The sequence below is a fragment of the Methylicorpusculum sp. genome (genome assembly GCF_030651835.1).
Classification (GTDB): Bacteria; Pseudomonadota; Gammaproteobacteria; order Methylococcales; family Methylomonadaceae; genus Methylicorpusculum.
The window spans coordinates 1-55,684 of record NZ_JAUSBX010000047.1; the positions used below are offsets into that span (position 1 = coordinate 1).

A 55,684-nucleotide genomic window follows, 5' to 3' on the forward strand; every position below is an offset into this window, starting at 1 on the left:
AATTCTCGGCAAAATCGCCAGTGCTCGGCGCGGCCTAACGGGACCCAGGGAGGGGCGCCTTGAGTTGAGCCAAATTGACGATGCGTTCTAAGCAACCAGATAACATATTGATATATTAATTATTTTAATGCGTTTACCCTGGTCCACGGCCAATTCACCACCTAGCCAAATATACAATTAAAGTATAATTTGCATTTCCGTGGCTCCTGAAACCGGTTGTTGCCGTAAACTTATTGTTGAGCGATACATTTCAAATACCGATCTCTATGTGAGCCTCCGAACAGACTAAAGGCGCTATCGGGTGCATTATGAAAATCTTATACTTAGTGATATACGTATCAACTGGCGAATCGCTATACACTGCGCTACGACATCAGCAAAATGTATCTTATTGAATTTAAATTTATAACACTATATTTCTGATAAAAACTGGAGAATGGGGATGTCTGAACTAAAAACCTATGCTGTTTGGGACGCCGGTACCCGATGGTTTCATTGGATCAATGTGCTCTGTGTCTCGGCCTTGGCAATTATCGGACTTCTAATTCTAAATGCAGATGCGCTGGACTTGCCTACCTCAGGTAAATTGACGCTTAAAACCGTCCACGTATTTGTCGGTTACGTCTTTGCATTGAATCTCCTCTGGCGAATCATTTGGGCTTTTTTTGGCAACCGTCATGCCCGATGGAGCGCTATCCTTCCTGGAGGCAAGGGCTATTGTCAATCGGTACGCAGTTATATTACCGCCTTCAAGTCGGGGCATCCTGAACACTACCTGGGCCACAATCCGTTAGGGCGATTAGGCGTAAGCCTATTGTTTCTTCTTATGACGATACAAGCGATGACCGGTCTCCTTCTTGCGGGTACGGACTTGTTCTATCCACCTCTCGGCCATTGGATCGCTCAATGGGTTGCCGCCTCCGGGGTTGCTCCCGATTCGCTGAAACCCTATTCACCAGAAATGTATGACTCGGCAGCCTATGAAAGCATGCGCGCTTTCAGAAAACCCTTTGTCACAATCCATCAGTACAACTTTTACGCGCTGATTTCGGTTGTGGTACTGCACATTGCATCGGTAATCATTACAGAGCTGAAAGAAGGCGGCAGTATTATTTCCGCAATGTTCACCGGACAAAAAATTATTAACGGTCGCGCAGTGGATGGAGAACGCGACTCTCATAATTGAGACCTCCCGACATTCCACTAAAGGATGGGAGATGAAAAGTAGTTTGGTTTGGTTAATGCCATTTAATAATCAGATAAGATTAAATCGCATAATTTACTGTTTCCACTAGTGAGGAGAAGGACCGTGTCAAAAAATTACAACCGCATGTCACTGTTGATTTATCCGATTTTCGCATTGATCACTTGTATTACCCTACCGAATTCAGCATCCGCAAATACCCGGCCTTGGTCTGATACTTTGGATTTGATTGAGTCTGCCTGTCCATCCGGGTCAGAGCAAAATCAGGAACTCACCCATCTGAAAAATTCTATTGCCTCGGCCAAAAGCGTTACTCAGGCCCGAAAAATAGCGCTCGCACCTACCGATGAAGCCATTGATGCACTAAAAAATGCCCGCCTCATTATGCCGTTCAGCGATGATCTTCTTGTCGCCGAAACCCGGCTAAGCGAGGCCCGCTCACGTATTTTAGTAGCCTCTTCCCAGGAACAAGTCGCGGATGAATTTTCCGGAATGATGCTCGCAGGACTGGATGATGACAGTGCAGTTCGCGCCAGCGCCGGCAGTACGTCTTGTAATTATTCATCAGGCGAGGTCATCGCCATCGTGGTCGGCTTGATTTTGGGTATTATTCCAGGACTGATTTTACTTTTCGTGCTTTGTTAAGCGTAAATCTGCCCGGGACTCTATGAATATAGAATGGAGAGCAATCCGCTAGATCCTATTGAGCATTTTACAAAGTGATAAAAACAAGCCGGCTTTTATTGCTGTTAATCATGATCAGCCTGTTTACCGGCTGCAGCCGTTTGCTCTTCTACCCTTATAAAACCCATGTAAGAACGCCTAAGCAGCTGGGCTTGACCTATACAGACATCAGCGTCATAACCCGTGACGGCATCAAGATTCACGGCTGGCTCCTGCCCGCACAAGGCACGTTGAAAGGCAGCATTTATTTTCTGCACGGCAATGCCGAGAACGTCAGCACCCATATCATGAGCGTTGAGTGGCTTCCCGAACAAGGCTATCAGGTATTCATGATTGATTACCGGGGCTTCGGCTTATCGGAGGGCGAGCCTGCTTTACCCGACGTTTTTATGGATATTGAGGCGGGGTTTGACTGGCTTTTTGCCCATTCAGATAACAAACCTTTATTTTTATTGGGTCAAAGTTTAGGCGCGAGTCTGGGTTTATTTTTTGCGGGCACTCAGCCCACCGTCAAAAACCAGTTGGCGGGAGTCATCAGTGATTCATCGTTTACCCGCTACAACGATATTGTCCGACATGCCGCATCAACAACCTGGCTAACCTGGCCTTTACAATATCCAGCTAGCTGGCTGATGGCTTATCCTTATGATCCCATTGATGTCATTGACCGGATTGCGCCTACGCCATTATTAATCGTGCACGGTACTGCCGATACCATTATTCCGTTTGAGCACGGTCAACGACTCTATGAAAAAGCAGGCGAACCTAAACAGTTTCTGAAAACTGACGGAGGGCATATTCAAACATTTATGCGGCCGGAACACCGGCTCAACGTTTTAGCATTTTTAAACCGTATCACCACCAAACACGATTGATGAAGAACCGGGCTTCCATACGGCATACTTTTTCATGACGGCATCAAACAGAGGCCCTGTTAAAAATGCCGCTAACCAGCGTTTTAATGCCGAATAGGGCGACGCCTGAAACCAGGTTTCATCAACTGCGGCAAATTGCCTGATAAACGGGGCAATGGCGGCATCGGCAATGGAAAAACAGTCGCCGCATAAATACTGCGTCAGGATCAAACGACTTTCCAGCTCGGTCAAAAACAATTCGCCTTGTTGGCGATAAAATTCGGCCGGATGCTCAGGGTATCTATCCGCATATTTGTAGCGGTCCAGATTATCTTTAAAGCGGCTATCGTTCCATTGAATCAAGACTTCAAAATCATTAACCTGCAACCATTTCCCCGGATCATTTTGCTGTAGCGCCCACCGCATGATATCCAGACTTTCATCAATGACCGAACCATCCCCCAAAACCAAAACCGGAACGGTTCCTTTTGGCGAGGCTTCCAGCATCTGTGCCGGCTTACTGCGTAATTCGATCTCCCGTAATACAACCTGGATCCCGGCATGGACAATAGCCATCCGTGCACGCATGGCATAAGGGCAACGGCGAAAACTATATAAAACAGGTAAGTCATGATTCATAATACAGGCTATTATTTTGTACTTGTTCAAGTTCACAAAGTTTACTGCCGGCTCAGTAAATTGAATAAATTAAATTTATTCCAACCCTTATCAGAAAATCTGGTCGTGTGCCTTTGTCTGTTACAGACAGCAACACTGAAAAAAGGGATAATATCCTTTCTTCTTTGAAGGCAAAACCATTTGTCCGGATAATCTGCCTTCCATTAAAAATCAGCCAGTTGCTGAACTTTTTAACTCTTAGTTTTTTTATACCGCATTTATGAGATTTATAGTCATCGCCGTCTTAGTTATTCTGTCCAACATTAGCATCAGCTGGCTGTTCAATCAGCCTCAGGACGTTGGCGAAGACGTACCCGAAGGTAAATTGAACAGCTTATCGTTTGCTCCATTCCGGGAAGGCCAAAGTCCTCTTGAAGAAAAATTTGCTACCGAAGCGCAAATCGATGAAGACTTACGCTTACTGGCTGATAAAACCCATACGATCAGAACTTATTCCAGTGCGGAAAATATGTTTGTCACACCCAAGCTTGCCGGGAAATACGGCCTCAACATGATCCAGGGGGCTTGGTTGGGATACGGCAAAAAAGACAACAACGAAGAAATTGAGGCGCTAATCGACGCAGCAAACACCTATCCCGATGTCATTAAACGCGTCATTGTCGGTAACGAAGTGTTATTGCGAGGCGATTTAAAGCCGGAACAAGTGCTGGAATATATTCGCCGCGTCAAACAAGCGGTCAAGCAACCCGTCTCATATGCCGATGTTTGGTCCATGTATCTGAAACATCCGGAACTGATCAAAGAAGTCGACTTTATTACCATTCATATTCTGCCTTATTGGGAAGATGAGCCTATTCCTGTTGAAGAGGCACCCGGACATATTGACCGGATTTACAAGCAGGTTCGCGCCGAGGCCGATGAAATCGCCCCCGGAAAACCCATTCTTATTGGCGAATCCGGCTGGCCGGGTAAAGGGCGTCAACGCGGGTCTGCAGTGCCCAGCATTGTCAATGAGGCCATGTTTATCAGAGGACTGATTAAAGTCGCAACGGAAAACGGTTTTGACTACAACATAGTGGAGGCTTTCAATCAGCCCTGGAAGAGCAATCTGGAAGGCGTGGTTGGAGCCAATTGGGGCTTGTATTCATCAGAACGCAAAGAAGTATTCCCGCTTACCGGACCCGTCTATGAAAATGATGACTGGTATGAGCGCTGTATTTTTTCATCCCTATTTTTACTGATGGCCGCGTTTGCCTTTCGTAAACAATTACTTACATTAGATTGGCAAATCGTTTTGGGTTATTTGGTTTTCGCCCAGATTCTTGGTGTATTGCTGATCGTCCAGATCGACGAGTTGTTTTACACCAGCTATAGCCATTGGCAGCGTTTTATTACCTTAGCGGGTGCGTTATTCAATGCGGCGCTCAGCGGTTTGATATTATTCAAGCTGATTAATCAGTTAACACAAAACGTCATTCATCCTAAATTAGGCAATTGGCTGTACCGGATCTTCTTTGTTTTTGGCGCGTTTGCTTTATACAAAACCATGGGGCTAGCCATTAATGGACGCTACATCAGCTTTCCGGTCGAATTGGCCGCAATACCTGTTATCAGTTTAATAGCTCTGATTTTTGCCCATTTTTGGGCATCAAAACAGCTTTCCATTAAATCGCTGTCTATCGAAAATCTGATCGGCACGGATATTAATCGAATAAATAATGACACCTGGCTCGGCTATGCCTTGCTTGTCATGGCCCCTATTTTGGTCTTTGGCGAATCCTATGCGTTTTTCGTCGCACGAGACTTAATCCAAGCTTATCCGGGCACTGCCGAACGAATCAGGGTTGCCCTGTCTTTCGCCCTGGGCAATCAACAGCTGGTAATGTGGTTAGTCTGTCTTTTGATTATAGCGCTTCCATTTTTATACCCGCTTAACAGCACAAAAGAAGAGATTGATCAACCATAATGCCAAGCCTACGGATGATTTTAAACAGTTTTTGACAGGCAGATGCATTAGGCGTTTTTCGATCAGATCAGGGGCAATACTGAAATCCACATGACTCCTGATCTGATTTTAGGCAAATGAGGATAAGGCAAGAGTATAATCGCCTTCAAGGCAGACAACCTAAAGGTTGATTCAGGTTAATTCTTCCAACCACTCATGTCAGGAGAGGTTACCGATGAACATTTACCCCCCGCACATAGAGATCATTGATAAAGCTCCTTCAGGCATTCCAACCTTAAATCAAGTGCCTTGGTACCGCTCGCCCAGGTTGATTATTTTTTTGATGGTCTTTATTAGCTCGACCTCAATCAGCCTGATTTACAGTTACAACCGTCCTGCTGTTTTTCAGAGTACAGCGACCTTGCTCACCTCGGCATTGGCTGAAGTCGATCAAGCCAGCAAAGCGCCTGACGCAGAACATGTCGCCATTCAACGCCAAATATTGTTAAGCCAGGAATTACTGACTGAAAGCATCAGGCGGCTAAAAATATCACACCCCGAAATTCAGATGGACATAACCCAGGTTCATCAAATCTTGCAGGTTCAGCCCATTCCGGAAACCAATCTGGTCCAGATGCGCGCCGAAGGCACTGAACCCGAACTCCTGCCTTTACTAATTAATACCTGGATTGATGTTTATAGAGAAGCGCGCGCGGCGGAGATTGAAAAGAACAAAAGCGGCACCACGCAAAAGCTTCAGGAAGAGTTACTTGCTCTAGAACAAAAAATCGAAGCAACCCGAGCGGAATTAACTCAATTCAGTAATCAACATGACATCATCTCAACCGGGCGCGATGAAAATGATGTATTGGCTCGCTTGAAAGGCTTAACAACATCGCTCAATAACGCGAGCGAAGACGAAGTTAAAGCCAAAGCCAAACTTGAAGCCATTAACAAAGCAATTGACGAAGGCAAGGTAGTTGTACCCAAACAAGACCAAGCCAATTTGGCAGCTCTTGAACTTCGTCTGCAGCAACTTAAAGAAAAACTTGCCGAATTCCAAAAGCGCTATACCCCAGGATTTATGGCGTTACAGCCGGCCATTAAACTGATCCCCGAAGAAATCAAAAAGCTTGAAAATGAAATTGAAAGCAAAAGTCATTTTGGCAAACAAATAGTCCATTCAGACGCTGAACAAGAATATGCCGCCGCCCGCCAAACTGTGAATGTCATTAAGGAGCAACTCAATACTCATAAAAAGTTAGCTGCCGATTTCAGCGCGCGCTTCACTGAACACGAAAGGCTTAAAACCGATCTGGAGGGTTTGGAAAAAATTTATCGGGAAACTCAGGAACGGTATGTACAAATAGAGACGCAGCAGTATGAAAAATACCCGCAAGTTGAAATCGTCGAACGGGCACGGTTACCGCTTCAACCCATCAAACCCGATTATGATCGCGATGCACTGATAGCGGTTTCAGGCTCGCTGTTATTAAGCCTGGCCAGTGTCTGGCTTTTTGACTATTTAACCCGGACGCAACAGCATCAACCCAGCGTCATGATATCCGGCTTCGGTATTTATCAAGATGGCCGATTGAATCATCTGGACTACCAACAAACACCGCTACCCTCGCTGCAACAAAATCAAAATCTGTCACTGACCATGACGCACCCTCGAGAACTTAACGATAGTGATTTAAAGGTTTTATTCGCCAACGCCAATAGCGTAACCCAAATGTTCATCGGTCTATTACTTTGCGGACTTTCGCTTGATGAGACGGCTAAGCTAAAACAAGATGATATCGACTACAGCCAAAACACGTTGACACTGCGAGGCTCCATTCCCAGAACTATTTCACTCAGTTCTGTCACGAAAGACCTGGTGGAAAAACTCGATGCGTTCCCCATGATTAATGAAGAACCCTCTTTATCCAAGGAGGAATTGTCCGCATTAATATCACTGGCAGCCATTGATGCGGGCCTGTCCCATCCTGAGGAAATCACCGCAGAATCAATAAGACATACTTATATTGTCTACCTGGTCAAACAAGGGTTGAGGCTGGGTGAGTTAGTTAACCTGGTAGGTTATCTTCCTACATCCGATTTACTGAATTACGCAGGTTATTCTCCGCCTCGTCCTGGGTGCGGTATTGACGAAATCGAAACAATTCACCCTGTCCTGGCAGAATTTATTAACCACCGCAAAATGCAGTCTTTTTAGAATTACAAGCGTGGGAAGAAAAATGCGTTGATTAAATTGCAATCGCCCCGGTGTCTTTTAACGGATGTTCCTTGGATGCTTCGGTCTGGATCACCGATATATTCATCCGGTTAAGCTGGACGGCACCGAAAAAAGTGACAAAGGAAACATCGGCAGCATCTCGCCCTGTACTGATTCTGATAATACCATCGAGTGGCGCTCGTCTTGTGGGATCGAATAAATACCAGCGATTGCCGAGATACGCTTCAAAACAAGCGTGAAAATCGGGCGGATCCAACTGATAGGCATAAGCAGAAACAAAACGGGCAGGAATATTTAAAGCTCGGCAAAAAGCAATCGCCAAATGAGCGAAATCACGGCAAACGCCAGCCCTCTGGGTAGCGGTATCATAGGCTGAAGTTTGGGAGTCACTGCTGCCGGATATGTACCTGACTTTGTCATAGATCCAATTGCAAATGGCTGTAACCCGCGAATAGTCCCATGCTAAATTGCCAAACTCGGACATTGCCAATCCAAACAGCAAATCCGACTGGCAATAACGGCTTGGATATAGATATCGCAGCGTTTCTACAGGGAGTTTTGTGGTGGGTGTTTCGTGAATCTCGAACGGATCAAACCAATCAGGGGAAACTTCCACTGTGGCACTGTATTGAAATTGCATTTCACCTTCAGAAGGATTGACTCTAAAGCAGCGATTGCCTTCTAGCGGATCTATGAATTTTTCGGGTCGAATATAGGGGTCAATCTGAAGGTTTTCATTCATCACCCTCTGAACTTTATTATCAAGTGGCTGAATATTAAACACCAAAGCAGCGGGCTCTAGCAGGTTGCAGCTGAGTTGACACAGCAAATCAAACTTTTTCATAGTTATTCCTAGGGGGCTTGTCCGAGAATACAAAATCCGAAAAATCAACGCTTATGTCAAGTGTGTTAATAAATTTTATATCTCCATAGAAGGTAACTTAAGTGCGGAGTATGCATACTGCTTAACGAGTGATTGGATGTTAACGGCAAACGGGGTTTACCGTTAACTCAACAAATCAGAGACTTGATCGTTATCACTATTTGTTTATATCCATGCAATCAGAAAATGTCCTATAAAACAGCTATCCCTTGGACTTGCCAATAATTAAAACCCGGCTTTGATTTCTTCGTAACCTTTGATTGCGTCAACTAAAGCAGCTTCAGCTGCTGCATTGTCGCCTTTATTAACCGCTATACGCGCATTTTTCAATTTTGCAGATGCTTTATTACGTTGAACATCAAGTCTGCCGACTTCAATTCTTTTTGAGTCCTGACGTGCAGCACCAATCAAATCCATAACAGTTTCTTTGCTTTCGCCATTCTTTATAGCGGCTAATGCATCTTCAGAATTTTTTAATGCGCTAGCAATTGATTCTTTTACTTGGGCGGGTGTGGCGTTCTCAATTTTTCCTGCTGCAAATGCAGTGGATAAAGTCCCCATAGAGAACATAACGATCACAGAAATAATTAATTTTTTTAAATTCATTGCTTTAGATACCTTGTCTTTGAAAATTTGAATGTGAAATCCTTTATCAATAATATATTGTTTGGGACTTTACGAAATCCATACTACCACAGTCAGTATTTATTGGCTGAATTTTCCATTAGAAAGAGCCTCTGATGATAAAATATCTGCAATTTTAAAAACCGGTTCAAAATATGCTTGAATTTTATCTGGATACCGCGGATGTGGATGCGGTTACCCGCTTCCACAATTGCCTGCCTGTAAGAGGCGTAACCACTAATCCTTCAATCCTCGCTAAAGCCGGTTTAGGCATCAACCGGATTTTGCCCGAACTCGCTTCAATTTTAGGGGGTGATTCCCGTTTTTTTGTTCAGGTAGTCAGTCAAACGGCTGACGGAATGGTCGATGAAGCCAGAAAAATAAACGCCTTGCCTTATGATCTGGTGGTTAAGGTGCCCGCTACAGAAACAGGACTTGCCGCGATCAAACAACTTAAATCTGAAAACATTCAGATCCTGGCGACCGCGATCTACTCCACCCATCAGGGCTTTTTAGCCGCTTTATCCGGAGCTGATTATTTGGCTCCTTATGTCAACCGCATCGACGCGATGGGTGCTGACGGCATCAAAGTGGTAGCTGATCTGCAATTACTGATTAATCAATATGGACTAGCAACCAAACTGCTACCGGCCAGTTTTAAAAACTCAGGTCAAGTGGTTGAGGTTTTGAAATTAGGCGTAGCGGCAATCACCCTGCCTGTCGATGTGGCGGCGCAATTACTTGCTCATCCTGCTGTTCAACCCGCAGTCGACCAATTTACCGTTGATTGGCATTACGCGTTTGACAATCAGTTATCTTTCGAAAGTTAATACTTTTTGACGTGACCGGATTTTTTATTTTGAAGAGAAAAACATGCTGAATTACCCTGCTATAGACCCTGTCGCTATCAGCCTAGGACCTGTCAATATCCACTGGTACGGTTTGATGTACCTGATTGGTTTTGCCGGCGTCTGGATTTTGGGCAAAAAAAGGGCCGAAAAGCCCGGCTCGCCGGTAACGCCTGAAGCCATAGAGGATTTGGTTACTTATGGCGCCCTAGGAGTCATTTTGGGTGGTCGTTTGGGTTATATCCTGTTTTATAATTTCAACGAATTCCTTAATGATCCTTCCATCATTTATAAAATCTGGCAAGGCGGCATGTCATTCCATGGCGGCATGTTAGGCGTTTTTATTGCCATGTGGTTATTTGCTCGCAAACAGCAATGCACCATGCTGCAACTAACCGATATTATTGCGCCATTAGCGCCCATTGGCTTGGGTGCCGGCCGCCTCGGTAATTTTATCAACGGCGAATTATGGGGCCGCACCACTGACGTGCCCTGGGCCATGATATTTCCGGGAGGAGGTCCTTTACCGCGTCATCCTTCGCAGTTGTATGAAGCGTTTTTGGAAGGCATTGTGCTGTTTATCTTGCTATGGTGGTTTACTCAAAAACCGAGGCCGGTCATGGCTCCAACTGGCCTAGCGGTCATGCTGTACGGATGCTTCCGGTTTTTTGTCGAATTTTTCCGCATGCCCGACGCTCACCTGGGCTATCTGGCTCTGGATTGGGTGACAATGGGGCAAATTTTGTCCACTCCCATGATATTGATTGGCGGCTTGATGGTTTACTTTGCCTATAAACGAAACGCATGAAACAGTATTTGGCATTATTAGAGACGATTCTTAACGAAGGCACTCTAAAAGGCGATAGAACCGGCAGCGGAACGCGTTCGATCTTTGGCCATCAGTTAAGGTTTGATTTAGCCGCCGGATTTCCGCTGGTAACGACTAAAAAAGTGCACTTCAAGTCGATTGTTCATGAGTTGTTATGGTTTCTTAACGGCGATACACAACTGGATTACCTGCATCAGCATCAAGTCACTATCTGGAATGAATGGGCTGATGCATCAGGCGATTTAGGGCCGATCTACGGCTATCAATGGCGCTCATGGCCCGCTAAGGACGGTCGGCAAATCGATCAGATTCAAACCGTAATTGAGCAATTACGAGCCCTGCCGAACAGCCGCCGCATTATTGTTTCCGCATGGAACGTGGCGGACTTGCCTGATGAATCAATGAGCCCTCAGCAAAACGTCGCGAACGGCAAAATGGCGTTAGCCCCCTGCCATGCCCTTTTCCAATTTTATGTTGCTGACGGCAAGCTTTCTTGCCAGCTTTATCAGCGCAGTTGCGATACCTTTCTGGGCTTGCCTTTCAACATTGCCAGCTATGCCTTATTGACTCATATGGTTGCACAGCAATGCGATCTGAAAGTGGGCGATTTCATCTGGACCGGCGGAGACGTGCATCTTTATCTTAATCATACCGAACAGGCAAAACTGCAATTATCGCGAACACCGGGGCCGCTTCCGGCTTTGAAAATCAATCGCCGGCCCGAATCCATCTTTAACTACCGGTTTGAAGACTTTGAACTAATAGGCTACACGCCGCAAGACCCCATAAAAGCCCCGATAGCCATTTAAAAAATTGCTTTAAGAAGAGTTTCGCGATCTGCGAATAAGAAGATAAAAGGGGAAAAACGGACGAAAAAAAACGCCCAAGGTTTAAGTCCTTGGACGTTTCTTAAGAGATGGCTTCAATCAGCCTGTGAGTTGACGGTGCTATTTGCATGACAGGTGACCGGCATTACCCCGTTTACGGTTTAGGTTAACGTTGCTGGTAATAGCCGCCGTTGCAAACAGGGTCGATGAAATAATAAACTCGCCTGAAATAAAGCCGATCAGACCTGTTACAAACACCGCGCCAGTTAAAACATCTTTATAAAAGTCGTTCATGGGTAAATCCTCTGAGTTATTTGAAAAAATTTAAAACCTTTTTAGGTTGACGTTCAGTTTTTGTGAAATAGAAACCTGATCCTTTCAAAAGCACTCGACCTTTTAAAGCAAAGCATCTCTAAAACACGACTCAACTATATATGAGGCATATATCATTGACAATGACACCATATATAGATTTATTGTTTCCAAATAATGCACATATAATTCATAATCGATTCATATATCCGCAGTAAAACAGTAAAGATTAAACGCTTCAGATAAAATTCAGGTTTGCTGAACTAGACTTTAGCCTCCAATTACAACTCCTCAAGGAGACGCCCATGCAAATCAAAGCAATAATGATCACTTCACTTTTGTTAGCTTCAAGCTCTGCAATGGCGGGTTTGTTTGATAATGCGGCAAAACAACTGGCCACCGATGCCGCAAAATCTGCTGCACCGGAAGCCGTCAACAAGACAAGCCAAGCCACTGAGGCACTTGATAAAGCCAAAACACTGCAAGACAGTATTGGCAGTACACCCGAAGCTCTTAAAGAGCAGGCTGCTGAACAAACCAAAGACGCTGCCCAACAAAAAGTTGAGCAATTGACGCCTGCAGAAGCAAAAGAAGGCCTAAAAACGCTGGAAAGCGGCGCAGGTCAGGCTGAAGAATTAAAAAGCCAAGTTGAAAGTCTGCCTAAATCAACCGATGCGGCAACAGAGGCCGTAAAAGAAAAATCCAAGACAAAAGCATTAGAAAAAACATTTGATTTGATCCGCTAATTTTTTGCAACTACCCCGCAAAAACACAAAAGGCCGGTTTAACCGGTCTTTTTTATTAAAGCTCAAAGGTATTCAAACGCCCTGTTAAACCTAATCAGTGTTCTGGTTTCGGACAAAAGAACCGTTCTCCCAAAAACTCAGTTGCTGAAACGCATGGACCGGCATAAATGGCTCACGTAGGGCTTTGGCTAACCATTCAGCTGGAATCGCATAAAAATGAAATTGTTTGCCATCCCTGCCCATAAAAGTCGTTAGGCCGACGAGCTCGCCTTTTCCATTGAAAATTCCGCCGCCGCTGGCACCCTGCATAAATCCGGCATCTATTTCAATAACGGGGTCTTCTCCGTGTCGGTGAAGAGCAACCACAGAACCCGGCATGGATCGCATCCCCAATGCATAAGGGAACCCGTACAGGTAGATCTCACTGCCAATACGAAGAGAATCCCTGTCAGCCAACGACGCATTCGGCAAAGGGAGTTCGGCTGACTCCAGAATACAGACATCAAACTCGGGCAATGCCGCCTGCTTGATCACTTGATAACTCTCTCCGGATTTAGTGACGGAAATTCGTGAAGCCTCACGGGTAACATGACAGTTCGTCGCGATTTTGTTAGGCGCAATGATTACGCCCGAACCCATGTGATTTTTTCCGGCCGGCGTGCTGGCTATGACTTTAACGACAGAAAGAGATAAATGAACATCAGGTTGTATAGCCAGTGCCTGGTCGGCATAAATGCCGCACAATGCTTGCAGATAGCAAAATACCTGATATGAGCTTTTCATAATCACCTCCCGTAATATAAATCTTGGTGAAAACCATCAGTGGCAATGTCGCCTTTGTTGCAGTTGATAGTTCCCACACAACAAAATTGCCGATCAAAGAATGATTCATTGAACCATTATTTCAGTCTACCCAGGCATCACGGAATCGCAAGTGTTTGCAGGTAAAAGCTGTTTTATTCGGCGGTCGCGGCTGAAGGGCTTGTCAGTCTGCGCAAAAATTAAGCGTCATTGGACTTTTTGGGGCCTTTTTGCGTCCGGTTTCGGACAACGCCTCGGATGGTTAATAGAATTAAAAGAATGGAAGCATAGAAAAGAGGGTTAGTGATATCCGCTTTTTCAGACAGGGCAAAATGAAGAATGCTCAACATGCCGATCACATAAACAGAAATATGCATTTTTTTCCAGGCTTTACCCAGCTTGCGCATCATCTCGTTGGTTGACGTCAACGCCAATGGAATCAGCAGAATATAAGCGATCAAACCCACATCGACTATAGGACTGGTCAGGATATCTTCCAGGATAAATCGGACGCTGAAGCCGTGCTCAAATGCTAAAAAAATCAGCAAGTGGAGCGTGGCGTAAAAGAAAGTGAACAGCCCCAGCATCCTGCGGTATTTGATGACTCCTGACTTGGGATAGAGCATTTTTATCGGGGTCAGGGTCAGTGTTATCAGCAAAAAACGCAGCGCCCATAAGCCGGTAAAATGCGTCATAGCTTCGACAGGATTAGGCCCTAACGAGTTGTTAACAGCATTCCACAGCATCACCATGAATGGCGACACACACACCACAAAAACCATGCACTTGACTGTCAAAGTTGAAACTTTCATCGTCTTTTTCACGCTTTCAATGGATTGACAAAACAGCCGTTAAGCCTGCTGCCACCAAGACTCATTATTCAATAGTGTGCTGATTATCGCCCCTTGTTAAGGCAGATAACTGTCTATTCCTGATAACAACAGGTCATATTGCAACTCAATCCCTTCTTTTGCCACATAGGCAGGAAGGCCGCTGATGATGGTTGATTTTCGTGCAACCCAGCCGACCGCATCGCCGGGTCCTAAACTCAACAAATAGCCGATATCCCGATGCATGTAAGGCAAGCAGAACCGGATAAGTCCGGCATGCAATAATAGATTTTTAGCAACAGACCGGCCTTTTCTGAGCGCGGATTGCGAGGTCATCCCGTTAGAACCCATCTCATCAAAATGAGAACAATCGCCTGCAGTAAAAATGCGCGTCAACACCGTTTTGTTTAATACCACTTGCCCAGAGCTATTGGCATGCAACATCACGTCCGGCGCTTTGCCTAAAAATAAAAAAGTCAGCCCTTTTGGTAATTCAGTCTGTTGATCGCTTTCACGGTCTTTCAATATTACCGCGCCGTCCTGCATGCCTGAATAAAACGTATTGCTATACAATTTGATATTTTTTTCAACCAGCCGTTTTTGCACATAGTCGCCGACCGCACGAGGAAAAGCCTTTAATAAGCGGGCATGACCATCAATGATATTCAGCTGATGATCGGCATGAACCTGTTTTAATACATGATCGATTTCAAATACGAACTGAATACCCGTGGGACCTGCGCCCACAATGTTGATAACCGGTTTTTCAACAGACGGTTCGGCAATAAACTGTTCCAGCCGCTGTGCGGCAGACTGCCGAGTCAGCTTGTTCAAATCAAAAACAGCCGGATCATCATTCTCTGCGCCGGAGTTTGCCGCACCAACCGCAACGATCAAATAGTCAAAAGACAGCTCACCCGCCTCGAGCTTAATCACCCGCTCATTCTGCCAATGCTGGAGCAGACTTTCGCTGATACTCAGTGATTGCTGCACATGCTCAAAATTAAAGCGTTTTGCCAATTCGGCATAAGCAATGCGAATGCTGTCCAGCGGACTATGAACTGTTTCGTGTAAACGCGTGATAATCAAATGATGAGGGCGAGGGTCAATCAGCGTGATAACGGTATCCGGCGACTGCTTGCGCAACGTGATCAATGCCGATAAGCCCGCATAACCGCCGCCCAGAATCACAATTTTAAGCGGCTGAACACTGTGTTCCGTATTTTTTGTCATAGCAATCAGTCCGTATCCATAATCTTCAAGGAGTATATCCGATTATTCTGAGCCATTCGATAAAGGCTGTAAACTTCAGCAGCAATTACCAGTTTGATGATTCAAAAAAACCGTCTGGCTTCAATAAACTGCGGAGCGCTTGACAACAGCATTCATGACCTCAAGCGCACTCACTTTATACTTTTTGTTACAGGAAAGGTCTCTGAACCTCAATAAGATTGTATCCAGGCGACCTCAAGATGAAAAAAACCCTGTTTTTTATCAGCCAGCAAAAAACCCAGCTGTCTGATTTGCGCCGGATCCAAAACCGGAGCGCTCGGCAGAATACGGCCCCTGAAGCTGGCTCGAAACAGCGAGAAGGGTTGAGTCAGGGTTATCCATTGATTCGCATAGGTTGAAAACACCGAACGATAGGCGATACCGTCGTACTGATCATCCGTTCTCACGCGTAATTGATAATCCCGGCCGTCGCCTTTGACTCGCAGCATAAGACCGTTGTAACCAGCCAACGCAGCATGAGTCAACTGTCTTCGCACCGAAACAAAACCGCCATTATGATCCAGAGACAGATAACCTCTGAATAAAAGCATCTGACTTTGCAAAAGCTCTATGCGCCCTTTTGACACGCCGCCCATGACATTGTCATTGACCGTCAGCCAAAAGTATTTTTCATCAGCCTCATTAAAATTCAATAACATCCTATTTTTCCTGTTAGCGCGCTGGAGAAGAAAGAGAAATAGATTGTCATCGTTTTAACCTTTATTTTTTAGCCCGCCGCAACACAGCTCACTTGACGGCGTTCATTTCGGCTGTAAGTTCTTATGATCTTTAACAGCGCATAAACTGAGCCTTCTCAACTTTATTCTTTTCGATTATGACAAAATCCCGCTACCGCCATTCGCTTTTTATATTCCGCCGCGATTTAAGACTGGCTGACAATACCGCTCTTAACGCTGCGCTGCAACAGTCGGAGTGTGTGTTGCCCTGTTTTATCTTCGATCCTGCGCAAATTGAGCCTCACCCTTACCAAAGCAGGCCTGCTCTGCAATTTATGCTGCAAAGCCTTAAAGACTTGCAAGCACAATTCAGTGAAAAAGGTGACGAATTATCGATTTTTTATGGCCCACCACAGAGCATCGTTGAAAAACTAATCCAGACAGAATCTATCGATGCCGTATTTGTAAACCGTGATTATTCTCCTTTCAGCCGTCAACGGGATGATCGGCTCTACACCACTTGTCAAAACAAAGGCATTGATCTTCATATCCTGGCCGATGCCTTGCTGACAGAACCCGAAGCCGCCGTTAAAAAGAACGGGGAAGCGTATAAGGTATTCACACCTTTTTACAATAACGTCCGGCGATTCCCTGTGCCCTCCCCTAAGGCTTTAACTCAGGGCTGTTTTTCAAAATCCATTAAAAATCCGCCGCACTATTCATTCGAGTCATTGTTGAATACTGCGTCTAGCCCGGCTCAAGCAGGCGGCAGGAAAGAGGCCATGCTAATCCTGGAGCACTTGGCATCTCAAAGAAACTATCAGGAAACCCGCGATTATCCAGGGTTAAAGAGCACCAGCCTGCTTTCAGCGCATTTAAAATTCGGCACCTGTTCGGTCAGGGAAGTGCATCAGGCAATCAGCAGCGAATTAGGAGAAGAGCATCCGCTGATAAGGCAGTTATATTGGCGTGATTTTTTTACCCATATCGGCTATCACTACCCGAACGTATTCGGCCATGCGTTTGTATCAAAATATGACCACATACCCTGGCAAAACAATCTTGATCAGTTCAAAGCGTGGGCGGAAGGCAGGACCGGCTTTCCGATTGTCGATGCCGGCATGCGGGAACTCAACAAAACCGGCTTTATGCACAACCGTGTCAGGATGATTACAGCGTCTTTTCTTGTCAAAGACTTGCGTATCAGTTGGCGTTGGGGTGAACGCTATTTCGCTCAGCATCTGGTTGATTATGACCCGTGCGTCAATAACGGCAATTGGCAGTGGGCCGCCTCCACCGGCTGTGACGCCCAGCCTTATTTCAGAATTTTCAATCCCTGGCTGCAACAACAAAAATTCGATCCGGATTGCCGCTATATCTACCGATGGATTCCTGAACTGAATGCCGTACCCGCCAAAATCATCCATGCCTGGGATAAAAAATTCCTGTCAGGCACTTATCCCAAGCCCATGATTGATCACGCTTATGAAACAACAATCACCAAACAGCTTTTCAAAAACTGTCCTGATTATAAAGATGCTTAAGCTCTAACACTTTTCCCCTAGCCGACCCCGTCATTTCGGCAGAGCCTGCCCCGGCCAGGGAATGCCGGGGGATTGCCGAAATCCAGACTACATGGATAGCTCGAAGCTTACCATCCATGGCGCTGGATCCCCGTTTCCCGACGGGCATGACGGACGCTTTTGTATTTAGCTGAAACATCTTGCTAATCAGGAAAACTGTAGTGAAACAAACAGGGACTAACGCGGTGCCTCCTGACTTTGTGCGGTGCTCTGCCAAAGCTTTCTGAGCGCCTTAAGCACCGGCTTGGGCTGACCGGCTTCAGTATAAAAGCCCCAATACCCCTCTTCAGGGTGTGCGCCTTTAAAGTCGACCTTGGCGTTTTCCTCTTTCCAGGCATGATCAAAGCCTTCGAAATACGCCAGATTCAAACCAGGCGTATGGGGCATTTTTTGATAGAGTTCCACCCAAAAATCGGCTTGTTGCTCAGGACTGAAGCGGCTGCCTTTAGGGCCGCTGGGCAAACCGCTTTCCTTAATCAAAATAAGCTTATCGGATTTTTTGATCAGCAAATTCATAACCTCGACGACAAAATTCACCCAGGATGTTGTATTGCCTTGTTCAAACCAAGGCTGAAAAAGCGGGTGAATGCTGGGCAAAAGAAAGTCCTGCTCGGCAATAAAATCAGCCGGTTCATCATTCAAGTAATAATAGAACGGCTCCGAAGTCGCAACCGGCGTACCGGGCAACTCGCTGCGTAATTTGCGCATGGCCTGTTTCAATTGATCCCAGTCATAACGTTTGGCCAGCAAGTTTTCATTGCCTACCGAGATACCGACAATCAGATCAGGAAATTCATTGACCAGTTTTTTGGCATTCGTTAGCTCCTCCTCGGACATCGGATCCCAAATGCCCAGGATAATCGCGGTATAACCCAGAGATTTCGCAATAGCCGGCAAGTGCTCCAAACCATCCGCGCAGGAATAGGTAATCAAGCCCTGAAAATCATTACGCAAAACGGTTAAATCACGGGTTATCTGATCTTTGGAGGCCGGCTTGACCTGGCCATAAATAATTTTCAGATCCGTAGGTGTATAGGCAACAAATCGAGTGGAGGCAAGAGCAGCGCGCAAAGGCTCACTATCGGTTTTCGCACAACCTGAAGACAAAAGCAGTGCTAAAAAGACAACGCTGATACTATTCCGATTCAGGATACGATAAGAAAAATGAGTTGGAAAAAGGCTTTTAAACGGCTGAATCATGGCTATTTGCTGTTTATTAAAAATAATAAGCCATTTGTAACACATTCATCATACCGACCCAAATCTTCCGGACGTTGAAAACAGCTCTGCGCTAAAAAAACTATTTAAGCCCACTTTTACAGAATAAAGCCCCACTTTCCTGGGTGAGAAACCGAAGCGGCTCCTAACGAAATATTTATTAAGATATTATTTTTAGTAGGCCTATTCCATTCTAAACTGCCAAATTCCTTCCTGATTATAAAGGTCAATCAGCTCAGTCAAAAACCGTCATCTCGGCACGGATTGCCGAGATCCAGACGCCATGGATGGCGAGCGCCGAACACATCCTTGTGACCTGGATTCCAGCAATCCCCCGGCATTCCCTGACCGGGGCAGGCTCTGTCGGAAAGACGTTGTTGCTAAAGCATCTTTATAATCAGGAGTTTCTTTATCGAAGCGGCTTCTATCTTAAGGCGGAACTGCTGCTGGCTGGGGAATTGGCTAATAAGTCGTGACGTTAAGTTTGTTTTATCAATGCTCGTTTCGGCCACGAGCCGACGATCGCTCAACTCAAAAGCTGACCATCAGAACGGTTAGAGCAGACCCTCGAAAATCTCTGCGTTCTGCACAATCACAACAGGCAATAGAATTCTTAAGCTACAGTTGAAATGGTAAATTGAAACGATAGCGGTCGTTCAGAGATGGTAAGTATCAAAAAAATTGAAAGTGATAATGACTCAGAGCGGTCAGTCGCTGGCGTAAAATATCAATCGCCAGTTGCTTCAGATGAGTTAGATAAATGATCCACATAAGAATAACGAACGTATCTCTTTAGTTCGAGAAGATTAACACCAGCCATAGTCTTTGCGGAAATAGCCTGCTTGATAATGCGAACATGGTAACGATTGGCTAATTCTGCTCGAATCAGTTTTTTATCTTTGTCATCCGGATCACTTACTTTTTTTTCAAAAAGATGCTGGACTAATTCATTTTTAAGTGATTCTGGGTCGGAATCTTCATACGTTACCAACATTATTTCTAGCAAATAAGGTGGAGGCATATCTCCAAGACGCCCCAACCACTCATCATCAGAATCTTGATCAACAACTAAATAAATCCCATATAGCTGGTCATGATGCTTAGCGAGTTTTTCTTTGAAAATATCCTCAATTTTTGATTTTTTTAGAGCCAAGTTAAAATCGTCAGGAAGAGCTATTCTTGTATAACTCCTAGCCATCCAGCCAACAAAATTGTCAAACCAAGTTTTCTTTGGCCAATTTGCATCATTGTTAGGCTCAGTGTCGCGAATATGAAATTTTGGGGCTGATAATTTAGCTAATAGGTTACGAGGTAGCCATTTGCGCTTCTGTATTTCGATTTGCAGGGCTTTTATTTCACTATCCGCTTGTACCTCAAGATGAAGAAGGCGCGGATCATCACCTTTAACCATACGGGCGAGACATTCTGTAATCTCGCAAGCAGCCACAACCTCAAAAACGGGCACTTTGTGAAAATCAGGATTATAAATATTGCATGGCTGAGTGGCGATCACCCACCAATCCACGCCTTTGTCATCTTCTAACCAATTTGACAGATCAGTCGTGGGAATCAAAGATCCTTGCCACCATTCACGTTTTTTAATTTCATCCAGTAGCGCAGTATCCAAAGATTCAACTGTAATCAGTTCGTCTTTCAAATTCTGCAAGCTGCACTTCTCCAAATTGAGAGCTTGTTTTTCGCATCTGGCTAGTCGTCGCAACCATTCTGGTAGATAATTCATTCAATTTCTCTAAAAGCGCTTTTTGAAGAGTGCCTGCATTCAGATTGTCATCACCAAGCAACGCGCGGAATGATGTTCCGGAAACAGGGACATTCCACACCGCCTTTAATCTTGCTAAATCAACTTCCGGTGATGTCCCATTCAGCGCCTCTATCAGTATCTCCATACGGTTTATTGTATTACGACGTGGTTCTGTCCCATCATACCAGTCATAAACTGTCTTACGAGTAACACCAAATAATTCAGCCAATTGTGTAATTGATAACTCAAGGCGATCCTTAATCAAATCTAAACGTTCAGGCACAGCAAGAGACGGAAAATTAGAAGTTTTTTGCGATATTTCAGTAAGCTGATCTTTGCAGAGTTCGACTTGAACTCGTTGTCCGTCCACCAATAAATCATAACCACGATTTGTTTTCGAAAGCTCAGTTGTATGAGCAATATTGAGCGAAGATAAAATTGATTTTCCCCAGCCAGCTAGTGCTTCGAAGCTAGACTCAGAAACAACCACTATCTGCTGAGCGTGAACATCGGTAGCAGCCATATCAAATATCACCTTTCCAAGTTTTGAAAGCATAGTCAGTACAAACATCGCTATGCCGGAAAAAATCATTGGCGGTTTGATGTAAATTTCTCAGCTGACTCAAAACCGTTTCTTTATCCATTCTCGTCGGCGTAAGATAAACTTTGTAAGCATCTATATCTAATAGAATTCCGTTTTTCAGTATGTCCAATCTTAGAGCACCACCAGGATCAGCGCTCATGGTCAATAGACTAATCATATCTTCTGGCACTGCTAACGCATCAGGCTGGCTGGAACAACGCACCCGCAAGTCAAATTCACCGGACTTGTATGAGCCAATATATATGCAACCCACTTCAGAAATTCCAGAGAAGTTGGCAGTTAACAGATGCTCAGAAATATAATCTTTACGATCTTCAGCTTCTTTTAATTTGATATGATCTATATATCGAACACCTGTATTTGTCACATCCATAAAACGCATATGTTTTAAGAGAACGCCCAAACATTTTTCCAATATAGTTTCAAATTCGGTGTAGCGGGTATATTTACTTGAAAAAACAAGTAATTGATCTGAAGACAAATGTATGCCTAATTTGCGATCACTCGATAAAAGCATCCATAACTTTGATACGTTTTCACCTTGTGATGCAGAACTTACGCTTTGAATCTGTATAGTCTGAATCAAAGGATTAGTCTCTCTTAGTTCATCATGTATTTCATCTATTTTTTTAGCCAAAAGCGGCCATGGGGCAAAGCGGATTGATGCAATTGCGTAAATAAGTGGAGAATTTGGCAGGATACCTGTTCGATCAGTCATTGCGTTACCGCTCATCAGAATAGTTAAGTTTTTATAACTAATGTTGTATAAGTATACGCATAACTAAACAAAAAGTAATTAACATTACATAATTCATTATTGATGAATTTTTTGGAACTTCCTTGGTCTGCGGGTGATCTTTTTTTGTTTCGAAGGAAGCAATCCCTGTCTTCGATTTACACGACTGTCCGTCCTTTTTGGTTGGAAGTTGCTATTTCAACTTACATACTTTTCATGATTCTGAATGTCTCCAATAACACCAGGACAGGCCATCGCAAGTCTCAGCCCATTAGCATCAACGTTAATTCTTTTGCCAGTAGGCAGCATTTTTTAACAGTCGGCTTTCTGGAAAATTAAGTTATCACCATAACGGTCGGGTTTGGGTCGATACCAGATATTGACTAATCATTGGTTGAAATAACCTGCGAAATCCATCGATTGATGTGGTATCCCGATAATGTCGATTCCAAAGGGATTGATCATATAAAAAATCAAATGAGAACCTTGAGGAAAACAGTAATAGCCTTCGGCAATATCCGGCCGATGTTTACCTAGATGTGGTTGCTTGACTAACCAATTAAACCGTTTATCAAGGTCTGTTAAATAGCGGTTCCGTTGTGGCTTACCCCATTTTTCCATCGTGTAGCAGCCAATGTTCTTCAAATCACTAAGTGCCTTGGGGGTAATCCTATAAATTGCCGTCATCCCTCGTTATCCAACTCCTGAATAACGGCGGCAACAGTATAATTTTGTACAAATTCGCCTCTACTGGCTTGCGCAGCGCCCTCCTCAAGATGCACCCGTAACGCTGCTAGTTTATGCCTGCGTTCCTCAAGTTCCCGCAAAGCATCCCGCACAACTTCACTTGCCGAGCTGTAGCGGCCACTGGCAATTTCATTCCTAATAAAAACTTCCCAATGTTCTCCAAGACTCAAGCTGGTGGTAGCCATAGTAAAAACTCCGATTTTTCATATCTAACAAAACTGAACATACCACGCCCCACTGCCCGTTTCAATGAACAGATCTTTCCAGAAAACAATGTCATCATGCTACTGTCAGCAATATATTCGGTTACGGTCATTGCTATAACGTCCAAGATTGTCGCCTCAGGGTCGCTTGTTGCCTGAAATCTTCTCGAAAAATTGTCGGTTCGATGTCAGGTATACAGTATTTCAACATTCGATAAGGCCCAGATTAAAGTTGGCTTTTCATTGATTTCAACAAGGGATGGATTTTTTCATTCTGTCAAACTTTAACTTTTCAACATCCAATTCCGAATACCCAAATAAAATAAGCAGCCCTGCCTTGGCTTCTTAGAACAGGGAAAATCGCTGAACTGGTTATCAATTGTTCAAACGTTGAAACACTGCCCCAGAAAGGCAGGCGCCAGATCCTGGAAAAAAGCGGTCGCTAGATCCCTGGTCTGACGCCTTATCCTGAATTAATCGTAACTGTAATGCTTGCGCAATGGTTTAACCACTTCCCAATGGCTGTTCAGGCCTTCAGGAAAAACAACCAAATCACCCGGCAAAATACGAACCGGCTCACCGCCTTCGGGAGTCACTAGAATTTCGCCTTCAAGAATATAAGCAGTTTCTGTTTCGTCGAAATCGATCGTAAATGTAGACACTTCTTTTTCCCAAATGGCCCAACCGGCAACGCCTAATTCTTCCAAGCGTTCTTCACTGGGTTTATGTTCAATCGTAATTTGCGGCATATGATTCCTAAAACTTAAAATGATTCGAAGTGAAATTCTATCATTTTTTCGACCGCCCCCGGCTAGTGCTTAACACCAGCAATTCCCAATTTGATGATAAAAAAAGGGGGGCGTAAGCTTTGCGAGGATGTCGGCAGCAGGGATGCTGCCGTCAAGCCCCCATGGATGGGTCTACGGCGTTCCTCGCAAGGCTTACGACAACCCTCAATGCCAGATAAAAGTTCAAAAGGGGGAAAATGCAGGCTTAAAACAGTCTTTTCAGGACACAGCAGCAATGCAGTGTTTATCGTCATGAACCGGATTATTGACCCAATCAGTGACAGTGGTAACCGCCATCTTCTGATAAGCATCGTGTGCCAATAAAGCCTGAAGCCGGTCCGGCGGTTGCAGCTTGTCCAGCCAGTCATCATAGTGCTGCCGGCCAATAATGACGGGCATACGCTCGTGAATGGGTTGAATCAACGCATTGGCTGCTGTCGTGATAATGGTACAGGAATAGAGGGTTTCCGCACCCTTTTCCCAATGCTCCCAAAGACCTGCAAACGCGAATAAGCCGTCATCAATCCGATGAATATGATGAGCCTGTTTGCCCTGATCCGTTTTGGCCCATTCATAAAATCCGTTAGCAGGAATCAGGCAGCGTTTGCGTTGAAAAGCCGTTCTGAATGACGGTTTTTCAGCCACCGTTTCCGCTCTTGCATTAATCAGCCGATGGCTGATGGCAGGGTCTTTCGCCCAGGGAGGAATAAGCCCCCAAAAAAGATTGACCGCTTTATGGCGGCCATCATCCAGCCGGACAACCGCCAGTATTTTCTGACCAGGCGGTATGTTGTAACTGGTTTCGTAATTAGGCAAACGTTCCAGTTGAAACGCTTCAGTGATTTGTTCCGGCGTTGCCGTCAATGAAAATCTTCCGCACATAAGATTCCCTGTGTTATTTGCGTAACAAGCTTACTTCCTGGAGCGCATGATAGACAAGAATTCTTTACTTGGGTTTAACTTGTGGCACCTCTCCCTGGGTCCCGTTAGGCCGCGCCGAGCACTAGCGATTTTGCCGAGAATAGCCCGCTAGGGGAGCGGCAGGGAAGCCGCTCGTTTTCGGAGGGCAAGGGATAGCCCTTCCGAAAACCCTCGGCAAAATCGTCAGCGCGCAGGATGCAGCTGCCTCCGGGTGTCCTTTCTTTTGGATACTTTTCTTTGGACAAGCAAAGAAAAGTATCGCGGTTGTCGGTCCGCGAACTGACTCCACATAAGCGTCGCGATAGCGACACAAAGCCATTTTAGGTTTCAAATAAACCAAATCTTACAGTTAATCCAGAAAGAAGAATATTTTAACCATCTGATTTTCTATGCTGTTTTAACGCATTTACCCTGACTCCCTAGCAGTAAAACTAACAAAATCCAGGTAAAAACGGTTAAAATACCCTGCTAACAATCCGCCCCAATTCAATAGATCGATATTTGACCATGCATATTAAAAATAACACCGATGACTTGAGAATCAGTGAAATAAAAGAAGTCATCGCGCCTGTTACGGTTCATGATGAATACCCCATTACCGAGTTTGCAGCAGAAACCGTTGTAAAAACCCGGGCGGAGATTCACGATATTTTAACCGGGGATGATGATCGGCTCATGGTTGTGATCGGACCCTGCTCAATTCACGACCCTAAAGCCGCGATTGAATATGGAAATCGCCTGAAAGCAGTTAAGGACGATCTGAGCAAGGATTTGTTGATTATCATGCGGGTATATTTTGAAAAACCCAGAACGACCGTGGGCTGGAAAGGCTTGATCAACGATCCGGATCTGGATTCCAGTTTTGATATCAACAAGGGTTTACGCATCGCCCGAAGTTTGTTGTTGGACTTGAATAATCTGGGCATGCCGGCAGCTACTGAATACCTTGATTTGATTACGCCTCAATATGTATCCGATTTGATTTCATGGGGCGCAATCGGCGCGCGCACGACAGAAAGCCAGGTTCACCGTGAACTGTCATCCGGCTTGTCGTGTGCAGTCGGCTTTAAAAATGCAACCGATGGGTCCATTAAAATTGCCATTGATGCCATCGGCGCAGCGATGAGTCCTCACCATTTTCTGTCGTTAACCAAAGAAGGCCGTTCGGCTATTTTTTCGACGCGCGGCAATGAGGATGCACACATCATCTTGCGCGGCGGCAATGGCGGCACGAATTATGATGCCTTTAATGTTGCCAAAGTTGCCGAAGGTCTTGAGAATGCAAAGTTAAGACCCAATATCATGATTGATTTCAGCCATGCCAACAGCCTGAAGCAATACCAACGGCAGATGGTGGTCGGCGAGGATGTTGCCGAACAGATTAGCGGGGGCGACAAGCGCATTATCGGCGTGATGATAGAAAGCCACCTTAAACCGGGCAGCCAGAATGTCGTACCGGGCAAACCGTTGAACTATGGACAAAGTATTACCGATGCCTGTCTGGGATGGAACGACTCTGTACAGCTATTAAATAATTTGGCCAAAGCCGTTCAGCAACGCAGAATGATCGAAAACTGAGGAGAAAGAGTGTGAATGTATTTGTAAATGGCGAAACCCTGACATACCCTGATGGAACGACGGTTTATCAGGTCGTTGCGGCCATGGGCTTAACCGGAAAACGCATTGCTGTTGAATTTAACAAAGAAATTCTGCCGTTTGACAGTTACGCCAAGCAACATCTAAAAGAAGGCGATCGTCTGGAGATAGTTCATGCCATTGGGGGCGGACAGGACGATTCATTTACCGTCGCAGGCCGTATCTATCGCTCCCGCTTGCTGGTGGGCACCGGAAAATATAAAGACATGGAAGAAACCCGCCTAGCTATTGAAGCCAGCGGCGCCGAGATCGTAACGGTTGCGATACGCAGAACCAATATCGGCCAAAACCCTGGCGAACCCAATCTGCTGGATATCATTTCGCCCGATAAATATACGATTTTACCTAACACCGCCGGTTGCTATACCGCGGATGACGCCGTGCGCACCTGCCGTTTGGGCCGGGAATTGCTGGGCGGACATAATCTGGTCAAACTGGAAGTGCTGGCGGACCAAAAAACCCTGTTTCCCGATGTCGCTGAAACCTATAAAGCAGCTGAATTACTGGTTAAAGATGGCTTTGACGTCATGGTGTACACCAATGACGATCCAATCGCCGCAAAACGCCTTGAAGAAATCGGCTGCGTCGCGGTCATGCCGCTGGCAGCACCCATAGGTTCTGGCCTTGGCATTCGAAACCCGTATAACATATTGACTATCGTCGAAAACGCCTCAGTGCCGATTCTGGTGGATGCCGGGGTCGGTACTGCATCTGACGCAGCCATTGCAATGGAGCTAGGTTGTGCCGGCGTGCTGATGAACACCGCAATTGCAGCCGCGCAAAATCCTGTATTAATGGCCGAAGCGATGAAAAAAGGCATTGAAGCAGGCAGGCTTGCCTTTTTGGCCGGCAGAATGCCCAGAAAGCGATTTGCGTCAGCATCATCGCCCATAGACGGTTTGTTTTTGTAGACTACTAGATGTTTCCTGATTATAAAGATGCTTCAGCAACAACGTCTTTCCGGCAGAGCCTGCCCCGGTCAGGGAATGCCGGGGGATTGCCGGAATCTAGAGCACAAGGATGTGTTCGGCGCTCGCCATCCATGGCACCTGGATCTCGGCAATCCCTGCCGAGATGACGACTTTTGACTGAGCTGATTGATCTTTATAATCAGGAGATGTTTTGCCGGGCTAAGCGTTCGCTAGCCCGGCAGTCTCAACTCCAATCAACGCCGTGCCAACACCTGATCACTTTGCTTTATTCCCTGGCATGACGATCCCCTTTAGCATTAACCTATTTTAACTTTTCAAGCATCATGTTATCTGAGCAAACGGCCCCCCGAAGAATTCGCAGCTTTATTCGCAGACAAGGGCGTATCACACCCGGACAGGAGCTGGCTTTGGCAAACCATTGGGATACTTTTTGCCTAGATCCTGAAGCAGAATGTTGTTTTGCTGAAGTGTTCGGACGAGACGCGCCGACCGTTCTTGAAATAGGCTTCGGTAACGGCGAAAGTCTGGCGCAAATGGCGGCTGATTCACAGGGCACCAATTTTGTGGGCATCGAAGTGCATAAACCCGGCGTTGGGCATTTATTGATGCTCATCGAGCAACTCGGCTTAACCAACCTCAGAATTTATTGCCATGATGCGGTTGAGATACTGGAACGCCGAATCAAAGACCACAGCTTGGAAGGAATCCATCTGTTTTTTGCAGATCCCTGGCCAAAGAAAAAACACCACAAAAGAAGAATCGTCAGACCCGAATTTATCCACACGGTGGTCAAAAAATTGAAACCCGGAGGCTATTTTCATGCGGCAACCGATTGGGAAAATTATGCCCAGCATATGCTGCAGGTATTAAACGCGGAACCTGAGCTCTGCAACAGCAGTTTGACCGGTGATTACTGCGAACGCCCCGGATATCGACCGGTGACCAAGTTTGAAAACCGAGGACTGCGTTTAGGCCATGGCGTATGGGATTTGATTTTTATCCGTAAGTAGAGAATTGCCGTAAGAACAGACTCTCCAACGGTTTGACTTAGATCACTCACCGCTTCTCGTCCACAACAAAAACCTGCCGCACTTCCATTTAAGTTTCAACTTTAAAGTGCGGCCAATGCCTGACTCAATTACGTTGACTTGAAAAACAAGGTTTGCCAATGTAGAAAGCAACGATCAGTGCCAACCAGAAGTGGCTAAACTTTGCAGTACAGAACCTATCCTAAGGGTTAAATCCAGCCATTCCTCGTTTAAAAGTTTTCCTGAGTATAAAGATGCTTCAGCAACAACGTCTTTCCGGCAGGGATTGCCGGAATCCAGAGCACAAGGATGTGTTCGGCGCTCGCCATCCATGGCATCTGGTTCTCGGCAATCCCTGCCGAGATGACGATTTTTACTCAGCTGATTGATCTTTATGATCAGTAATTTTTTACCCCCGATTTAAAAAATCAACCTGATTAGCAAGAGGTTTTGCCAAATCGATAAGCCCGACATGCCCGTCCGGAAACGGGCATGTCGGCCATGGAGGTTAAGCTTCGTGCTATCCATGACTTCTGGATTTCGGTAATCCCTGCCGAAATGACACGGTCGGCTCAGCAATTCTCAATTTGAAGGGAAAAAAGGGCTGGGGGAAGCTTTTTGAGGATGTCGGCAGCAGGGATGCTGCTGTCAAGCCCCCATGGAAGGGTTTACGGCGTTCCTCAAAAGGCTTTTCCCAGTCCAAAATGATACCGAAAAGATCAAACTGAGAATTGCTGCGGTCGGCCAGTAAAAAAGAGTTAGAACTTAAACATCCTTTATAATCAAGAAAATTCAAGCTGGGAATTGCCTGCAAAGAATCACTGTTTAACACTATCCACTGGTTAACCGCACGCTATGAAATTTAAAGATTACTATCAAATTATGGGTGTTCCCCGCTCAGCGTCTCAGGAAGAGATCAAGCGGGCTTATCGCAAATTGGCGCGAAAATATCATCCGGATGTCAGCAAGGAAAAAAATGCCGAGGCTAAATTTAAAGAGTTAGGTGAAGCCTATGAGGTATTAAAAGACCCGGAAAAAAGAGCGGCCTACGATAAATTGGGCGCTAACTGGAAAGCCGGACAGGATTTCAATCCACCACCTGATTGGGAACAAGCGTTTGAATTTAAAGGCGGCGGATTCACCAGCGACGAAGCCGGTATCTACAGTGATTTCTTTGAGCAATTGTTCGGCCATACCGGTTTCAGAAACACCGGTCGCGAGCATTTCAACGCTCATGCCCGGGGCCAGGATACACATGCCAAAATCACTATTGATCTGGAAGAGAGCATTACAGGCGCCACAAAGACCATTATTTTCAACATCCCCGAGACCGATGCAAAAGGCTATTTGCAACTAAAACAAAGATCTCTGAATATCAAAATACCCAAAGGCATCAAGCCGGGCCAGCATATCAGGCTTTCAGGCCAGGGTAGCCCTGGAATGGGCAGTGCACAAGCCGGCGATTTATTACTCGAGGTCGCATTTAATCCGCATCGGCTTTATCGCGTCATTGATACCGATATTTACCTGGATTTACCGGTGACACCCTGGGAGGCGGCATTGGGCGCCAAAATCAAGGTACCCACGCCGGAAGGACCTGTCGACCTTAGCATCCCGGCCAATTCCAGACAAGGCAGCAAACTGCGAATAAAAGGCCGGGGCTTACCCTCCAAAAAACCGGGCGATTTTTATGTTGTCCTGCAAATTACGCTGCCGCCGGCCGATTCTGAAGCGGCTCGCTCGGTTTATCGGCAAATGCAGGCACAACTGGATTTTAATCCGCGTCTTTCGCTAGGACTCAGCTTATGAAATCATCTGATTTATTATTAGTGTATACCGGCACCGTCATTGAAGAAGACAGCCTGACCTTGGGCCAACTCTGCAAAGCCTGCGGCACCAACGCGGATATGATCATCAGTCTCGTCGAAGAGAGTATCATTGAACCCAGCGGCGAAAACATTCATGAATGGCAATTTTCAGGTGCCAATCTGGTGCGCGCGCGTTTTGCGCTCAGACTGCAACGGGATTTGGGCATCAATCTGGCCGGAATCGCCCTGGTACTGGATTTAATTGAAGAACGGGAAATGCTGCGCGCGCAAATTGCCGCGTCAGAACACCGCCATGTCCTTGGTTAGGGAAAAAAGGACTGGGGAAGTTTTTCAAGGATGTCGGCAACCGGGATGCTGCCGACGAGGTTTTCGGCGTTCCTCGAAAGGCTTTTCCCAGCCCAAAATGACGCTGAAAATAGCATACTGGGAATTGCTGTATGCCTATAGCCGATTGCACTTTTTGTTTTATTCAACCCGAGAAGCACCATGCCAACTAGTTTATTCACGCCGGTTATTGCCGGAAGTCTCTCATTAAAAAACCGAATCGTCATGGCGCCTTTGACCCGCAGCAGATCAAAGCAGCCCGGCGATATTCCCTGGGAAATGAATGCCACGTATTACCGCCAGCGCGCTACCGCCGGATTAATCATTGCCGAAGCCACTCAAATCTCCCCGCAAGGTAAAGGCTATGCCTATACGCCGGGCATTTACAGCGATGAACAGATCGAGGGCTGGCGGAAAGTAACCTCCGCCGTTCATGAAGAAGGCGGCCTGATTGTTTTGCAGCTTTGGCATGTAGGCCGCGTTTCTCATAGAGACTTACAACCCGATCATCAACTGCCGGTTGCGCCATCGGCCATTAAAATTGACGGCAACGCCTTTACCGAAGATGGGTTTAAGCCCTTTGAGACGCCGAGAGCGCTGGAGCTATCCGAAATACCCGTCATTATTGACCACTATCGAACGGCAGCCATCAATGCGTTAAAAGCAGGCTTTGACGGTATTGAAATCCATGCCGCCAATGGTTATTTACTGGATCAGTTCCTGCGCGATGGCTCCAATCACAGAACCGATGTCTATGGCGGATCTATCGAAAATCGCGCGCGCTTATTGCTTGAGGTTTTAACGGCAGTATCTGACGCGATAGGACCGGATAAAGTAGGTCTACGATTATCTCCGACCAATCCTTTTAACGACATGACGGACAGTGATCCTCAAACCCATTTTGCCTATTTCGTTGAACAGTTAAACCCATTCAATTTGGCTTATCTTCACATCGTCGAACGCATGATTCCGGTTGAAGAGGATCATTCCACCTTTGATTTTGATGCATTAAGACACCGTTTCAAAGGCGTGTATATTGCCAACGGCGGCTACACTTTGGCCAGCGCAACTGACAGCATTGCAAAAAACCGCTGCGATCTGGTTGCGTTCGGCAAGCCCTTTATTGCCAATCCTGATTTGGTGGAGCGATTCAAAATCAACGCACCGTTGAATGAGCCGGACTTTGACACCTTCTATGGCGGCGGGGAAAATGGTTACACCGATTATCCCGCACTTAAATAATGGCCTTATCGCCCTAAAGCGACTTCATGTTCGTCAAGACCAAAGAATCGGGATGGCTCTGTAAATGAACCCGCCGATAGGGTCATTCTTCTGTTGTCGACCAGCAAATGCAATAAAGACTGGTCGACAGCAGGAAAGAAGCTGACACAGACTTCGTCCATATCTAACGGAAAAGCATATTGAGCCATTAATGCGTTGATTCCATCATTCATAAATAATTCCAGAAAAATAAAGCTGAATTATCACCGTTTGATATGACAGATTCGTGACAGCTTAAAATGAGATCCCCCCTTTCAGTAAGGTGTTTTTTGAATGCATCCGAACAAAGGATACTAACTTGCGATCAACCATCCGGAACAGAAACGACCTGGGCAAAGCCTCCACCCGGCGTTCTAAAATTAGTTGTTTGACCTTGATATAAACGGGCACAGACCCATTGCACCTGACGCTGATAAACATAATTACGCAGGTCAACTTTAAAATCCAGCTTTTCGTTGCCTATTTCAAGTTGCCGCTCGCTTGGCTGGACCAGCTTTTGAGCGACATAATCGTGCTGCAGAATTTCATCGAAGACGCGATGAGTCAGTTTATCGCCGCGGTAAGCGGCTTTGCTACCGTAGCCTCTGGCCGGTTTAAAGAACAGTTGTTTACGGTTTTTCCAGAGCCAGTCGGCATCATCGGCCTTAACCTGACGCGTTTGTGCGATGCCTTGCAGCAACAGGGCACGAGTTGGCTCATCAATGCCTAATTCCAGCAGTGTTGTTTCATCCGTCAGCAGCGCCAGATTTCTTTTATCGGCATAAAGCGCATGATTTCGGGGATGGGGCGTCAAAACAACGGTTGAATTTAAATAAGCGTCTCTAAGCTGATGATGCTCGGGCTGCGTCAAGCCAAAGTCAGTAAGCCGGTTGTAAACAAGGTCGATCTGCAAAAGGCCATACCAGACACGGCCCTCCCTATAGTCAAGTTCTGACGGATCGGCAATAACGGCAGTGATACCGTTTCGCTCAAATAACTTTTGAAAAAGAATGAATTCGGGCAGCATGAATTGTGTTTGCGGCTGTGTATCAACAATCGCGATGGATTTTAATGATCTTTGTGTATTTTCTGCCCGCCATTCCTGCAGAAACATGTTCACAAATGCCTGCTCGGCCTTGCATGAAGAAGTGATGCCGGGCTGCTTGCCCGCGGCGAGTTCGCAACATGAAAATTGGGCTTTTGCCAGCATGACATTGAGCATTGCGCCACCGGCGTTGCTGTTGATTTCAATCAGCTTGGGTCCTTCCGGACTTAGATGAAAATCAAAACCCAGAAAAACTCCGCTGGCTTTAGGGATAAAATGCGCAGCCGATGGCGCAAAACGAAGCGCGCGTTCCTGGAATGCAGGTAAGGCAATCACATCTTCAATCGCGGTAATGATTTGATGCTGCTTGTAAAGGCAGGATTCGGTGACAAAAACGGCCGATTCGGCAAAAAGGTGCGGCCTTTCCTCGGTAATCATTTTATAAAGATCCAGTTCCCTGGCTTGTTCTGATAATTCAGCGCGCATAGCTGACCTATCAAGCGATACACAATAACATTCCTTGTTAAGTCGCTCCGGCTTGCCGGCGTCTTGTTGATCGTGCAAGTCTTCCATCGATTTTGATTGCATTCAGCTAATAACGGGTGAACCCTGGAAATAACAAAGACGTTCACTAAGCTGTTTTAATGAACAATGAATTGGGAGAGCATTTTACAAGGTCCGTCTCGGTCTGACACGACGATTTTTATTTGCATCGCTTTAAGCGTGTCGATTGATCATAAATAGACGGGTCAGCCATTAAAAATTTGCGATCAATACCGTTTCCCGATTATTCTCAACCACATTCCGCAATCACTTTAATGAGAGTAAGTCTTATGAAACCATTTTTTTTGACCCGCTTTATTTGTTCAGGGCTGTGCCTGTTTTTCGTCAATGAAGGAGGATGGGCGGCGGACTTGACCCGATCAGAAATTGAAGGGCTTTTAGCGTCGGCGACTCAGTCCAAACCGGCTGATCTGCGAAGAAAGGATTTGCGCGGACTCGATTTGTCCCGGCTGGATTTTCGCCACGCGGATTTATGGGGCGCCGATCTTAGGCAAGCCGATCTCAGTCATGCCAATTTATCTGGACTGGTTCTGGATTTAACCGTGATGACCGGTATAAAGCTGACCCATGCCGATTTATCCAATGTGAGCATTTTCGGAGTGAGCCTGGTTAAAGCCGACATGAGTAAAGCCAATCTGAGCGGCAGCCGTGTCATTGCCATCATGGATGGCGCCAACCTCAGTTACGCGGACATTTCCAACGCCAATTGGGGCGCGGATATGAAAAATCAGCCGATGGGTTTAATGCGTGCCAGTTTGAAAGGCGCCAATTTAACCGGTGCCAATTTGTCAGGCGGTAATTTCGATAGAGCCATGTTGCGATTGGCAAATCTGACTAAAGCCAATCTGAGCAAAGCCACATTTTTTGCAGCCGATATGGCAGGAGCCAATCTAAGCAACACGGACTTGTCGAATGCTAACTTGTCCAGCGCTAAACTGTTGGATGCCAATTTCACGGGTTCGTTAATTTCCGGAGCTCAGTTTAAAGGGGTAAAAGAGGACGCGGTTTTACTAAGGCTAGAAAAAGTCAAAGGCCGGGATACCGCTATTTTCGATTAAATGATTTCATTAATCCGGACTTTCATAAAATGAAATTTCGTGTAAAATGCGCGTCTTCAAAACGAGTGGGTGCTTAGCTCAGCTGGGAGAGCATCGCCCTTACAAGGCGAGGGTCGGGGGTTCGAACCCCTCAGCACCCACCAATTGAATATTCAGTTTTAAATTTTGATCTACCAGCCCTGTCAGGCAAACTCTTATTCCGGGTAATTAGTATTAAACAGGCTTTTCCGCTTCCCTGTTGCCATAATGCGTCTGGTAGTCAGCCATAGACAGCCGTATCACTTCATGAGCTTCGTCACGCCCGTAGACGTTGGTTATCTCACAATGGCTCGTTTCACCGGGCAAGTTTTTGTACGTCAGAAAATAATGTTTCAGCCGGTTGATATAAGATGACGGGCAGTCTGATACATCGTTCCACTGACGATAAAACTCATCACCTTTCATAACTGCAATAATTTTGTCATCCGCTTCGCCTCTATCAAGCAGACGAAATCCGCCGATCGGAATGGCCGGAAGAATGATATTGCCGTGAGTAACCGCCCGCTCACTCAATACACAGATATCCAAAGGATCGCCATCGCCTTTGGCAACCATTTTTCCCGACATCTTCTCGGCAAACTCGGCCACTTTTTCCGCGCAATAGGTTTGCGGAATAAAGCCATAGAGGGTCGGCACGGTATTTGAGAACTTCTGGGGCCTGTCAATCTTAAGATACCCTGTTGTTTTGTCGATTTCATATTTCACAGTATCGGAAGGTACCATCTCTATGAAAGCCGTCACGACGGTAGGTGCTTGTTCACCCGGATGGATACCATGCCAGGGATGTGCTTTGTAAGGTATGTTCATTTTTTGTGCAGTTGGGTATAAGGAATGTAAATTGTTAAGTAAGCTAGGAATCGAGTATTTTTACGCGGGCCACTCATCTAACCGGCGAATTATGACTGTAATCAATTGAGCTTCCGGAACGGCTTTCCATGCGTTGCTGGTTTTTCCAATCTCTATGTCTAAGCATTATCTCCAGCACTTCCTGAGGATCGTCAGTCAGCGTGATAAAATTCAGGTCCTCTTCTGATACGGTATGGTATTCGATGAGCGTTGTCTTTATCCATTCCATCAGCCCTTGCCAAAAATCGGTGCCGAATAAAACCAGGGGCAATGGATAAATCTTTTTAGTTTGCATCAGGGTTAGCGATTCAAACAATTCATCCAGAGTTCCAAAGCCGCCCGGCATACAGACATATCCCATGGAATGCCTGACAAACATAACTTTACGTACAAAAAAATAGCGGAAACCCAGGGATATATCCTGGTAGGGATTAGGTCTTTGCTCCATCGGCAGTTCTATGTTGAGGCCGATTGAAGGCTGTCTATGAGAGTGGGCTCCCTTGTTTGCGGCTTCCATAATGCCGGGGCCGCCACCGCTTATAATCGCAAAATCATGCTGGGCTAACAACCCGGCTATTTCTACCGTTTTTTGATAATAAGGATGATTGGGCGCCAAGCGGGCAGAACCGAAAATGGAAATGGCGTCGCATAAATGAGACAACCGGTCAAATCCCTCGGTAAATTCACTGATAATTCGAAAAATCCGCCAGGACTGATCGCCTTTGACGTCATCAATAGTGTTGAACGAGTTATTTTGTCTGTTATTACATTCCATATAGCTTATTTGCTGATGCTGTGAGCGAGCACATACGTGCTCAAAGAATGCATTTTGCTTCCTTTGATATGGGGAAATTTTGGCATTCGAATTGAACCTGTGTAAATTTTATGCTTAACGAATCCTGCGTTCATATTTTTAGGGTGCAGCTCAAACAGAACATCAGGCACATTTTCATCACGAGGTTGGTGACACTCTGCGCACGCTGCCTGAAATATTTGCTCTCCTGTGGCTGAGGAGTCGGGTTTGAAATCACTGGTACAACCATTGATAGCCAATGTGATGCACAGCGTAGAAAAGCGATAAGACTTCTTCATGGCAAGCTCCTTAATTCAGGGAATAAATAATTTTGCCGGATTGAAGAGTGTGAGTAACGCGACCTGACAAAGTGCTACCCCAAAACGGCGTGTTTAAACCTTTACTTTTCCACGTCGTCGAGTCGATCGTCCAGCTCATGTGGGCATCAAATACGCAAATATCGGCAATCATGCCGACGCTAAGAGACCCGCTTGGTAAGCGTAATATCCCTGCTGGATTGCAAGTTAATGCTGCGATTCCTTGCGATAACGATATGGTTTTATCATTGACCAGTTTAAGCATTAAAGATAGCAGAGTTTCAATGGATGCCATGCCGGGTTCGGTTTCCGGAAAAGCGCCCAGCTTTGCATCCAGATCATGCGGCTGATGATCTGAACACAGCACGGTAATGACTCCTTCTGACAGGGCTTCCCGCAGCGCCTGCTTATCCTGATCACTGCGTAGCGGCGGCAAAACGTGATAAGCACTATCAAACGGCTCCATGTCATTTTCAGTCAGATGCAACTGGTGAACAGCGATATCTGCACTCACATCAAGTCCATATTTTTTGGCTTGTTGAATTTTTATCAACGACCGTTTACAGCTGATTTGTCCAAAATGGACCCGGCAGCCGGTTTGTTCGGCCAATTCCAGGCATTGAGCCAGTGCGATGGTTTCAGCCGTATAGGGAATACCGGGCAGACCATAGCGAGTAGCGATTGCACCTTCATGCGCACAGCCTTTATTGCCCAGGCTATGCTCATGAGGACGATAAATCAGCAATAAATCATGGCTAGCGGCATATTCCATTGCGCGCCGAAGTATCAGGAGATTGGATACCGGTTTACCGGCATTGCCGACGGCGATGCATCCCGCCTGCTTAAGCGCCAGCATTGGACTGAGTTCTTGTCCTTCAAGTTTTTGGGTGAGCGCGCCGATGGTAACAATATTGGGATAATCCGCTTTGTCCGCCAAATCTTTGATCAATTCCACAATGGCCGGAGTATCAGCGGCGGGCTTGGTATCCGCTTGCAATACCAGCGTTGTGACTCCGCCACTGGCTGCCGCGCGGGTTTCACTTTTTATGGTGGCTTTATGACTTTGGCCGGGCTGGCGTAACCGTGTACTCATATCGATGAAGCCTGGGCAAACAATCTGATTTTGCGCATCAATGACTATATCCGGAGTAAAATCTCCAGGCGTTTCGTTTACCGAGATGATATGGCCTTCTGCTATATACAACGAGCCAATGCTATCGGTTTGATTGGCCGGATCGATAATCCTGCCGTTTTCTATGGCTATTTTTTGCATTATCCGTTCCCTCTTGCCTGCATGGCCATTGACATAACCGCCATACGCACGGCGATACCATTACTCACTTGTTGCAAAATTACGGATTGAGGACCGTCAGCAACCCGTGTGTCTATTTCCACACCCCGGTTAATCGGGCCTGGGTGCATTACAATCGCATCAGGTTTGGCGATTTTTAATTTGGACGGAGTCAGACCGAAGCATTTAAAGTATTCACTTTCGCTGGGCAACAGAGCCGATGTCATGCGCTCTTTTTGTAATCGCAGCATGATAACCACATCGATGTCTTTTAAGCCTTCCGTCAAGTTATGGAAGACATTAACGCCCAAGGTCTCGACATGGGCCGGTAATAATGTTTTGGGGGCGATGACGCGAATTTCTGCGGCTCCCAAGGTGTTAAGAGCCAGAATCTGGGAGCGGGCGACCCGAGAGTGCAATATATCGCCGATGATGGCGACTCTTAACGGTGCAAACTCTTTTTTTATTTGCCGGATGGTAAACATATCCAGCATGGCTTGAGTGGGATGACTATGCTGACCGTCACCGGCATTAATCACGCTGACATGGGGGGCCGTATGTTGGGCAATAAAATGAGCGGCACCGCTGGTAGCATGCCTGACGACAAACATATCCACGAACATGGCTTCCAGATTGCGGATGGTATCAAGCAGGCTTTCACCTTTGGAGGTAGCTGAGGTGGCAATATTCATGTTGATGACATCAGCGGACAAGCGTATCGCTGCCAGTTCAAATGTCGTCCGGGTGCGGGTACTGTTTTCAAAAAACAGATTCACGATGGTTTTACCGCGTAGTAAAGGCACTTTTTTTACCTGTTGCTCCGACATTCCGGCGAATGATTCTGCCGTATCCAGAATTTCGGTCAACAAGGCTTTATCGAGGCCCTCAATCGTTAGAAAGTGTTTTAATTTACCGTCAGAATTTAATTGCAGGTTTTCCGTCATAGAGCTTAGGCTGCCTCATTCATAGATTGAATATAAATGCTCAGGGGTTCTGGGCCGGTAAGCTTGATACGCTGATTGGCTTGCAATGAAATGCGGGCACCGTAACAATCCGGTTTTAGCGGAATCTGCCGCCCATCCCGTTCTATCAGAACAGCAAGCACCACTTGATTAGGACGGCCGTAATCAAAAATCTCATTCAACGCGGCGCGAATGGTGCGGCCGGTATAAAACACATCATCGACCAGGATGATATCGCGTCCCTCTATTGTAGTAGGCAGTTGACTGGGTTTGACATTGGGGTGGACACCTATCTGTGAAAAATCATCGCGGTAAAACGAAATATCCAGCAAACCCAGCGGCTCTTCAAAATTTAAGCGTTGATGTAAATGTTCGGCAATCCAGACCCCGCCGGTACGAATACCAATCATCAGCGGATTGCTTAATTTTCTTTCGCTTATCGTTTCTATCAACGAGTCTTCCAGGGTTGATAACAAAGCGGAAATGTGCAGAGGTGTGTTATTCATTTTTTATTATTTGAGTTATTGAGCCAGGTTTGCAGAATAAGTTGAGCCGCCAGCTGGTCCTGAATTGCCCAAAGTTTCTTTGCCTTGAGGCGATGATCATCGAATAGCAATTGTTTGGCTTCAAAAGTAGTCAGGGTTTCGTCTTGCTGGTAAACCGGCAGGTTATAGCGGCCTTCAAGTTGCCGGCAGAATTTCAGCATACGAGGCGTAATCAGATTGTCACTGCCATCGAGTTGACGGGATATCCCTACGACAAAGCCTGCGGGTTGCCATTCCTTAATCAACCGACTGATTGCAAACCAATCAGGGGTCTGATTAATCGATTTGATCGTTTCCAGAGCACTGGCTGTTCCGGTTACGGTTTGACCTACGGCTACGCCGATTTTTTTGTTACCGAAATCGAAACCCAGAAAGGTATCCAGGTTGATAGGGTTTGATTGCGTTTTTCGATCAGCCATGTCCTGCCGGTGCGGTCAGTTTGTTGATGTCGATCCCGATTTGATTGGCTGCTGCATACCAACGCTGACTGACGGGCGTAGTGAATAAAATGTCATTGCCGCTAGGCGTATTGAGCCAGGCATTACTGATAATTTCACGTTCCAGCTGTCCTTCCCCCCATCCTGCATAACCGAGTGCTACCAAATAATTTTGCGGTCCCTCTCCTGCTGCGATGGCTTCCAGAATATCTCTAGAGGTTGTCAACGCGATAATATCTGAAATCAGTAGCGAGGAATCCCATTCGCCCATTGCTTCGTGGATGACAAAGCCTCTTTCCTGTTGAACGGGCCCGCCCGAAAAAACCGGCGCGTCGATGGCGCTTTGAGATGAGGCCTTGATATCCATTTGGGTGAAAATTTCCCCCAGCTTCATATCGATTAATCGATTAATTACAATACCGAGAGCACCCTCGTCATTATGCTGACAGAGATAGGTGACCGTGTGGGAAAAACCAGGATCAGTCAGGTTGGGCATCGCTATCAGAAACTGGTTGTTTAAGTATGTCGCGCCGTTCGTGATATTTGGCATCGGATTCTGTTATTAAAATCGGTTATTGACTGGTCATGCCGGATTTGTCTGAAAATTGCCAGACACGCGTAATCACAAGCACGTCTAATTCCTGAAGCAGTTCTTTAGGCAAAGGCGGAAAAGGCTCGCTAATCCGGACAATTCGCTTGGCTGCTTCATCCAAGGCAACGTTGCCGGAAGATTGCTTGATACGAATATTGTATATCGTACCGTCGGGCTTTATACCCACTTCCATTGTCAGTTTCCCGTAAAAGTTTTTTTTGCTGGCTTCCTCAGGATAGTTAAGGTTTCCAGTTCTTTCTACCTTGTTTTCCCAATCTTTCATGTATTGAGCGGCCACATACTTATGCGTACTCACGGAATTAACATGTTTTATTTTGCTGAGATCCGCGCTTTGTTGTTTCTGCCGGATTTCAGTACCCAGCTGGGTAATCTGTTGTTGAAGTTCCGCTACTGAAATGTGTGGCGTTGGCGCGGTTGTGGCTTCCTCCTCTACTGGCGCTTGTTTTTGCGTTGTTTTAACTTCAGCGGGTTTTGTCGTTGCTATGATTTTTTTGTCCGTTGCCGCTTCTTTAGGCTGTGTTTTGGGCTGCGTAGGTTTAACCGGCATGGGCGATGGCTTAGCGGCCGGACTGCTAGCCAATTTTTGCTTCGGCGGCACCGGTTTGGTTATTTTCTCGCCGGCACCAATTTGATTATCCTGCGCCAGGAAACTCGCTTTTTTCGGTGCTTTGGGAGCCGGAGTATTCGCCAGAGTCACTTCAATGGTACGGCTGACTTTTTCCGGCTTGGGTGACATAAAATTCGTTCCGAAGATAACCAGAGTGTGGATAACCGCAGCAACAAACAAGGCGATCAGCAAAGAATCATTTTCCGATGTGGCAGAAAATCTGCCCAAAGTCATATGAGAACTCATAGTGCTTGCAGTTTCTCTTCAATGTGATCCATCAGTTGACCCGCGATATTAAGGCCAAATGCCCTATCCAGCTCCTGCACACAGGTGGGGCTGGTGACATTGATTTCAGTCAGGTAATCACCAATGACATCAATACCCACAAAGACCAGACCTTTTTCTTTTAATGTGGGCCCAATCTGATTGGCAATCCACATATCGCGTTCCGTAATGATGCGCCCTTCGGATGAGCCTCCCGCCGCAAGATTTCCCCTCGATTCGCCTTGAGCGGGAATACGGGCAAGCGCATAGGGAACAACTTCTCCATTAACAATTAATATGCGTTTGTCGCCATTTTTAATTTCAGGAAGGTATTTTTGTGCCATTACGTAACGACCATTGTAATGGGTCATAGTTTCCAGAATCACACTCAAATTCGGATCATTTTGATGCACATAAAAGATCGATGTGCCACCCATTCCATCGAGTGGCTTTAAAATTATTTCTCCGTGTTCATTGAGAAACTCACGTATTTTATTGCTGTCCCTGGCCACCAGGGTATCCGGGCAACAGTCTGGGAACCAGGCAGTAAATAACTTTTCATTGGCATCTCTAAGGGATTGGGGCTTATTGACGACATAAGTGCCGTTTGCCTCCGCCCTTTCGAGTAAATAGGTAGCATAAATATACTCCTGATCGAACGGAGGGTCTTTACGCATGATGATGACATCCAGTTCATCTAAAGCCAGATTTTGCTCCCCCCCAAACCGAAACCATTGCAATTCGTTTCGCTCAACCGAGAGCGTCCGGGTTCTGGCAAAAGCCCTGCCATTGCGTAAATACAGGTCATTAAGTTCCATATAATGCAGCTCCCATCCTCTGTGCTGCGCTTCAAGCAACATGGCAAAGCTGGTGTCCTTTTTTATATTGATTTTTGCGATGGGATCCATAACCATGCCAAGTTTTATGGCCATAATGCGTTCTCTTTTTTACGAATGGGTTAAATAGGTTTCTCTAGCTGCAATAGTATGCCACTGAAAGTTTATTTTTCTCCAATGATATGGGATCTGGCTTAAAAGCTGTTATTTGTCATTTAAATTAATTACCCAGAGAAAATGCAGACAGTGGACTATAAACAAGAAATTTAAACTTACCGTATCGCCGCCTCTTATGCCTTTAATCAGCAGAAAAAAACGCGGATAGTCTTGGCACCCTTTTTTTCTTGGGAAGTAATTTTAAGCTTAAAAATAGCGCGATTGAATGCTTAATTTGCCATCAACACGTTTTGAATGACAGGTTCGGATGTACTGTGTCAAGAGTTAGTTATTTACCTGAAAAGAAAATTTTGGTATAAAGATCAGCTAACTTTTGAGCCACTGCATATTTTTTAGAGGTTAATAATGTCCAGAGTCTGTCAGGTAACGGGAAAACGTCCAGTTACCGGTAATAATGTATCACATGCCAACAATAGAACTAGAAGGCGTTTTTGCCCTAATCTGCAACATCACAGATTTTGGGTTGAAAGCGAAAATCGTTGGGTTCGTCTGCGTATTTCTGCCAAAGCAATGCGAATAATAGACAAAAATGGCATTGATGCTGTACTGGCAGATATGCGGAAAAATGGCATAAAAGCTTAAGGGGGCTAAATGCGCGACAAAATCAAATTGGTTTCTACAGAAGGAACAGGTCACTTTTACACGACCACCAAAAACAAAAGGACTATGCCGGAAAAAATGGAAATCAAAAAATACGACCCGGTAGTGCGTAAACACGTTATGTATAAAGAAGCCAAGATAAAATAATTTATCTCACGCCTTGATGACCACAGCTATTCAGGCTGTGGTTGTGTGGCCAGAAAGCAGTAAAGCGAGTGACATAATTGGTTTAAGGGACACTGAAAGATGCAACAGAACCTTACTCCGGAGTCTTTTTCATTGCATTCAAAATACTTTTAAGCTTTTCTGTTTGCCTGTAAAGCATCCTAAATTCCCTATCCGCCTCTTCCTTTTCTTGTTTCAACTGCTCATACATCGCTTTTAAACGATTATTCGCATCCCGCAAAGCTGAATTTTCTATTTGCAGTTTTTCCAGCACTGAGGCTTTATCGAATTCTGTACTGCTCTCTTTTTCAGTCTCAACAACATCAACTAATTTTTGAGGTACGACAAAAGTCGTTTCCACACCGTCATCAATGGCAAATGAAGCTGCACTTTTTACCAGAGTTGGCGCAACATTTTCTATGCCTCCATCAAGAATCGAAGCCTTTATTTTATTCTTAAGCAGCAGAAAAGCAGCGGCTTCGCTGGTCTTTCCATTATTACAAACCACAATTACCGGTCGATTCCTGTTTAAGGTTTTAACCTGCATGCGCAGGGTAAAAAAAGGAGCGCTTAAACTATCTTCAAGATGGTGCGAGTTAAAAGCTTCCGTTGATCGCACGTCCAGCAATAAAGCACCTTGCTTAATTTCTTGGCACATTTGCTCATAATCAAGATATATTAGTGACGGCTTTTTGATCAGATTAATAAAATTATCTTTGCTTAGCCTCAACAGCGATAATTTTGTTAGCGCTGTTACCGTCACATTGCGAGGCTTTTCCGAGAGAATGGAATCCTCACCAAAAGTGTCACTGTCCCTAAGCAGGGCTAACTTGATTTCTTTGGCATGTTCGGAAGGCTTGCGGGTTAATAGGCATTGGCCGCTTTTTATCAGGTAATAATAATCTCCCGGATCCCCCTGGCGCAGTATCGTTTCCCCTTTCTCAAAAAAAACTTCCTCAAGGCTCATTAGAATTTTTTGTAAATTAGCTGGGGGAAGTCTCTGAAAAATGGGGGATCTTAACAGCGTTGTCATCCAGTCGTCAGAGTTTTCCTCGGGCTCAATAATGACCATTGAACTGATTTCCTCCTCATAAGTTTGTAGCAAAGGGTAGTCTAATAGATTAGCCGGCAGCTTAATATAACGAATTGAGCTTCGTGCAACCGCATCAATTTTTCTGGGAACTTGATGAGCTAACGCAAATTTTGCAGATTCAGTTTCAGATTTAACGACCTCAAATGATAATCCTGCCGCCTGAAAAGACACTTCCCCGTGTAATAAGTAATATAAATGAGGATCAACGTCGCCCCGCTTAAATAGAATATCGTTTCGGGCAGCGTCTTGAATAGTAATTTGAGCACACAGCGACTCAAAATGAGGAGTTGCAAGATTTGCAATGGGAACCAGTTTGCGAATTGCTTGACCGTCGTCGGAGCTTGTATCTACAGCCATTCAATTTGGATAAAGTGGGTATTATTGACGTTTCTAATATAGCTTATTAATGACAAATGATCGCCAAAAAATAACAGGATCTATAAAAGTAACTATTGTTTTCAATTTTTTAATGCCCATATTCAAGATGATTGTGAAATTGGGATTAAGTCATGTTTTATATCCGACAAAAACCGGCTTGCTGCTATTCATGACATGTTCAATTGACTGCCAGGAAACTATGCAACGGATAGCTTAAATAGATGTCAGATATATCCTAAAGGAATGCCAGCATAAATCCTCTGATTTAATTTGCTCTTACTCAATTTTCAAGCGTTTTCACTCTGTACGCTATATCTTTTAGGGGCGGACAAGTGGGGTTATAGGATTATTTTGAAAACCCAAAACTATTAATTAGGTTGTTAATTCTTGCGAGATCACTATGAACAGTAAAACTTTTAGAACAATAGTGGGGTGTTTGGTCATGCCCTTGGCTTTTCTTACCGCCTCGCCGGCTCAAAGCGGACTTCCTGTTGCTGTGAATGGCCAGAAGCTACCTTCTCTTGCTCCGATGCTTGAAACCAGCTTGCCGGCCGTTGTGAATATTTCCACCTCCACGAATGTCCAGGTTCTTGAGCACCCCTTAATGCGAGATCCTTTTTTCCGGCATTTTTTTCAAATGCCCAACCAACCCAGTCAACGGCAAAAAAACAGCCTGGGATCGGGTGTCATCGTTGATAGCCGTAATGGTTTTGTATTAACCAATAATCATGTCATCGATAAAGCAGACAAGATCATGGTGACCTTACAGGATGGCCGGCAATTGAATGCAAAACTGATCGGAACCGACCCGGATGCCGATATTGCCGTGATTCAAATTCCTGCTGATAACTTGACCGCATTGCCGATTGCCAACTCAGATGAACTGCGGGTAGGCGATTTTGTTATTGCGATAGGCAACCCGTTCGGATTGGGACAAACGGTCACTTCCGGAATCGTCAGTGCTTTGGGGCGTTCAGGCTTGGGCATTGAAGGGTATGAAAATTTCATCCAGACCGATGCCTCCATTAACCCAGGCAACTCGGGCGGTGCCTTGGTTAATTTGAATGGCGAATTTGTCGGGATGAATACGGCTATCTTGGCGCCCAACGGGGGAAATGTCGGAATAGGTTTTGCCATACCATCCAACATGGCCATGACTATTAAAGAGTCCTTGGTCAAGCATGGCGAGGTTCGGAGGGGATTGCTTGGCGTATCAACTCAAGATTTGAGCCCCGAACTGGTTAAAGCGTTTGGATTGGAAACCAATAAAGGCGCTGTAGTCAGCAAAGTTGAAGGCAACTCACCTGCCGCAAGAGCGGGATTGGAACCGGGCGATATCATTACCAAGGTCAACGGCCAGAAAATAAAAGGTAGTCATGACATTCGCAATATGATTGGTTTGATGCAAATTGGTGATAAGGTTGACATAGAGTATTTGCGTAATAATGAAAAGATGACTGTTCAAGCAGCTATTGGTCAGCCTCAACGACCACAAGTCGCCGGCGAAAAAATCCACCCTCGATTACTTGGAACCATTCTGAGCAGTAGCCAGAAAAATCAAATTGAGGGGGTTCTTTTAGAAAAAATAAATACGGCTTCCGAAGTCTGGCGGGCAGGATTGAGACCCGGTGACATCATTGTTTCCGCCAATCGCTATAGGGTTCGAAATTTGGATGAATTAGTCCAGGTAGTTAATCCACAAGGCCAACTGTTAATCAATATACAACGCGGTGAAGAAGCCTTTTTTCTGGTATTAAAATAATCTGGTATCTGCTCCCCCCATTTTACTGGGTGTAGGTGATTGATTTCAAAGGATGCATAAATACGCCGCTGCTGCAGAAGCCTTTTTAATCAAGCACCCACCCCCTAAATTAAAAGTGGGCCAGCAGTGATGTAATCTGCACATTAACCCGAGAGAAGCAGCCGAATGACCGAAAGAAACTTTATCCCTCTTAACATAGCCGTTCTGGTGGTATCCGATACGCGAACCGATTCCGACGATATATCCGGAACGGCATTGGTAGAACGCATCAGCGAAACAGGTCATATTCCGGTTGAGAAATTAATCGTACCCGACTCTATCTATGCAATCAGATCCGTTGTTTCACGATGGATAGCCGATGAAGCGATCCAGGTTATCATCAGCACCGGCGGCACCGGAGTCACCGGAAGGGATGGAACCCCGGAAGCGGTTGAGCCTTTGCTGGATAAGCGGCTTGATGGCTTTGGAGAAATATTCAGAATGATCTCGTATCAAGCCATCAAAACATCGACGATTCAATCCAGAGCCATTGCCGGAGTCGCCAATGCCACTTACATTTTTTGCTTACCCGGTTCTTCAGGGGCTTGCAAAACGGCGTGGGATGATTTAATTAAAGATCAGTTGGATTTTCGAACCAGGCCCTGTAATCTTGTTCAGCTAATGCCCAGACTTTTGGAAAAATAATGCGTTCAGTCTTCTTATTTGTAGGCTCATTCAGTGCCTTTACCGGTGTTGCCTTCGGTGCATTCGGTGCGCATGCGCTTAAAAACAGTTTTAGTCCGGAGATGCTGGATATATATAAAACCGGGGTCAGCTATCAGATGTGGCATGCTCTGGGTCTTTTCGGTCTCGCCTTCCTTCAGCAACAGGCACCTTTTTCGCGCTTGATTCACTGGGCTGGCTGGCTGATGTTTGGCGGAATCATCTTGTTCTCAGGCAGTCTGTATCTGTTGACAATACTCAACGCCAAATGGCTGGGTATGATTACCCCCTTCGGTGGCTTGGCCTTTTTAGCTGCCTGGGTACTTGTTATGCTATTTGCAGCACAAAAATCTTCTTAATATTCAACTTGTCGAGCCAAACGATGCGTGATGCTAACCCACAAACCATTTATCTAAAAGACTATACGGTACCGGAATACCTGATTCACGAAGTGGATCTGAAATTCAACCTGGACGATGAATGCACCGAAGTCACCGCCAAGCTGAAAATCAGCCGTAATCCAAATAGTTCCCATCAGGGCGAAGCCTTAACACTTCATGGCGAAAAGCTGGAACTTATCAGCGTCTCGCTGAACGGGGAAACCTTGAGTAAGAATGCCTTCCAGCAAACGCCAACCGCTCTTATCATTGATCAGGTACCTCAGGAACAAGCCTTTGAACTGATCATTGAAAATCACATTAACCCCAAAGCCAACACGGCCTTAGAAGGTTTATACCTGTCCAAGACGATGTTATGTACCCAGTGCGAAGCGGAAGGCTTTAGAAAAATAACCTACTTTCTGGATCGTCCCGATGTCATGAGCCGGTTTACAACCACCTTGATCGGCGATAAATCGAAATATCCTGTGCTTCTTTCAAACGGCAACAAGATCGCACAGGGTGAGTTACCCGAAAACGCACACTGGGTAACCTGGGAAGATCCTTTCGCCAAACCTTGCTATTTGTTTGCGCTGGTAGCTGGACAATTGGATTGCGTAGCCGATCGTTTTACAACTATGTCGGGCCGTGAAATCGATTTACAGATCTTTGTAGAAAGTCATGATCTGGACAAATGCGCGCATGCCATGCAATCGCTCAAAAATGCGATGCTATGGGATGAGCAGGTATACGGCCGCGAATACGATCTGGATTTGTATATGATTGTCGCGGTGGGCCACTTCAATATGGGTGCAATGGAAAATAAAGGGCTCAATGTCTTTAATACCAAATTCGTACTGGCACGACCCGATACTGCCACAGATTTTGACTATGAGCACATCGAAGGTGTGATCGGTCATGAATATTTTCATAACTGGACCGGCAACCGCATTACTTGTAGAGACTGGTTTCAGCTCAGTTTGAAAGAAGGCTTTACCGTTTTTCGTGACCAGGAATTTACCGGCGATAGAACATCCAAAGCTGTTAAACGCATAGAAGATGTCAATATGCTGCGAACTCGACAGTTTGCAGAAGATGCAGGTCCCATGGCACATCCTATTCGTCCGGATGCCTACATTGAGATCAATAATTTTTATACGCTGACAGTTTACGAAAAAGGCGCCGAAGTCGTCAGAATGCTGCATACCATGTTAGGTGCGGACGGTTTTCGCAAAGGCAGCGATCTCTATTTTCAACGGCACGACGGACAAGCCGTTACCTGCGACGATTTTGTCAATGCGATGCAAGATGCCAATGAGGTTGATCTGACAAGTTTTAGGCGCTGGTATGCACAGGCAGGAACGCCCCTAATCAATGTGATGCCTCAGTACGATGAGACATCCCAATCGTTGCATTTAACCATCAGCCAAACAAGCCCCCCAACACCGGGCCAGCCAGTCAAAGAGCCGCTGCCGATCCCTCTGCGCTTGGGCTTGTTATATAACGATGGCGCTGTAGCACCTTGCCAATTGAAAGACCAAACCACTAGCGAAACTGAAACTGTTTTACAGCTGACTGAAAAAGAACAGCGCTTTACTTTTACCGGGTTAAGAGAAAAACCGGTTATTTCGATTTTGCGCGGTTTTTCTGCGCCGGTAAAACTGACCATGGAGCGCAGTCTGGATGAGCTTGCTTTTTTACTGAAACATGATTGCGATACGTTCAATCGCTGGGAAGCCGGGCAGCAATTATCCAGCCGCATTATTCTGAATTTGGTTGAGGATCGGAATGAAGGCCGCGAGTTAAAAATTGAACCCGTTATTGTCAATGCCTTTGAGCAGGTATTGGAACAATCCTGGGAGGATTTATCCTATTTTGCCTTGCTGTTAAATTTACCCTCCGAAATTTATCTGGCTGAGCAAATGCAGGTTATTGACCCCGAGGGCATCCATTATGCCAGGGAAAAAGTCATTCTGACTTTGGCTGAGCAATTGCAAAAACGCTTTTTACGGCTTTATCAACTCTACCATAAAGATGAATCAGGACAGTTCGATTCCGGAGCCATTGGCCGTAGGCGAATAAAGAATGCCTGTCTTGCTTATTTAAGTGTCCTGAACACCCCTGAGATCCAAGATTTGTCCCTGACGCAATTTAAGTCTGCAAAAAACATGACCGATCAGATGGCGGCGCTCAGTGTCATTGTCAATAACGAACACCCTGAAAAATCACAATGTCTGACCGATTTTTATCAGCAATGGCAGGATGAAGCTCTGGTAATAGACAAGTGGTTTGCTTTACAGGCATCCAGCCCAATGCCTGAAACTTTCGATACCGTTGCCGCTTTGCTGCGTCATCCTGCATTTGACATGAAAAATCCCAATCGTGTCCGCTCTCTGGTTGGGGCGTTCAGTCAAGCCAATCCATTGCATTTTCATGCCGGCAACGGTCAGGGTTACCGTTTTCTGGGAGACAGGATTATTGAACTGAACACATTGAATCCTCAAGTGGCTTCGCGGATGTTAAGCGCATTGACACAATGGCGGCGTTTTGATGAGTCTCGGCAACAATTAATGAAAGCCCAGCTGGAACGCATTATGACAACCGACGCGATCTCGCCTGATGTATATGAGGTGGCAAGCAAGAGTTTGGCTTAATGTTTAGTCTGGCTGACTTTGGTCGAAAGACGCTTTACTTGCGTAGTTAAATAGAGTTTACATGCCATTAATTTTAGAACAATAGTTAGGTCCACGAAAAGAAAACAATCAAAGAGATGCCGACTTTTTAATAATTTTATAGTGTCTTTCGTGCTTTTCGTGGACTAAGCCCGGTATGTGAGGGCTCAAGCTCCAAATATTTAAACTCCTCACACAAAAAGTTCGTTTCATATTTTTTGTCAAAACTTATTTCAGAGCGAAAAAAGATAAAAATGCCGTAGTTTAAATAGGGAAAATCTATTTTGTGACGCACTGAATTTTTCTTGCTTCTGAAATCTTATCAACCTCATGGATAAGATAAAGCATTCTATATGCTCCGAATTGTCTGGTGGATGTTAGAATAACGCCATCAAAGTGTAGCAAGCGCTACATGATTAATGATTGCCAAGGCTTATCTCGTCAAAGTAAAAGCTGATCACTCATACAAAGAGGAAACTATGCGGATTTGGAAATATTTACCCCCTGTTGTAATGACAACGGTTGGTATCCTGGTTACTGTCTATGTAGCATTTTATTTCGTTTTTCTCGATCTAATTGTCGATTATTGGTGGTTTCAAGCCTTAAAGTTTGAAGGTTACTTTTGGCTACGCTTGCTTTACCGGTTTTTCCTTTCGGGTATTGTCACGCTCTTTTTCTTTTCTATTTTCTTTTTACATTTCTGGTTGTCTTCGCGATATTTCGGATTTAATCCGGACGAGGCTGTCTTTTCAGATCCGCTGAAACGACGTGCGTTTGACCGCTTTGCTGATTTATTTATCAGCTATTCAATCAGATTGTCGACCCCAGTGGCTTTGGTCTTGGCTGTGGTGATCGCCATTCCTTTTTATGAACAGTGGGAAGCGTCATTACTTTTCTTCTTTGGTGGATCAGCCGGCGTTACTGAGCCGGTTTACGGAAGAGATGTTGGGTTTTATCTGCTTTCCTATCCTATTTATCAGCTTATCCAAGCGGAATTGCTTACTACGGCCTGCATCATCTTTATCATGGTGGCGTTCCAATATTGGATGCAGAGTATTTTTGTACCCAATCAAGTTAAAAATTTTCCGATAGCGGCCAAGATTCATTTGGCCGTTTTGTTTGGATTCGTCGTATTGTTTGTGCTGTGGGGATTTTTACTGCATAGATTTTCACTTTTGTATGTCAATGTTCATGAGCCGATCTTCTCAGGGCCTGGCTTTGTTGAATTAAGATACAAATTGCCACTTATTTGGCTGTCTGTATTTACTTTTTTGGCTACTGCAATTGCTTTGCTTTTTTACTTTTTCTCGGAAAAGCCTCGCATCAAAATGCCGTTTATCGTTGCCTTCAGCTTATTTTTAGGCGTTTTAGGTATTCAAAAAATAGATTTCATTCCCGAATTGATTGACAAGTTTATAGTCAAACCCAATCCCGTCAAGACTCAACGTCCGTTCATTCAGCACAATATTGACGCTACGCTGGATGCCTACGATATTAAGAACATTGAAACGGTCGACTTTACAATAAGTCTGGATCCGACCAAGGACATTGAAGATTGGAGCACACAAAAAAGGTTTGAGAACATTCCGGTCTGGGACCGCGAGTTTTTGGATGATGTATACAACCAGATGCAGAGTATCCGCCCTTATTACCATTTTCTTGAAGTGGATGAAGGGCGTTATTTTATAAATGGATTTAAGCGTCAAGTTAACTTGGCCGCAAGGGAGATGAATATATCGAAACTGCCTAAGGAAGCTCAAAACTGGGAAAACACCCATTTACGATTTACTCATGGCTACGGTGCGGTAGCCACACCAGCTGCACAAGACGCGGCCAATCCGATTATCTGGTTCTTGCGTGACCTTAATATGCACTCTGATGTAGGTCTGGAAGTGAATAAACCTGATATCTATTATGGTCAAGAGCAGTACAAATATGCGATTACACCCAATAATCTGAATGTCGTGGGGCTTTCCAGCACAACGACCTCAACGGATGATGCTTTAGATAAAGTGTACAGAGGAAGTGGCGGAATCCCCATCCCGTCTTATTTCAGAAAACTCTTATTTGCATTTTATTTTAAAGACGAAAAAATATTTTTTTCAACCAATATAACGTCTAAAAGTAAATTACTGATTAGAAGAAACATTATTGAACGGATCAATTTATTAACTCCGTTTCTGCATCTGGATAAAGACCCCTATTTAGTGATCACCAAGGACCGTTTTTTCTGGGTTCAAGATGCTTATACTTTATCTAATTGGTATCCGGTTTCAAAATCGGCAGATGACGATTTTTTGGATGGCTCTGAACAATTCAACTACATTCGTAACTCGATCAAGGTTACTGTCGATGCTTATAGCGGCGCGGTTAAATACTATATAACAGATCCTACCGACCCTATCATTCAGGCCTATGATAAAGCCTATCCCGGTGTTTTTAGGGATATTGACGAAATTCCGGAGGAGCTGAAAAAACAATTGCGTTATCCAAGGGATTTGTATTACCTGCAAATGAAAGTCTATGCGAAATACCATCAGACAGATCCTGCGTTATTCTATCAGCAAGCTGAAACCTGGCAGTTTGCGCAGGTTCGAGACAAGCCTGTGAAACCCTATTATTTAACAATTGATTTTGGGCATTGCGGCGGTAAGGAAGAATTTGTCATGATCAATGCCATGACACCGATTAATAACGCTAACCTGAGCATGGTGAGTGTAGCCAGCGTCATGGATAAAGAAAAATGCGGCGACGCCTTTAAAAAGGGGATCACTGTTTATAAATTCCATAAGGAAGTTCAGGTCAACGGCCCGGCACAGGTAGAAGCGTTGATTGAGCAAAGCCCTGAAATTTCTGCTCAACTGACATTGTGGGATCAGCGTGGATCACGCGTTGAAATGGGCAGGATGATTATTCTGCCCATGAAAAACTCTATACTATATGTTCAACCGCTCTATCTTATTTCTATCAAAACGCGGATACCTGAATTAGCTCGAGTGATTGTCTCTATTGGCAATGAAGTCGTCATGGATACGACTTTATGGGGAGCATTCCAAAGACTAAAAGAGCGATTTATCAGGGGTGAAAACGGAACAGGAACTACGTTTGCACCTGAGAAGTAATAATTGAGAAATGGGGCAAGCTTGGTCATTGCCCCTTTTTATCTTGGCGTATGGGGGGGGTCCTAATTCAACAGCATATTGCACAATTTGTCTTCCAGATCGATCCTGATTGCAAGATGTTCACCCAAATGAGATAAATCGTGCTCTAGAGTTTCTAAATTGAGCGCTTGCAATGCATCTTCATATTTATCATTAAATGCAATAGCCACATCCGTGGTTTTGGATAGTTCCGGATAAATCTGCTCGGCCACATTTAAAACACCCGCACGGCGCTCGTCCCCGGTTACCAGACGATCATAAATACCGAAGTGGCCTAATGAAATGTAATCGACCAATAACTGAGAAAATTCGGTGAGTTTAAGTTGGACTTTTTGCTGAGGCGAAAACGGCTTAAGCTCAGCGACGCGGCAATACATGCTCCACACTTCTTGCCTTTCTTTTTTTAATTCGTCCACAAGATGACGTGATTGTTGGCGTCTATCAATGTTGGGTGGTGTCGATATCATGATTCTAAAGCCTCAGAGTTTTCTTTTTAATTTAAGTTACATTTTAATTTGATGCAACAATTATCTAATTTTAAAGGAAAAGTAAGACTAAATGTAACAGATAACGCTTTGAAGATTTTGATTAACACATTAAATGCGCTCAGCTTTAAGCAGTTTTGAGTCCGATTTATTAAAACCTTCTTTTACTTCAAGTATGAATTCAGAAAGTCGTGTGTTTTTTTTCGCTGCACTGGCCTGCGAGGCAAAGCCTTTGATTGCCCGTTATCAATTGAAAAAACACACCGAGACACAACCATTTGCTTTGTATAGCCATGACGGAATTTATTTAATCGTTACTGGTGTCGGCAAAATAGCCATGTCTGCTGGAATAGGCTTTTCACAGGGATTATGGGGGAGTCATAACCCGATATTAATCAATGCAGGAATTGCCGGACACAGGGATCATCCGGTAAACACACCCTTTATAGGACATAAAATTATCGATGCGGATACCAAAAGAAGCTTTTACCCGCCGTTAACTTACACATTACCTTGTCGTTCTGAAACCATCCTGACAACGTCTCACCCTCAACTGGATTACGATCATGGACATTTATGCGATATGGAAGCATCTGCATTTTATGAGTCCGCCGGACGGTTTTCTTCTGGTGAATTAATTCAATGTTTCAAAGTGGTTTCTGACAATCCATCACAGCGAGCCGATTTATTAAAAGCGGATAACGTCACACATTTAATTGAGCAGAATTTACCGGCACTTGAAGCACTGATAACTGAATTACGTGTATTGCAAAGCGTGTTAACAAACGAGCAAGATCTGAAATTGCGCGAAATGACCGACAAGTTTCGATTTTCGGTTACCGAAAAAGCATACCTAAAAAAACTGCTTCAACGCTGGCAAGTCGTTGGCTCCAATCAAACACTGGACATCAATCTTGCGCATGTAATATCAGGAAAAGATCTGCTTAAATTGCTTAATCAAAAATTAGCCGCTCTGGATTATGACCTATAAGTTATGAGGCTATCATCCGTGACTTATCGCTATTGCGAGACTTGGCATTGCCAATAAACTGCTGGGCAAATTATTTTGGAAGTGCGCGAAAAGGCATCATGCAGAGATCTAAAAAACTCAATACCTTTTTGTCTCTATAGTAATCCAGCCCGATGAACATTTGATCTTGCGAGTATTTCGGATGAGCCTTATAGGTACCACAAAGCCTGTCCCAGCAAGTAATAGAAAACCCATAATTACTATCAGTTTCAGTTCTGATCGTCGAATGATGGATACGATGCATATCCGGTGTAACAATCAAAAAACGAAGCCTTTTATCCACTGATTCCGGAATTGCAATATTGCTGTGGTTAAATGTCGCAGCGCCGTTTAAGATAATTTCAAAAAGAATAACGGCGAATGCGTCAGCACCTATCAAATAAATGCAGGCTACTTTATAAAGCATCGAAATCAATATTTCTAAAGGATGAAAGCGGATAGCAGTAGTGGCATCAAACGCTAAATCACTGTGATGAACCTGGTGAATACGCCAAAGCAAAGACCATTTATGGGAGAGCACGTGTTGCCCATAAATTGCAAAATCCAGAAACAACAGACTCATTATGATAGTAAAACTATCCGACAAATTGAACTGATTCAACAATCCCCAATGGCTTTGTTCTGCATCAACGGCAGCTAAATAAGCAGCGCTTCCAACAGTCAGACGCATCATCAACATATTGATTGCCGCGAGACCCAGGTTAATTCGCCAGCGAACAAGTCTCTCAACAGGAAGTTTGCGGCGCGGTTTTAAGTATTCCCAAAAGATCATGATTCCAAAAATGCTTAAAGCAGCGGTCAGGCGTATCAATGTTTCCAAAATCGTCCAGTCCTATACATTTCAGCTAAAACAACGGGATCCTCACCAAAAGAATAACGCAAACGCAAGTTCCACATCAGTAGGATTACTTTTAACAAACCAAACTGTTCCCATCGCCGAGCTGAGCTAGAAACTTTACCCGCGAGATTAGCAGGTTTACCTATTTTATTTAACGCTTTACTCAGTGCTATATCTTCCATTAGTGCTATCTCTGGAAACAGACCTACTTGAAAAAAA

Annotated in this window: 60 protein-coding genes and 1 tRNA gene (1 of these 61 cut by a window edge); 28 read left to right on the top strand and 33 right to left on the bottom strand. The window is 45.1% G+C overall.

All coding sequences use genetic code 11. The features are described from left to right. Window positions 1–442: 442 nt before the first annotated feature. From Q7V32_RS05885 to Q7V32_RS05895, 3 genes are all read left to right on the top strand, one after another. Window positions 443–1,186, top strand: a complete 744-nt coding sequence (locus tag Q7V32_RS05885) for a cytochrome b/b6 domain-containing protein (RefSeq protein WP_304896049.1) — start codon at window positions 443–445, stop codon at window positions 1,184–1,186. A gap of 123 nt (window positions 1,187–1,309) precedes the next feature. Next, complete coding sequence (locus Q7V32_RS05890; RefSeq protein WP_304896050.1) at window positions 1,310–1,849, top strand: hypothetical protein; 540 nt, start codon at window positions 1,310–1,312, stop codon at window positions 1,847–1,849. 74 nt (window positions 1,850–1,923) lie between these two features. After that, entirely contained in the window at window positions 1,924–2,763 is an 840-nt protein-coding gene (locus Q7V32_RS05895) for an alpha/beta hydrolase (protein WP_304896051.1), read from the top strand. Here Q7V32_RS05895 and Q7V32_RS05900 read toward each other — a convergent pair. After that, window positions 2,734–3,381 (bottom strand): glutathione S-transferase, encoded by a 648-nt coding sequence (locus Q7V32_RS05900; RefSeq protein WP_304896052.1) that lies wholly within the window; start codon window positions 3,379–3,381, stop codon window positions 2,734–2,736. The two genes, Q7V32_RS05895 and Q7V32_RS05900, sit on opposite strands and share 30 nt — an antisense overlap. A gap of 259 nt (window positions 3,382–3,640) precedes the next feature. Between Q7V32_RS05900 and Q7V32_RS05905 the strand changes: the two genes are divergently transcribed. Both Q7V32_RS05905 and Q7V32_RS05910 read left to right on the top strand, forming a co-directional pair. Then, the gene (locus Q7V32_RS05905; RefSeq protein ID WP_304896053.1) at window positions 3,641–5,347 is read left to right on the top strand and encodes an exo-beta-1,3-glucanase; all 1,707 of its coding nucleotides are present in this window, start codon (window positions 3,641–3,643) and stop codon (window positions 5,345–5,347) included. A gap of 214 nt (window positions 5,348–5,561) precedes the next feature. After that, window positions 5,562–7,547 carry an integrase gene (locus tag Q7V32_RS05910; protein ID WP_304896054.1) on the top strand — a complete coding sequence of 662 codons (1,986 nt, stop codon included), beginning with the start codon at window positions 5,562–5,564 and terminating at the stop codon, window positions 7,545–7,547. Window positions 7,548–7,578: 31 nt separating this feature from the next. On the opposite strand, the gene Q7V32_RS05915 is transcribed toward Q7V32_RS05910, so the two are convergent. Together Q7V32_RS05915 and Q7V32_RS05920 are read right to left on the bottom strand one after the other, a co-directional pair. Continuing rightward, the gene (locus Q7V32_RS05915; protein ID WP_304896055.1) at window positions 7,579–8,412 is read right to left on the bottom strand and encodes a transglutaminase family protein; all 834 of its coding nucleotides are present in this window, start codon (window positions 8,410–8,412) and stop codon (window positions 7,579–7,581) included. 264 nt (window positions 8,413–8,676) lie between these two features. Continuing rightward, the gene (locus tag Q7V32_RS05920; RefSeq protein WP_304896056.1) at window positions 8,677–9,057 is read right to left on the bottom strand and encodes a hypothetical protein; all 381 of its coding nucleotides are present in this window, start codon (window positions 9,055–9,057) and stop codon (window positions 8,677–8,679) included. Between the two features lie 173 nt (window positions 9,058–9,230). Here Q7V32_RS05920 and Q7V32_RS05925 point away from each other — a divergent pair, with 173 nt between their 5' ends. Genes Q7V32_RS05925 through thyA form a run of 3 tightly spaced genes read left to right on the top strand, consistent with a single transcriptional unit; the run spans window position 9,231 to window position 11,561 of the window. Beyond that, window positions 9,231–9,905: a fructose-6-phosphate aldolase gene (locus Q7V32_RS05925; protein ID WP_304896057.1), complete on the top strand. Its 675-nt coding sequence runs from the start codon at window positions 9,231–9,233 to the stop codon at window positions 9,903–9,905. 43 nt (window positions 9,906–9,948) lie between these two features. After that, window positions 9,949–10,731: a prolipoprotein diacylglyceryl transferase gene (gene lgt, locus Q7V32_RS05930; RefSeq protein WP_304896058.1), complete on the top strand. Its 783-nt coding sequence runs from the start codon at window positions 9,949–9,951 to the stop codon at window positions 10,729–10,731. Beyond that, a complete protein-coding gene (gene thyA, locus Q7V32_RS05935; RefSeq protein ID WP_304896059.1) occupies window positions 10,728–11,561 on the top strand; it encodes a thymidylate synthase in 834 nt (277 codons plus the stop codon). The genes lgt and thyA overlap by 4 nt, the downstream gene beginning before the upstream one ends. A gap of 138 nt (window positions 11,562–11,699) precedes the next feature. On the opposite strand, the gene Q7V32_RS05940 is transcribed toward thyA, so the two are convergent. Next, window positions 11,700–11,873 carry a hypothetical protein gene (locus tag Q7V32_RS05940; protein ID WP_304896060.1) on the bottom strand — a complete coding sequence of 58 codons (174 nt, stop codon included), beginning with the start codon at window positions 11,871–11,873 and terminating at the stop codon, window positions 11,700–11,702. Window positions 11,874–12,196: 323 nt separating this feature from the next. On the opposite strand from Q7V32_RS05940, the gene Q7V32_RS05945 reads away from it, so the two are divergent. Continuing rightward, window positions 12,197–12,637 (top strand): hypothetical protein, encoded by a 441-nt coding sequence (locus Q7V32_RS05945; protein WP_304896061.1) that lies wholly within the window; start codon window positions 12,197–12,199, stop codon window positions 12,635–12,637. A 90-nt stretch (window positions 12,638–12,727) separates the two neighbouring features. Here the strand turns inward: Q7V32_RS05945 and Q7V32_RS05950 are convergent, their stop codons facing one another. The 4 genes from Q7V32_RS05950 to Q7V32_RS05965 form a co-directional block, all read right to left on the bottom strand. After that, on the bottom strand, window positions 12,728–13,420 hold the full coding sequence (locus tag Q7V32_RS05950; protein ID WP_304896062.1) for a serine protease: 693 nt from the start codon (window positions 13,418–13,420) through the stop codon (window positions 12,728–12,730). A 218-nt stretch (window positions 13,421–13,638) separates the two neighbouring features. After that, complete coding sequence (locus Q7V32_RS05955) at window positions 13,639–14,250, bottom strand: sulfite oxidase heme-binding subunit YedZ (RefSeq protein WP_304896063.1); 612 nt, start codon at window positions 14,248–14,250, stop codon at window positions 13,639–13,641. Window positions 14,251–14,346: 96 nt separating this feature from the next. Further along, window positions 14,347–15,501 carry an NAD(P)/FAD-dependent oxidoreductase gene (locus tag Q7V32_RS05960; protein ID WP_304896064.1) on the bottom strand — a complete coding sequence of 385 codons (1,155 nt, stop codon included), beginning with the start codon at window positions 15,499–15,501 and terminating at the stop codon, window positions 14,347–14,349. A 209-nt stretch (window positions 15,502–15,710) separates the two neighbouring features. Then, complete coding sequence (locus Q7V32_RS05965) at window positions 15,711–16,199, bottom strand: CIA30 family protein (RefSeq protein ID WP_304896065.1); 489 nt, start codon at window positions 16,197–16,199, stop codon at window positions 15,711–15,713. Window positions 16,200–16,375: 176 nt separating this feature from the next. Here Q7V32_RS05965 and Q7V32_RS05970 point away from each other — a divergent pair, with 176 nt between their 5' ends. Next, on the top strand, window positions 16,376–17,761 hold the full coding sequence (locus Q7V32_RS05970) for a deoxyribodipyrimidine photo-lyase (protein WP_304896066.1): 1,386 nt from the start codon (window positions 16,376–16,378) through the stop codon (window positions 17,759–17,761). Window positions 17,762–17,977: 216 nt separating this feature from the next. Here Q7V32_RS05970 and Q7V32_RS05975 read toward each other — a convergent pair whose 3' ends face one another. The 8 genes from Q7V32_RS05975 to Q7V32_RS06010 all read right to left on the bottom strand — a co-directional run bounded on the left by Q7V32_RS05975 (window position 17,978) and on the right by Q7V32_RS06010 (window position 24,740). Further along, the gene (locus Q7V32_RS05975) at window positions 17,978–19,000 is read right to left on the bottom strand and encodes a hypothetical protein (protein ID WP_304896067.1); all 1,023 of its coding nucleotides are present in this window, start codon (window positions 18,998–19,000) and stop codon (window positions 17,978–17,980) included. 745 nt (window positions 19,001–19,745) lie between these two features. Continuing rightward, entirely contained in the window at window positions 19,746–20,675 is a 930-nt protein-coding gene (locus tag Q7V32_RS05980; protein WP_304896068.1) for a hypothetical protein, read from the bottom strand. Further along, a complete protein-coding gene (locus Q7V32_RS05985; RefSeq protein WP_304896069.1) occupies window positions 20,650–21,336 on the bottom strand; it encodes a hypothetical protein in 687 nt (228 codons plus the stop codon). The genes Q7V32_RS05980 and Q7V32_RS05985 overlap by 26 nt, the downstream gene beginning before the upstream one ends. Continuing rightward, the gene (locus Q7V32_RS05990) at window positions 21,305–22,117 is read right to left on the bottom strand and encodes a TIGR04255 family protein (protein ID WP_304896070.1); all 813 of its coding nucleotides are present in this window, start codon (window positions 22,115–22,117) and stop codon (window positions 21,305–21,307) included. The genes Q7V32_RS05985 and Q7V32_RS05990 overlap by 32 nt, the downstream gene beginning before the upstream one ends. Window positions 22,118–22,507: 390 nt before the next feature. Continuing rightward, window positions 22,508–22,807, bottom strand: a complete 300-nt coding sequence (locus tag Q7V32_RS05995; protein WP_304896071.1) for a type II toxin-antitoxin system RelE/ParE family toxin — start codon at window positions 22,805–22,807, stop codon at window positions 22,508–22,510. Next, window positions 22,804–23,052, bottom strand: coding sequence for a type II toxin-antitoxin system ParD family antitoxin (locus tag Q7V32_RS06000; RefSeq protein ID WP_304896072.1), 249 nt, complete (start codon window positions 23,050–23,052; stop codon window positions 22,804–22,806). Before Q7V32_RS06000 ends, Q7V32_RS05995 begins: the two co-directional genes overlap by 4 nt. 491 nt (window positions 23,053–23,543) lie before the next feature. Then, window positions 23,544–23,819, bottom strand: coding sequence for a cupin domain-containing protein (locus tag Q7V32_RS06005; protein ID WP_304896073.1), 276 nt, complete (start codon window positions 23,817–23,819; stop codon window positions 23,544–23,546). A 258-nt stretch (window positions 23,820–24,077) separates the two neighbouring features. Beyond that, window positions 24,078–24,740 (bottom strand): SOS response-associated peptidase, encoded by a 663-nt coding sequence (locus tag Q7V32_RS06010; RefSeq protein ID WP_304896074.1) that lies wholly within the window; start codon window positions 24,738–24,740, stop codon window positions 24,078–24,080. 546 nt (window positions 24,741–25,286) lie between these two features. Between Q7V32_RS06010 and aroG the strand changes: the two genes are divergently transcribed. The 5 genes from aroG to Q7V32_RS06035 all read left to right on the top strand — a co-directional run bounded on the left by aroG (window position 25,287) and on the right by Q7V32_RS06035 (window position 28,784). Further along, window positions 25,287–26,357 (top strand): 3-deoxy-7-phosphoheptulonate synthase AroG, encoded by a 1,071-nt coding sequence (gene aroG / locus Q7V32_RS06015; RefSeq protein WP_304896075.1) that lies wholly within the window; start codon window positions 25,287–25,289, stop codon window positions 26,355–26,357. 11 nt (window positions 26,358–26,368) lie between these two features. Continuing rightward, on the top strand, window positions 26,369–27,346 hold the full coding sequence (gene thiS, locus Q7V32_RS06020) for a sulfur carrier protein ThiS (RefSeq protein WP_304896076.1): 978 nt from the start codon (window positions 26,369–26,371) through the stop codon (window positions 27,344–27,346). 27 nt (window positions 27,347–27,373) lie between these two features. Continuing rightward, window positions 27,374–27,523: a hypothetical protein gene (locus tag Q7V32_RS06025; RefSeq protein WP_304896077.1), complete on the top strand. Its 150-nt coding sequence runs from the start codon at window positions 27,374–27,376 to the stop codon at window positions 27,521–27,523. Window positions 27,524–27,690: 167 nt separating this feature from the next. Further along, a complete protein-coding gene (gene trmB, locus Q7V32_RS06030) occupies window positions 27,691–28,377 on the top strand; it encodes a tRNA (guanosine(46)-N7)-methyltransferase TrmB (RefSeq protein ID WP_370691426.1) in 687 nt (228 codons plus the stop codon). A gap of 272 nt (window positions 28,378–28,649) precedes the next feature. Then, window positions 28,650–28,784 (top strand): hypothetical protein, encoded by a 135-nt coding sequence (locus tag Q7V32_RS06035; RefSeq protein ID WP_304896078.1) that lies wholly within the window; start codon window positions 28,650–28,652, stop codon window positions 28,782–28,784. A gap of 131 nt (window positions 28,785–28,915) precedes the next feature. Here Q7V32_RS06035 and Q7V32_RS06040 read toward each other — a convergent pair whose 3' ends face one another. Beyond that, window positions 28,916–29,191 carry a hypothetical protein gene (locus tag Q7V32_RS06040; protein WP_304896079.1) on the bottom strand — a complete coding sequence of 92 codons (276 nt, stop codon included), beginning with the start codon at window positions 29,189–29,191 and terminating at the stop codon, window positions 28,916–28,918. 59 nt (window positions 29,192–29,250) lie between these two features. Here Q7V32_RS06040 and Q7V32_RS06045 point away from each other — a divergent pair, with 59 nt between their 5' ends. From Q7V32_RS06045 to Q7V32_RS06055, 3 genes are all read left to right on the top strand, one after another. Beyond that, on the top strand, window positions 29,251–30,204 hold the full coding sequence (locus Q7V32_RS06045; protein ID WP_304896080.1) for a DnaJ C-terminal domain-containing protein: 954 nt from the start codon (window positions 29,251–29,253) through the stop codon (window positions 30,202–30,204). Next, a complete protein-coding gene (locus tag Q7V32_RS06050) occupies window positions 30,201–30,530 on the top strand; it encodes a chaperone modulator CbpM (RefSeq protein ID WP_304896081.1) in 330 nt (109 codons plus the stop codon). Before Q7V32_RS06045 ends, Q7V32_RS06050 begins: the two co-directional genes overlap by 4 nt. Window positions 30,531–30,710: 180 nt before the next feature. After that, entirely contained in the window at window positions 30,711–31,790 is a 1,080-nt protein-coding gene (locus tag Q7V32_RS06055; protein WP_304896082.1) for an alkene reductase, read from the top strand. Between the two features lie 5 nt (window positions 31,791–31,795). Here the strand turns inward: Q7V32_RS06055 and Q7V32_RS06060 are convergent, their stop codons facing one another. Further along, entirely contained in the window at window positions 31,796–32,002 is a 207-nt protein-coding gene (locus Q7V32_RS06060) for a hypothetical protein (RefSeq protein ID WP_304896083.1), read from the bottom strand. Window positions 32,003–32,133: 131 nt separating this feature from the next. Then, window positions 32,134–33,441 (bottom strand): hypothetical protein, encoded by a 1,308-nt coding sequence (locus Q7V32_RS06065; protein WP_304896084.1) that lies wholly within the window; start codon window positions 33,439–33,441, stop codon window positions 32,134–32,136. Between the two features lie 245 nt (window positions 33,442–33,686). Here Q7V32_RS06065 and Q7V32_RS06070 point away from each other — a divergent pair, with 245 nt between their 5' ends. Both Q7V32_RS06070 and Q7V32_RS06075 read left to right on the top strand, forming a co-directional pair. Continuing rightward, complete coding sequence (locus Q7V32_RS06070) at window positions 33,687–34,475, top strand: pentapeptide repeat-containing protein (RefSeq protein WP_304896085.1); 789 nt, start codon at window positions 33,687–33,689, stop codon at window positions 34,473–34,475. A gap of 67 nt (window positions 34,476–34,542) precedes the next feature. Continuing rightward, window positions 34,543–34,618 (top strand) — tRNA-Val (locus tag Q7V32_RS06075). A gap of 70 nt (window positions 34,619–34,688) precedes the next feature. Here the strand turns inward: Q7V32_RS06075 and Q7V32_RS06080 are convergent. The 10 genes from Q7V32_RS06080 to gshB all read right to left on the bottom strand — a co-directional run bounded on the left by Q7V32_RS06080 (window position 34,689) and on the right by gshB (window position 42,121). After that, entirely contained in the window at window positions 34,689–35,321 is a 633-nt protein-coding gene (locus Q7V32_RS06080) for an inorganic pyrophosphatase (RefSeq protein ID WP_304896086.1), read from the bottom strand. Window positions 35,322–35,394: 73 nt separating this feature from the next. After that, window positions 35,395–36,135 carry a TIGR00730 family Rossman fold protein gene (locus Q7V32_RS06085; protein WP_304896087.1) on the bottom strand — a complete coding sequence of 247 codons (741 nt, stop codon included), beginning with the start codon at window positions 36,133–36,135 and terminating at the stop codon, window positions 35,395–35,397. A gap of 5 nt (window positions 36,136–36,140) precedes the next feature. Then, the gene (locus tag Q7V32_RS06090) at window positions 36,141–36,452 is read right to left on the bottom strand and encodes a cytochrome c (RefSeq protein WP_304896088.1); all 312 of its coding nucleotides are present in this window, start codon (window positions 36,450–36,452) and stop codon (window positions 36,141–36,143) included. 10 nt (window positions 36,453–36,462) lie between these two features. Beyond that, a complete protein-coding gene (locus Q7V32_RS06095) occupies window positions 36,463–37,743 on the bottom strand; it encodes a dihydroorotase (protein ID WP_304896089.1) in 1,281 nt (426 codons plus the stop codon). Beyond that, on the bottom strand, window positions 37,743–38,705 hold the full coding sequence (locus Q7V32_RS06100) for an aspartate carbamoyltransferase catalytic subunit (protein ID WP_304896090.1): 963 nt from the start codon (window positions 38,703–38,705) through the stop codon (window positions 37,743–37,745). Before Q7V32_RS06100 ends, Q7V32_RS06095 begins: the two co-directional genes overlap by 1 nt. A 5-nt stretch (window positions 38,706–38,710) precedes the next feature. After that, complete coding sequence (pyrR, locus tag Q7V32_RS06105) at window positions 38,711–39,229, bottom strand: bifunctional pyr operon transcriptional regulator/uracil phosphoribosyltransferase PyrR (RefSeq protein WP_304896091.1); 519 nt, start codon at window positions 39,227–39,229, stop codon at window positions 38,711–38,713. Beyond that, window positions 39,226–39,687: a Holliday junction resolvase RuvX gene (ruvX, locus tag Q7V32_RS06110; RefSeq protein WP_304896092.1), complete on the bottom strand. Its 462-nt coding sequence runs from the start codon at window positions 39,685–39,687 to the stop codon at window positions 39,226–39,228. The genes pyrR and ruvX overlap by 4 nt, the downstream gene beginning before the upstream one ends. Continuing rightward, on the bottom strand, window positions 39,680–40,246 hold the full coding sequence (locus tag Q7V32_RS06115; RefSeq protein WP_322273510.1) for a YqgE/AlgH family protein: 567 nt from the start codon (window positions 40,244–40,246) through the stop codon (window positions 39,680–39,682). Before Q7V32_RS06115 ends, ruvX begins: the two co-directional genes overlap by 8 nt. 31 nt (window positions 40,247–40,277) lie before the next feature. Then, window positions 40,278–41,171 (bottom strand): energy transducer TonB, encoded by an 894-nt coding sequence (locus Q7V32_RS06120; RefSeq protein ID WP_304896094.1) that lies wholly within the window; start codon window positions 41,169–41,171, stop codon window positions 40,278–40,280. Beyond that, complete coding sequence (gshB, locus tag Q7V32_RS06125) at window positions 41,168–42,121, bottom strand: glutathione synthase (RefSeq protein WP_304896095.1); 954 nt, start codon at window positions 42,119–42,121, stop codon at window positions 41,168–41,170. The genes Q7V32_RS06120 and gshB overlap by 4 nt, the downstream gene beginning before the upstream one ends. Before the next feature lie 426 nt (window positions 42,122–42,547). On the opposite strand from gshB, the gene rpmB reads away from it, so the two are divergent. Both rpmB and rpmG read left to right on the top strand, forming a co-directional pair. After that, window positions 42,548–42,784 (top strand): 50S ribosomal protein L28, encoded by a 237-nt coding sequence (gene rpmB, locus Q7V32_RS06130; protein ID WP_304896096.1) that lies wholly within the window; start codon window positions 42,548–42,550, stop codon window positions 42,782–42,784. Window positions 42,785–42,793: 9 nt separating this feature from the next. After that, a complete protein-coding gene (gene rpmG, locus Q7V32_RS06135) occupies window positions 42,794–42,949 on the top strand; it encodes a 50S ribosomal protein L33 (protein ID WP_159651571.1) in 156 nt (51 codons plus the stop codon). Window positions 42,950–43,061: 112 nt separating this feature from the next. On the opposite strand, the gene Q7V32_RS06140 is transcribed toward rpmG, so the two are convergent. After that, entirely contained in the window at window positions 43,062–44,417 is a 1,356-nt protein-coding gene (locus tag Q7V32_RS06140) for a cyclic nucleotide-binding domain-containing protein (protein WP_304896097.1), read from the bottom strand. Between the two features lie 463 nt (window positions 44,418–44,880). Here Q7V32_RS06140 and Q7V32_RS06145 point away from each other — a divergent pair, with 463 nt between their 5' ends. The 5 genes from Q7V32_RS06145 to Q7V32_RS06165 all read left to right on the top strand — a co-directional run bounded on the left by Q7V32_RS06145 (window position 44,881) and on the right by Q7V32_RS06165 (window position 53,073). Next, entirely contained in the window at window positions 44,881–46,200 is a 1,320-nt protein-coding gene (locus tag Q7V32_RS06145) for a DegQ family serine endoprotease (protein ID WP_304896109.1), read from the top strand. A 165-nt stretch (window positions 46,201–46,365) separates the two neighbouring features. Beyond that, window positions 46,366–46,884 (top strand): molybdenum cofactor biosynthesis protein B, encoded by a 519-nt coding sequence (moaB, locus tag Q7V32_RS06150; RefSeq protein WP_304896098.1) that lies wholly within the window; start codon window positions 46,366–46,368, stop codon window positions 46,882–46,884. Next, window positions 46,884–47,261, top strand: a complete 378-nt coding sequence (locus Q7V32_RS06155; RefSeq protein ID WP_304896099.1) for a DUF423 domain-containing protein — start codon at window positions 46,884–46,886, stop codon at window positions 47,259–47,261. The genes moaB and Q7V32_RS06155 overlap by 1 nt, the downstream gene beginning before the upstream one ends. Window positions 47,262–47,284: 23 nt before the next feature. Next, a complete protein-coding gene (gene pepN, locus Q7V32_RS06160; RefSeq protein ID WP_304896100.1) occupies window positions 47,285–49,933 on the top strand; it encodes an aminopeptidase N in 2,649 nt (882 codons plus the stop codon). A gap of 497 nt (window positions 49,934–50,430) precedes the next feature. Beyond that, window positions 50,431–53,073, top strand: a complete 2,643-nt coding sequence (locus tag Q7V32_RS06165) for a UPF0182 family protein (protein WP_304896101.1) — start codon at window positions 50,431–50,433, stop codon at window positions 53,071–53,073. A 62-nt stretch (window positions 53,074–53,135) separates the two neighbouring features. Here the strand turns inward: Q7V32_RS06165 and Q7V32_RS06170 are convergent, their stop codons facing one another. Next, entirely contained in the window at window positions 53,136–53,579 is a 444-nt protein-coding gene (locus Q7V32_RS06170; RefSeq protein ID WP_304896102.1) for an Rsd/AlgQ family anti-sigma factor, read from the bottom strand. A gap of 193 nt (window positions 53,580–53,772) precedes the next feature. Here Q7V32_RS06170 and Q7V32_RS06175 point away from each other — a divergent pair, with 193 nt between their 5' ends. Then, window positions 53,773–54,588, top strand: a complete 816-nt coding sequence (locus Q7V32_RS06175; RefSeq protein ID WP_304896103.1) for a hypothetical protein — start codon at window positions 53,773–53,775, stop codon at window positions 54,586–54,588. Between the two features lie 70 nt (window positions 54,589–54,658). On the opposite strand, the gene Q7V32_RS06180 is transcribed toward Q7V32_RS06175, so the two are convergent. Both Q7V32_RS06180 and Q7V32_RS06185 read right to left on the bottom strand, forming a co-directional pair. Then, window positions 54,659–55,306 carry a sterol desaturase family protein gene (locus tag Q7V32_RS06180; protein ID WP_370691427.1) on the bottom strand — a complete coding sequence of 216 codons (648 nt, stop codon included), beginning with the start codon at window positions 55,304–55,306 and terminating at the stop codon, window positions 54,659–54,661. A 128-nt stretch (window positions 55,307–55,434) separates the two neighbouring features. Further along, window positions 55,435–55,684 carry the final stretch of a TIGR04283 family arsenosugar biosynthesis glycosyltransferase gene (locus Q7V32_RS06185; RefSeq protein WP_304896105.1) on the bottom strand. Its footprint extends 440 nt past the window's final position, so the window shows 250 of its 690 coding nt (coding positions 441–690); its start codon lies beyond the right edge, outside the window; its stop codon occupies window positions 55,435–55,437.

What these genes read in the sequence shown, in the direction of transcription:
- Q7V32_RS05885 (WP_304896049.1), top strand. Translation starts at nt 443, where the DNA reads ATGTCTGAACTAAAAACCTATGCTGTTTGGGACGCCGGTACCCGATGG.
- Q7V32_RS05900 (WP_304896052.1), bottom strand. Translation starts at nt 3,381, where the DNA reads ATGAATCATGACTTACCTGTTTTATATAGTTTTCGCCGTTGCCCTTAT.
- Q7V32_RS05905 (WP_304896053.1), top strand. Translation starts at nt 3,641, where the DNA reads ATGAGATTTATAGTCATCGCCGTCTTAGTTATTCTGTCCAACATTAGC.
- Q7V32_RS05910 (WP_304896054.1), top strand. Translation starts at nt 5,562, where the DNA reads ATGAACATTTACCCCCCGCACATAGAGATCATTGATAAAGCTCCTTCA.
- Q7V32_RS05915 (WP_304896055.1), bottom strand. Translation starts at nt 8,412, where the DNA reads ATGAAAAAGTTTGATTTGCTGTGTCAACTCAGCTGCAACCTGCTAGAG.
- Q7V32_RS05920 (WP_304896056.1), bottom strand. Translation starts at nt 9,057, where the DNA reads ATGAATTTAAAAAAATTAATTATTTCTGTGATCGTTATGTTCTCTATG.
- Q7V32_RS05925 (WP_304896057.1), top strand. Translation starts at nt 9,231, where the DNA reads ATGCTTGAATTTTATCTGGATACCGCGGATGTGGATGCGGTTACCCGC.
- lgt (WP_304896058.1), top strand. Translation starts at nt 9,949, where the DNA reads ATGCTGAATTACCCTGCTATAGACCCTGTCGCTATCAGCCTAGGACCT.
- thyA (WP_304896059.1), top strand. Translation starts at nt 10,728, where the DNA reads ATGAAACAGTATTTGGCATTATTAGAGACGATTCTTAACGAAGGCACT.
- Q7V32_RS05940 (WP_304896060.1), bottom strand. Translation starts at nt 11,873, where the DNA reads ATGAACGACTTTTATAAAGATGTTTTAACTGGCGCGGTGTTTGTAACA.
- Q7V32_RS05945 (WP_304896061.1), top strand. Translation starts at nt 12,197, where the DNA reads ATGCAAATCAAAGCAATAATGATCACTTCACTTTTGTTAGCTTCAAGC.
- Q7V32_RS05950 (WP_304896062.1), bottom strand. Translation starts at nt 13,420, where the DNA reads ATGAAAAGCTCATATCAGGTATTTTGCTATCTGCAAGCATTGTGCGGC.
- Q7V32_RS05955 (WP_304896063.1), bottom strand. Translation starts at nt 14,250, where the DNA reads ATGAAAGTTTCAACTTTGACAGTCAAGTGCATGGTTTTTGTGGTGTGT.
- Q7V32_RS05960 (WP_304896064.1), bottom strand. Translation starts at nt 15,501, where the DNA reads ATGACAAAAAATACGGAACACAGTGTTCAGCCGCTTAAAATTGTGATT.
- Q7V32_RS05965 (WP_304896065.1), bottom strand. Translation starts at nt 16,199, where the DNA reads ATGTTATTGAATTTTAATGAGGCTGATGAAAAATACTTTTGGCTGACG.
- Q7V32_RS05970 (WP_304896066.1), top strand. Translation starts at nt 16,376, where the DNA reads ATGACAAAATCCCGCTACCGCCATTCGCTTTTTATATTCCGCCGCGAT.
- Q7V32_RS05975 (WP_304896067.1), bottom strand. Translation starts at nt 19,000, where the DNA reads ATGATTCAGCCGTTTAAAAGCCTTTTTCCAACTCATTTTTCTTATCGT.
- Q7V32_RS05985 (WP_304896069.1), bottom strand. Translation starts at nt 21,336, where the DNA reads ATGCTTTCAAAACTTGGAAAGGTGATATTTGATATGGCTGCTACCGAT.
- Q7V32_RS05990 (WP_304896070.1), bottom strand. Translation starts at nt 22,117, where the DNA reads ATGAGCGGTAACGCAATGACTGATCGAACAGGTATCCTGCCAAATTCT.
- Q7V32_RS05995 (WP_304896071.1), bottom strand. Translation starts at nt 22,807, where the DNA reads ATGACGGCAATTTATAGGATTACCCCCAAGGCACTTAGTGATTTGAAG.
- Q7V32_RS06000 (WP_304896072.1), bottom strand. Translation starts at nt 23,052, where the DNA reads ATGGCTACCACCAGCTTGAGTCTTGGAGAACATTGGGAAGTTTTTATT.
- Q7V32_RS06005 (WP_304896073.1), bottom strand. Translation starts at nt 23,819, where the DNA reads ATGCCGCAAATTACGATTGAACATAAACCCAGTGAAGAACGCTTGGAA.
- Q7V32_RS06010 (WP_304896074.1), bottom strand. Translation starts at nt 24,740, where the DNA reads ATGTGCGGAAGATTTTCATTGACGGCAACGCCGGAACAAATCACTGAA.
- aroG (WP_304896075.1), top strand. Translation starts at nt 25,287, where the DNA reads ATGCATATTAAAAATAACACCGATGACTTGAGAATCAGTGAAATAAAA.
- Q7V32_RS06025 (WP_304896077.1), top strand. Translation starts at nt 27,374, where the DNA reads ATGCTTCAGCAACAACGTCTTTCCGGCAGAGCCTGCCCCGGTCAGGGA.
- trmB (WP_370691426.1), top strand. Translation starts at nt 27,691, where the DNA reads ATGTTATCTGAGCAAACGGCCCCCCGAAGAATTCGCAGCTTTATTCGC.
- Q7V32_RS06035 (WP_304896078.1), top strand. Translation starts at nt 28,650, where the DNA reads ATGCTTCAGCAACAACGTCTTTCCGGCAGGGATTGCCGGAATCCAGAG.
- Q7V32_RS06045 (WP_304896080.1), top strand. Translation starts at nt 29,251, where the DNA reads ATGAAATTTAAAGATTACTATCAAATTATGGGTGTTCCCCGCTCAGCG.
- Q7V32_RS06050 (WP_304896081.1), top strand. Translation starts at nt 30,201, where the DNA reads ATGAAATCATCTGATTTATTATTAGTGTATACCGGCACCGTCATTGAA.
- Q7V32_RS06055 (WP_304896082.1), top strand. Translation starts at nt 30,711, where the DNA reads ATGCCAACTAGTTTATTCACGCCGGTTATTGCCGGAAGTCTCTCATTA.
- Q7V32_RS06060 (WP_304896083.1), bottom strand. Translation starts at nt 32,002, where the DNA reads ATGAATGATGGAATCAACGCATTAATGGCTCAATATGCTTTTCCGTTA.
- Q7V32_RS06065 (WP_304896084.1), bottom strand. Translation starts at nt 33,441, where the DNA reads ATGCAATCAAAATCGATGGAAGACTTGCACGATCAACAAGACGCCGGC.
- Q7V32_RS06070 (WP_304896085.1), top strand. Translation starts at nt 33,687, where the DNA reads ATGAAACCATTTTTTTTGACCCGCTTTATTTGTTCAGGGCTGTGCCTG.
- Q7V32_RS06080 (WP_304896086.1), bottom strand. Translation starts at nt 35,321, where the DNA reads ATGAACATACCTTACAAAGCACATCCCTGGCATGGTATCCATCCGGGT.
- Q7V32_RS06085 (WP_304896087.1), bottom strand. Translation starts at nt 36,135, where the DNA reads ATGGAATGTAATAACAGACAAAATAACTCGTTCAACACTATTGATGAC.
- Q7V32_RS06090 (WP_304896088.1), bottom strand. Translation starts at nt 36,452, where the DNA reads ATGAAGAAGTCTTATCGCTTTTCTACGCTGTGCATCACATTGGCTATC.
- Q7V32_RS06095 (WP_304896089.1), bottom strand. Translation starts at nt 37,743, where the DNA reads ATGCAAAAAATAGCCATAGAAAACGGCAGGATTATCGATCCGGCCAAT.
- Q7V32_RS06100 (WP_304896090.1), bottom strand. Translation starts at nt 38,705, where the DNA reads ATGACGGAAAACCTGCAATTAAATTCTGACGGTAAATTAAAACACTTT.
- pyrR (WP_304896091.1), bottom strand. Translation starts at nt 39,229, where the DNA reads ATGAATAACACACCTCTGCACATTTCCGCTTTGTTATCAACCCTGGAA.
- ruvX (WP_304896092.1), bottom strand. Translation starts at nt 39,687, where the DNA reads ATGGCTGATCGAAAAACGCAATCAAACCCTATCAACCTGGATACCTTT.
- Q7V32_RS06120 (WP_304896094.1), bottom strand. Translation starts at nt 41,171, where the DNA reads ATGAGTTCTCATATGACTTTGGGCAGATTTTCTGCCACATCGGAAAAT.
- gshB (WP_304896095.1), bottom strand. Translation starts at nt 42,121, where the DNA reads ATGGCCATAAAACTTGGCATGGTTATGGATCCCATCGCAAAAATCAAT.
- rpmB (WP_304896096.1), top strand. Translation starts at nt 42,548, where the DNA reads ATGTCCAGAGTCTGTCAGGTAACGGGAAAACGTCCAGTTACCGGTAAT.
- rpmG (WP_159651571.1), top strand. Translation starts at nt 42,794, where the DNA reads ATGCGCGACAAAATCAAATTGGTTTCTACAGAAGGAACAGGTCACTTT.
- Q7V32_RS06140 (WP_304896097.1), bottom strand. Translation starts at nt 44,417, where the DNA reads ATGGCTGTAGATACAAGCTCCGACGACGGTCAAGCAATTCGCAAACTG.
- Q7V32_RS06145 (WP_304896109.1), top strand. Translation starts at nt 44,881, where the DNA reads ATGCCCTTGGCTTTTCTTACCGCCTCGCCGGCTCAAAGCGGACTTCCT.
- moaB (WP_304896098.1), top strand. Translation starts at nt 46,366, where the DNA reads ATGACCGAAAGAAACTTTATCCCTCTTAACATAGCCGTTCTGGTGGTA.
- Q7V32_RS06155 (WP_304896099.1), top strand. Translation starts at nt 46,884, where the DNA reads ATGCGTTCAGTCTTCTTATTTGTAGGCTCATTCAGTGCCTTTACCGGT.
- pepN (WP_304896100.1), top strand. Translation starts at nt 47,285, where the DNA reads ATGCGTGATGCTAACCCACAAACCATTTATCTAAAAGACTATACGGTA.
- Q7V32_RS06165 (WP_304896101.1), top strand. Translation starts at nt 50,431, where the DNA reads ATGCGGATTTGGAAATATTTACCCCCTGTTGTAATGACAACGGTTGGT.
- Q7V32_RS06170 (WP_304896102.1), bottom strand. Translation starts at nt 53,579, where the DNA reads ATGATATCGACACCACCCAACATTGATAGACGCCAACAATCACGTCAT.
- Q7V32_RS06175 (WP_304896103.1), top strand. Translation starts at nt 53,773, where the DNA reads ATGAATTCAGAAAGTCGTGTGTTTTTTTTCGCTGCACTGGCCTGCGAG.
- Q7V32_RS06180 (WP_370691427.1), bottom strand. Translation starts at nt 55,306, where the DNA reads ATGTTGATGATGCGTCTGACTGTTGGAAGCGCTGCTTATTTAGCTGCC.